This is a genomic window from Bradyrhizobium sp. CSS354, from assembly GCF_029051725.1.
GTDB lineage: Bacteria > Pseudomonadota > Alphaproteobacteria > Rhizobiales > Xanthobacteraceae > Bradyrhizobium.
Map to the genome: position 1 here is coordinate 736,243 of NZ_JAACFU010000001.1, position 53,713 is coordinate 789,955.

Below are 53,713 nucleotides of genomic sequence, written 5' to 3' on the forward strand. Positions count from 1 at the left end.
TCCGTACAACCCGCTGACCCGCCTTGCCGTCGCGCGTTGTGAGTTCGACCGGGACGCCGTGTTGCTCGGGGCCGGCACAACCCGAAAATTGATGGCTTCCGGCGGCCTGCGCGAGATCGGTGCGCGCCATTTCCTGCTGCTGCCCTGGGACACAAGGCCGGCGCGGCGCCTCGAACACACGCTGAGCGGCGTGCCGCTCGGCGGCCAATACGCCGCCTTCGGGACCGCTTGATCTATCTTTGCGGCATGTCCCGCCGCTTGTGCACGACCGCCACGTCGTCGCTGTAGACGCGCTGCCATCGGGGCAGCCGGTCCAGCATCGCTATCGCGGGCGTCCCCGGCGCGAGCAGCGTCGCGCCGATGTTGTATTCGTCGAGCAACTTGAGAAAGTCGCCGAGGTCGAGCAGCGCCAGGGCGCGATTGTAGCGGTTGATGAACGCCCCCCCGTACAGTTCACCGCGACCATCGATAAAGGTGGGAATGCCGGCAAAGATCAAATAGCCGCCGAAGGAATAATCGTTGAGCACGTGCCCCGCCGTGGCGAGTTTAGCTTCAGCGACGGCAGCCTGAGGGGTAATGGCTGGAGCCGGCCGTATATCACGGGCCAGTGTCGCCCCGCTCGCCACGATCAACACACCGAGCGCGACCAGGTTCAGGCCGCGCGACGAGCCGGCGGCATCTTCCCCAACCGGTCCACCGAACTTCCGCCCCAGCGGAGCCGCCAGATAGAGCGGCGCCAGCATGGCCAGCAGATCCGCATTGCGGATCTGGGCCAGCGCGAAATGCAGCAAGCCGATCACGACCAAGGTACGGACGACCGGCAGCGTCACGCCACGCGAGAGCGCGAAGATGGCGGCCAGCAGCAGCAACTCGAAGAAGCCTATGTGGCTGAAATCCTGCGGCCGCCATTCCGCAATCCAACCGAGCGCGGGGCCGAGGCCGAGTGTGGTCAGCGGCATCAGCAGCGGTTCCGGCCCGTAGGGTGTCAGGCAGGACGCTACGACCGCAAGCGCGGTGAATGGCAGCCACCGCAGGAATACGCGTGGCCATTCGCTGCGCTTCTCGCGCAGCAGCGCCTCGAGCCCCGCTGGCCCGATCAGTCCAAGCGCCAGCACCACACTGCCGTGCAGATTGGCCCACACGACCAGCAGCGGAAGAGCCCAATACGGCGGAGGTCCACCACGATCCATGCAGCGTACCAGGGCAGCCGCCCAGGTCACCATCAACGGCAGCACCAGCACGTGTGGCCGCGCCAGCATATGCGGCGCCAACAGGATGACGGCCGCGATCACCATGAGCAGCGTGTGGATTGGCGAAAGCTCGCGCAGCAGGAAGAACGTGAACAGGCCAAAGGCGAGCGCTATCGCCGCGGCGGCGACGACGAGGACGCCCTGCCAGCCGGCAAGCGCGTAGGCTCCGGCGTAGATGATCTCCGAGAGCCATTCGAAGGTGATCCAGGGGGCGCCGTGCCTCGAAAAAGAAAATGGGTCGCTCGCTGGCAGCGTGCCGTGCGCGATGATCCAGCGCCCGACCTCGATATGAGAATAGCTGTCGGGATCATTGAGCAGCCGCGGTCCAAGGATCAGCAGCAGGACATAGACGCCAAGGCTCACCAGCCAGGGAAGCGCCGCACGCGCCGAAAACGGTTGAACCTCGCTGTGGACGGCCTGGTCACTCATGGCGAGCGCAAGTTAGGGCCCAAGCGTTAAATTCCTCTTTGACTTGACCGCGCCTGGCTTGGTGCGCGGCGGGCTGGTCACGCTTTGTGAACCATCTTCCCGGCTGCGAAATCCGGGCTGCGGCGCTTTGACGACCATGTGAGTCCTGATACCCTTCACAATGTCAATCCACCGACCACAGCGGCTTGAAATATGCGGATGAAAAGCGTGTTGCTTCTGGCTTTGAGCCTCATCTTTGTCGGCGTCTGGTCGCAGGACAGCGCGCGAGGACAGACTTCGGCCGCGCCGCCGGTTTCGCTTTCTCCGCCCCATGCATCGCCGCCGCATGCGGGCGCTAAAAATTCCAGACCTCCGCCGGCAGCATCCATCAGAGAGGCTTCGCCGCCGGTCATCGGCGGGCTTCCATCGGCGCCGAACCCGGCGGTCGACTACGATGGCTTCAGCGTAGGCGCCGGCGACGGCAATGACACCTCGAGCCTGCTAGTCCCGCCGGTGAGGTCTCGCACGGCGAAGGGCTCCAGAGCCGATCCGGGTGCTAAAGGCGCCGCTGAGCAATTGATTGATCAAGAAGACGAGGCGTTGAAACGCAAGCTGATGATCTGCCAAAGCTGCAAGTAGCAGTCGTAGCGGATGGAGCGGAGCGAAATTCGTCATTGGTCTTTCCGGTGGAACGGCCCCGGATTGCGCTGCGCTCCATCCGGGCTACGGCAGCCTGCTGCATGGCTGACCTACCTCCGCGGGCATCGAGCTGTGCTTTACCCTACGCCAATTTCCTGATCCTCTCTCCCCTAATCAGCCGGACCAACCGGCCTGCCCAGGGAGAGAGACGCCATGAAGCTCGGCACCGCGATTGCGGAAATCATGAAGCGCGAGGGGATCGAGATCCTCTGCGGCTATCCGGTCAACCATCTGATCGAGCATGCGGCGAAGGCCGATATCCGGCCGGTGATGGTACGGCAGGAGCGCGTCGGCATCCACATGGCGGATGCGATCTCGCGGGTGACATCGGGACGCTCGATCGGCGCGTTCTGCATGCAGCATGGCCCCGGTGCGGAGAATGCGATGGGCGGCGTCGCGCAATGCTACGGCGAATCCGTTCCCGTGCTGGTGCTGCCGATGGGCTATCAGCGCAGGCTTGCGCATATCGAGCCGAACTTCAATTCCAGCGAGGCGATGAAGGCGTTTTCGAAATCGTCGGAACCGATCATCCTCGCCGCGGAAGTCGCCAACATTTTTCGCCGCGCCTTCACCAAGCTGAAAAACGGCCGCGGCGGGCCTGTCATCGTCGAGATCCCCGCCGACATGTGGAACGAAGATGTACCGGAGCCGCTGAACTACACGCCTGTGCTGCGCACCCGCTACGGCGCGGACCCCGTTCATGTGAAGGAGGCGGCCCACCTGCTCGTCAACGCCAAGCGCCCGGTGATCTATGCCGGCCAGGGCGTGCATTACGCGCAGGCCTGGCCGCAATTGAAACGGCTGGCCGAACGGCTCGCCATTCCCGTCACCACCAGCCTTGGGGGCAAATCGTCCTTCCCGGAAACGCATCCACTCTCGCTTGGCTCCGGCGGCCTTGCGGTGCCGCGCGCGGTGCCGAAGTTCCTGGCCGACGCCGACGTCATTTTCGGCATTGGCTGCTCCTTCACCGAGACCAATTTCGGCATCGCGATGCCGAAAGACAAAACCATCATCCACTCGACGCTCGATCCGAACCATCTCAACAAGGATGTGGAAGCCAGGATCGGCCTCGTCGGCGATGCCGGGCTCGTGCTCGACGCGCTGCTGGAGGAAATCGGCAAGACCGTCACCGCGGATCGCGACGCATCGGCGGTGGCAGCCGAGATCGCGGCCTCGCACAAGGAGTGGCTGGCGAAATGGATCCCGAAGCTCACCAGCAATGATGCGCCCTTGAGCCCCTATCGCGTACTGTGGGACTTGCAACACACCGTCGACGTGGGCAACACGATCATCACCCACGATGCCGGCAGTCCGCGCGACCAGCTCTCGCCGTTCTGGAAGTCGGTCGAGCCCCTCACCTATCTCGGCTGGGGCAAGACGACGCAACTCGGCTACGGTCTTGGGCTCGCAATGGGCGCGAAACTCGCAAAGCCCGACAAGCTCTGCATCAATGTCTGGGGCGACGCGGCGATCGGCTTCACCGGAATGGATTTCGAGACCGCGGTGCGCGAGCGCATCCCGATCATGTCGATCCTGCTGAACAATTTTTCGATGGCGATCGAATTGAAGGTGATGCCGGTCTCGACCGAGAAATATCGGTCGACCGACATTTCCGGCGACTACGCCGCGATGGCACGCGCCTTCGGCGGCTATGGCGAGCGGGTGACGAGACCCGAGGACATCATCCCCGCGATCAGGCGCGGCATCCAGGAGACGCAGGAAGGCGTTCCCGTGCTGCTGGAGTTCATCACCAGCAAGGAGACCGAGGTGTCGCGGCCGGGCACGTAAAACTGGCCGGATTCTGGCCACAAAACTCGCTGTCGCGGACGCTGGCTCCGGCCGCAGGAGATGTGATAATCCGCGTTGGTGCCGCGCATGTCGCGGCAGCAAGCCGGATTGCGAATGACCACCCCTTCCGACGACATCGAGGAATTCGAGCGCCTGTTGCAGTCGGCAGCAGCCGAAAACGCGCAGCTTCGAAGCGAGCTTGCGACTGCGCGCGATCGTCAGAGCGCCAGTGCCGGGATTCTGCGCACCATCGCGGCCTCTCCGTCCGATGCCCGGCCGGTCTTCGAGGCGATCGCGTCCAGCTCCAGGCGTTTGCTCGGCGGCTTCTCGGCCACCGTGCTTCAGTTCATCGAGGACGAGCTCCACCTCGTGGCGTTCACACCAACCAGCCCCGAGGCGGACGAAGGGCTCAAGGCGTCGTTCCCGCGCAAGATTGCCGACTTTCCGACCTTCGCGCTGGTGCGTGGCGGCGAGACGATCCAGTTTCCAGATAGCGAAGCCGCGGAGGTCCCGGAGCTGAACCGGAACCTTGCGCGGCTGCGCGGCTTCCGCAGCGTGCTGTTCATGCCGCTGATGAATCGGGGTACGCCCGTCGGCATGATCAGCGTCACGCGTGCGGAGCCCGGCGCGTTCGCAGCCGACCTCGTCCAGCTGCTCCAGACCTTTGCCGACCAGGCGGTGATCGCGATCGAGAATGCGCGGTTGTTCAACGAGACACGCGAGACGCTCGAGCGCCAGACCGCCACCGCCGACATCCTGAAAGTGATGGCCGCTTCACCGTCCGACGTACAGCCGGTGTTCGATGCCATTGCCGCCAATGCCAATCGGCTGATCGGCGGCTTCTCCACGGCGGTGCTGCGCTACATCGGCGGCGCCGCGCACCTTGCGGCGTTCACGCCGACCGATCCGGCCGGCGATCGCGTGCTGCAGGCCTCGTTCCCGGTGCCATTCGCGCAATTCCCGCCCTACCAGCTCGTCGCCGCTGGTGTAGCGGCGCAATTGCCCGACACCGAGGTCGAACCGGCGGCTCGCGACATCGCACGCGCCCGCGGCTACCGCAGCATGCTGTTCGCGCCCTTGATGAGCGACGGCGAGGCCATCGGAATCATCATCGCCACGCGGCGCGCGACCGGCGCGTTCGGCGAGCATCATGTGCGGCTGCTGCAGACCTTCGCCGACCAGGCGGTGATCGCGATCAAGAATGTCAGCCTGTTCAACACCACGAGGGAAGCGCTGGAACGGCAGACCGCGACCGCCGACATCCTCAAAGTGATCGCGGCCTCGCCCGCGGATGTGACGCCGGTGTTCCAGGCGATCTCCGACAGCGCCAAGTCCCTGGTCGGCGGACATTCCTCCACCGTCACGCGCGTCGTCGACGGTCTGCTGCACCTGGCCGCCTTCAGCACCGACAACGAAGCCGGCAACGAAGAGCTGCTCAGCTCGTTCCCGGCGCCGCTGTCGGCATCCGGCATTCACAGCCGGGTGGCGACGAGCGGAGAGTTCGCATTCCGCAGCGACATGCAGAACGAGCCCGACCTCACGGACGCCATGAGAGAGCTGGCGCGGACGCGAGGCTATCGCAGCATCCTCGTGATTCCGATGCTGCGCGACGGCGTCGCGATCGGCACCATCGGCGTGACGCGGCCGGAGGCCGGTCCTTTCCCGGACAAGGCGATCGCGCTGCTCAAGACCTTTGCCGACCAGGCCGTGATCGCCATCGAGAACACGCGCCTGTTCAACGAGGTGCAGGATCGCACCAGGGACCTCGCCAAATCGCTCGACGATTTGCGCGCTGCCCAGGACCGGCTGGTCCAGACCGAGAAGCTGGCGTCTCTCGGCCAGCTCACGGCCGGTATCGCGCACGAGATCAAGAACCCGCTCAACTTCGTCAACAATTTTGCATCGCTCTCCGCCGAGCTCACGGACGAGCTGAACCAGGCGCTCGCGCCTGTCCCTCTCGCGGACGACGTCCGCAGCGAAGTCGACGAGCTGACCGGGCTCCTGAAGGACAATCTCGCGAAAATCGTGCAGCACGGCAGGCGCGCCGACTCCATCGTCAAGAACATGCTGCTGCATTCCCGCGAGGGCGGCGGCGAGCATCGGCTGAGCGACATCAACGCGCTGGTCGAGGAGAGCCTCAACCTTGCCTATCACGGCGCCCGCGCCGAGAAGCCACAGTTCGACGTGACGCTGAAGCGCGAGCTCGATCCGGCGGCCGGGCAAGCGGAAGTGTTTCCGCAGGAGATCACCCGGGTGCTGCTGAACCTGATCTCGAACGGCTTCCACGCGGTGGCCAAGCGCAAATCGGATGACGGCGCCGCCGATTACGAGCCGGTGGTGATCGCCGCAACACGCGACCGGGGCGACAGCATCGAGATCCGCATCCGCGACAACGGCGCCGGCATTCCGCACGAAGTGAAAGAAAAGATGTTCGATCCGTTCTTCACCACCAAGCCGGCCGGCGAAGGCACCGGCCTCGGATTGTCGATGAGCCACGACATCGTGGTGAAGCAGCACGGCGGCACCATCGACGTCGCGACGGAGCCGGGCAAGTTCACGGAATTCACGATCCGGCTGCCCCGACAGAGCAGCTTTTCAGACAAGAACCAGAGATAGACTCGCCCGGAGGATGCCGTGACGAATCTGGCTTGGCTCGTTCGACGGCAATTGCTCTCGCTGTCCGGTGTCGGCCTCATGCTGGGCGCTCTGTTCTTTGCTGCCGCGCTGACGCCGACGCTGATTCCGCGGAGCTATCTCACGCAAGGCGCGCTTGCCGGCGGCTGTTTTGCGATCGGCTATTTCGCCGGCGTGCTGTGGCGCCGGCTATGGCACTATCTCGAATTGCCCGAACCTTCGCCGCGGGCGAGATCGATTGCGAATGCGCTGGTCACGGCCGGTTGCCTGCTGGTCGTCGTTATCTTCCTGCGGCGAACCGCCGAATGGCAGAATTCGATCCGCACAGTGATGAAGATGATGCCGGTCGAGACCGCGCATCCGCTCAAGGTCTGCGTCATCGCCCTGATCACGTTCGCCGTTCTGCTGGTGCTGGGCCGGCTGTTCGCGTTTGTCGCCCGCTTCCTCGCCGTACGCACAAAGCGCGTCATTCCGCGGAAGCTCGCCAATGTCCTCGGCGTGCTGATCGCAGGCCTGCTGTTCTGGTCGATCGCCAGCAACGTCCTGGTCCGGACCGCGTTCAACGCGCTCGACTCCTCCTTCCGCGAACTCGACGCCCTGCAAGAGCCCGAGCGGCCGCAACCGGCCGCCCCCGATCGAACCGGGAGTTCTGCGTCGCTGGTGAAGTGGCAGGAACTCGGGCGCATGGGGCGCCGGTTCATTGCCTCGGGCCCGAACGCGACAGAGATCAGCGCCGTTACGGGACAGCCCGCGCAGGATCCCGTGCGCGTCTATGTCGGTCTCGGCAGCCGCGACACGGCCCAGGCGCGCGCCAGGCTTGCGCTTGAGGAGCTCAAGCGCCAGCACGGTTTTCAACGCAAGGTCCTGATCGTCATTACGCCGACCGGCACCGGCTGGGTCGATCCCTCCGCGATGGATACGGTGGAATATCTCCACCATGGCGATGTCGCGAGCGTCGCGATGCAATATTCGTATCTCAACAGCCCGCTGTCGCTGCTGTTTCAGCCCGAATACGGAGCGGAGGCGTCGCGTGCGCTGTTCGCCGAAATCTACGGCTACTGGACGAGCTTGCCCAAGGACAGGCGGCCAAAGCTGTATCTGCACGGGCTCAGCCTCGGCGCCATGAACTCGGAAAAATCCGCAGAATTGTTCGAAACAATCGGCGATCCCATCGCCGGCGCACTATGGAGCGGAGCGCCATTCGAGAGCCGCATCTGGCGCTCGATTACCGATAACCGCAATCCAGGATCACCGGCGTGGCTGCCAAAATTCCGCGACGGCCGCTTCGTGCGCTTCATGAACCAGAACGGGCCGACGGTGCCGCCGGATACGCCCTGGGGCCCGATGCGCGTGGTCTATCTGCAATATGCCAGTGACGCGATCACATTCTTCGGCTACGGCGACGCCTATCGGGCGCCGGCCTGGATGGACGCGCCGCGCGGGCCTGACGTATCGTCGGAACTGCGATGGTACCCCATCGTCACGATGCTGCAGCTCGCTCTCGACATGGCGGTCGCAACCAACACGCCGATGGGTTTTGGCCATGTCTACGCGCCCGAACACTACGTCGATGGCTGGGTCGCGGTCACAGATGTCGGCGATTGGTCTGCCGAAGCGCTCGCACGGCTCAAGCAGCAGCTCGCGGCGAAAGCGCGGAAGACGGGCGCGGGCAATGGCGACGACGATCCCGACCGCGGTGGCTAACCCTTACTCCGCCATCTCCACCTGCTGCGTGACGGAGGGACCGGCCAGCGGGCGCTCCTCCATCATGATCAGGCAGAGCGCGGCGCCGGCCATCAGCGCCGTGGCGGCGCCGAACACGTAACGGAACGCATGCCGCATGTCGTCGGCGGGGATCGCATTGACGGCGCCGTGATGCTCGCCGGCGAGCGGAACGTCGGCACCGAGCGCGATGAGCAGGATGGCCGCGAACGCCGCGACCGTGAACGATGACATCAGCGAGCGGAAGAAGTTCAACGCGCCGGTGATGGTGCCGACCTGCGGACGGGCGACCGAATTCTGCACCGAGACCACGCAGACCGGAAAGGTGGTGCCGAGGCCAAGCGCAAACGCAGCCATCAGCGTCAGCAGCGCCCATAGCGGCAACGTCGTCAAGGTGAGGCCGAGGCCGCACAGCGCAGCCCAGGACGTTCCGACGATGGCGACCCGCTTGTAGTGCTTGGCGCGCGCCATGGTGCGACCGGCGACGGCTGCGCCGACGGTCGAGACCGCCGCGAGCGGGATCAGCGCAAGGCCGGCTTCGCTGGCGCTGAGATGATAGACCGCCTCGTAATAGAGCGGCAGCTGCACGGTGAGGCCCGTGATCGCACCGAGCGCGCAGCCGCCGGCCATAAGCCCGAACGGCACAACCGATCCTCCGAGCAGCGGCAGCGGCAGGAACGGCTCGTCCGCGCGGCGCGCGTGCCACACGAAGGTGACCGCGAGCGCGACGGCGCCGCCCACCATCGCAAGCACGGTCGGAGAGAGCCACGGGAAGCGCGTCCCGCCCCAGGTCAGCACCAGCATGAAGACGACGGCGGAGGCCATCAGCAGCACGCCGCCGAGCCAGTCGACCTTGCGCTTGCGGTGGAACACCGGGATCTTCTTCATCCTGGGCAATAGCAGCGCGATCGCCGCGGCCGCGAGCGGCACATTGATCCAGAAGATCATCGACCAGTGCAGATGCTCGGCGAACACGCCGCCGATGACCGGGCCGAGAATGCCCCCGACCATCCAGACGCTGGAGAAATAGGCTTGATACTGGCCGCGCTCGCGCGGCGACACGACGTCGGAGATCACGGTCTGCACGACAGGCATGATGCCGCCGCCACCCAGTCCCTGAAGCCCGCGTGCAAGAATCAGCATCGGCAGGTTCGGCGCGATCGCGCACAGCACCGAGCCCGCGACGAACAGGCTAAGCGAGATGATGATCATTACGCGGCGGCCATAGATGTCGCTGAGCGTGCCGAACACCGGCGCGACGGCGGTCGAGGCGAGCAGATAGGCGGTGATGACCCAGGAGAGATTGGAGACGTCGTGGAACTGGCGTCCGATGGTCGGCAGCGCGGTGGCGACGATGGTCTGGTCCAGAGCGGCCAGGAACATCGTCAGCATCAGGCTGATGACGATGGTGCGGACCTCGTCCTGCGACAGCGGCGCCGGCGGCGCGAGCGAGGGAGCGTCATCGACGCTCAAGACCTCGCTCGGAAGCCGCGACAATTCCTCGGCGATATCGTCGGGCAATGTCTGGGTGTCGGCAGAACTGTTCTGCCGCTCGAACTTGTTCATCTCGATCGGAGGCCATGAGGCGGCGCAACGCCGCGAAGGATTCGTTCTATGCAGCCAATGTAGACAGCAAAGTTCTTCTCAGGCAGGCACCGCGGCGCATGGGAGCATCCCACCCGACGGTCATCCCGAACAAGTGATCTAGCTGGTGCGGCGGATCAGTCCTTCGGACGTCGCTTCAGGCGGGCCCGTTTCGGCAGCTGCGCCGGCCATTGCACGATGTGGTTCTCGAGCTCCTCGTCCGGGATCTCCACCTCGCTGCCTTCGACCCGTCCGCGTACGGAGACGCCGGCCTCATGCACGGTGTCGGGATCGCCTGACACCAGCGGATGCCACCAATAGAGGTCGCGACCTTCCGCGACGAGCTTGTAGCCGCAGCTCGGCGGCAGCCAGTTCAGGGTGCGGACATTGGCCGGGGTCAGGCGGACGCAGTCCGGAACCTTGTCGGAACGATTCGCATAGTCCTTGCAGCCGCAGGTCACCCCATCGAGCAGCTTGCAGCCGACATGGGTGAAGTAGATGTCGCCGGTGCCCTCTTCCTCGAGCTTGTTCAGGCAGCAACGGCCGCAGCCGTCGCACAGGCTCTCCCATTCGGGCCCCGACATCTCTTCCAACGTCTTGGTTTTCCAGAAGAATCCTTCCTGGCCTGAAGGTCGTTTGGGAGCTGCGGTCATGCGCCTCAACAAAAGTTCGAAAGAGCTACGGCTGGTGCCATCTAGGGCGTGCCGCCCTGGGGCTGCAAGCAACGCCCGCGTGAGGCCCGTAATGAACCGGGGTCAATTAGGCCTGTTGTTCAAAATCGCAAGCGTGACCATTGGTTTATAGGCCCTGCTCGGCTAGAAGGAACAGCAAGTCCCCACCGTCGCTGGCCGGGCGCCTTGGGTTTGCCGCAACACTCCCGCAAGACGTCTCGATGCCGCCCCGGCCGGGTGCTTGAACGCTTTCGAACCAAGCCGCAAGGGTTCTAGGTGCGCCAGATCATACCACCGCATTGGAAAGCCCGGATCCGGAATTTCTTCCTGGATCTCGATGCGCGCATCGACTCCTCGCTGTTCTCCTCGGCCAAGGGCATCCGCGAGCTCTACGAGCGCTACTCGACCTTCATGGACCGCTTCTATGTCGGGCGGTGGAAGCGCTGGGTGTTCATCGAGCCGCTGTCGGAGGCCGCGACCCTCGGCCTCGGCGGCCTGGTCGTGATGCTAACCCTCGCCATCCCGGCCTTCCGCGAGACCGCGGACGAGGACTGGCTGAAGAAGTCCGACCTCGCGGTGACCTTCCTCGACCGCTACGGCAACCCGATCGGCAGCCGCGGCATCAAGCACAACGACTCGATCCCGCTGGAAGATTTTCCGGACGTGCTGATCAAGGCGACGCTCGCGACCGAGGACCGCCGCTTCTACGAGCATTTCGGCATCGACATCGCCGGCACCGCGCGCGCGCTCGTCACCAACGCCCAGGCCGGCGGCGTCCGCCAGGGCGGCTCCTCGATCACCCAGCAGCTCGCCAAGAACCTGTTCCTGAGCAACGAGCGCACCATCGAGCGCAAGGTCAACGAAGCCTTCCTCGCGGTCTGGCTGGAATGGCGCCTGACCAAGAACGAGATCCTCAAGCTGTATCTCGACCGCGCCTATATGGGCGGCGGCACCTTCGGCGTCGACGGCGCCGCGCATTTCTACTTCAACAAGTCGGCACGAGACGTGACGCTCGCCGAAGCCGCGATGCTCGCCGGCCTGTTCAAGGCACCGACCAAATACGCGCCCCACATCAACCTGCCCGCCGCCCGCGCCCGCGCCAACGTGGTGCTCGACAATCTCGTCGACGCCGGCTTCATGACCGAGGGCCAGGTGTTCGGCGCCCGCCGCAATCCCGCCTTCGCGGTCGACCGCCGCTACGAGGCGTCGCCGAATTATTATCTCGACTACGCCTTCGACGAGATGCGCAAGCTGGTCGACACCTTCCCGAAATCCTACACCGAGCGCGTCTTCGTGGTCCGGCTCGCGATCGACACCAATGTGCAGAAGGCGGCGGAAGACGCGGTCGAGAACCAGCTGCGCCAATTCGGCCGCGACTATCACGCGACCCAGGCCGCGACCGTCGTCTCCGATCTCGACGGCGGCATCCGCGCCATGGTCGGCGGCCGCGACTACGGCGCCAGCCAGTTCAACCGCGCCACCGACGCCTACCGCCAGCCGGGCTCGTCGTTCAAGCCTTACGTCTACACCACCGCGCTCCTCAACGGCTTCACGCCGAATTCGATCGTGGTGGACGGCCCGGTCTGCATCGGCAATTGGTGCCCGCAGAACTATGGCCATTCCTATTCCGGCTCGGTGACGCTGACGCAGGCGATCACGCGTTCGATCAACGTGGTGCCCGTCAAGCTGTCGATCGCGATCGGCCAGAAGAACGAGCCCAAAGCGCAGAACCCGGCCAAGGTCGGCCGCGCCAAGATCGTCGAGGTCGCGCGCCGCTTCGGCCTCAAGGCGCCGCTGCCCGACACGCCGTCGCTGCCGATCGGCTCGGACGAAGTCACCGTGCTCGAGCACGCGGTGGCCTATGCAACTTTCCCCAACCGCGGCAAGGCGGTGACGCCGCATTCCGTGCTGGAAGTGCGCACGGGCGCCGGCGATCCGGTCTGGCGCTGGGACCGCGACGGGCCGAAGCCGCGCCAGGCGATCCCCGCCTCCGTGGCCGCCGACATGGCCGGCATGATGAGCCACGTCGTCAGCGAAGGCACCGCGCGCCGCGCAGCCCTCGACGGCATTCCGACCGCCGGCAAGACCGGAACGACCAATGCCTATCGCGACGCCTGGTTCGTCGGCTACACCGGCAATTTCACCTGCGCGGTCTGGTACGGCAATGACGACTATTCGCCGACGAACCGCATGACCGGCGGCTCGCTGCCGGCGCAGACCTGGCACGACATCATGCTCGCGGCGCATCAGGGCGTCGAGGTGCGGGAAATCGCCGGCATCGGCATGGGCCAGAAGCTGCCGCCCGAGCGGATCGCCAACGCGCAGGCCAATGCGGCGCCGAAGGTGCTGGAGACCAAGCCCGGTCCGCCGCCGGTATTGACCAAGCGCGGCGCCGACGTTTTGGTCCGCGTCGAGAAGCTGCTGGATGACGCGGCCAGGACCGCGACCAAATCGGCGGCCACCGATCCCAAGCAAGCCAAGCCGGCATCGTCCACGAGCGCGCTCGCCTTCCCGCAGAACTATGCGGAAGAGAATGCGAACGCATCCGCCCCGCGCAAGAACTAGTCGAAACAAGAACTGATCGAAACAAGTGCGGCTGATCCTGATCACATTGACGGCCCTTCTGCTCGCAACCGTGGTGGGCGTCGGTGCGACCTGGATGACGACAACGCGCGGCACCGAGATCGGCGCGCTGACCATCGGCCCCTGGACCGCGCGTCCGCGCACCGGCACCGCCGACGTCGATCCCTATTCGCGCGCCACCATCGTGCGCAACGGCGAGCTGCCGATCGGCACCGGCGACGGCGTCGCCTTCACCGCAACCGCCGACGACAAGAAGAAGGTGCTCGACGGCCGCTGCGACGTCGTGGTCTCCGGCGTGACGCCGCCGGCGCGGTTCTGGACGCTGACGCTCTACGACCGCAAGGGTCATCTCGTTCCCAATTCGCTGCAGCGCTACGGCTTCACCAGCCAGGAGATCGTGCGGCAGTCCGACGGCTCGTTCGAGATCCGCATCGCCTCGCGCTCGCGCGCCGGCAACTGGCTGCCGACCGGCGGCATCGAGCGTTACGCGCTGATGCTGCGGCTCTACGATACCCCGGTCGGCGTTGCCACACGCACCCAGCGCGATGCGCCGATGCCCACGATCACGACGGCGGGCTGCTCATGATCCGGCTGTTGTTCACCATCGTTGCCGGCGTGGTGCTGGGCCTCGTGGTCCATCTCGTCAGCGTGCTGGCGCTGCCGCGGATCGCGACTCAGGACGCCTATTCGCGGCTGACGCCGATGACCAAGCTCAACGCGGTCACGCAGCTTCCTCTCACCGATCCGCAGACCTCGCCGATGCCGTTCATGGATCCGGCCTTTGCGCTGGCGATCTGCCGCTACGATCTGTCGAACGGCCCGATCAAGCTGACGGTCCCCGTCAGTCAGGCCTACACCTCGGTGTCGTTCTACACCCGCAACGAGATCGCCTATTACGCCATCAACGACCGCTCGGCCGGCAAGAAGGTGATCGAGCTCGACCTGATGACCGAGCCGCAGCACAACGAGCTGCCCGAGGACGAAGAGATCACCGCCGCCGACCGCCTGATCATCGATTCCCCCAGCACCACCGGCCTGATCGTGATGAAGGCGCTCGCCCCCGAGCCCGGCCTGATGCCGCAGGCGCAAGGCTCGCTCGCGGCCGCGAGCTGCGGTCCGCAGACCGACCCGCCGGCCAAGGCGGAAGCGCCGCGCGCACGGCGCTAAAGCGCGTCGCTTCGGCGACGCGAAAAACAAAAAGTCGAAAAACAACCCCATGCACAGTAGCGATGGTATTCAAATCATTGCCATTTTGGTTGCACCAAATAGGCGTTTGCCGGACCGATCCATCCCTGCCCATCGCGCTGTTCGGCTTTGACACGTCGGGCAAAACACTGGCACAATGGCAGCATCGAAAGTTCACCCGCGCGGAGCAATCCGCCGCGGGTTTTTTCTTGCTGGAGCCTCACCGAACATGGCCTGAATCCCTGCAGCTCAACTTCACCTTCAGGTCGGTGGCTGTAGTCCTGGCGAGTTGAGCCAATCATCTAACGACAAGCTTGTTTCAGCCCAGCGTGCGCGTCTGAGGGCGGCATCTCTCACTGGCCCTGGCGGGAGCAGTTCCGCGGCTGAGCGAAGACGAACGGCCATTTCTGCAAGCCCCTCTTCGTGCGATTCATTGAACTTGCGCCGCTGGCTCACTGCACGATCCGTTCCGGAGGAGGCGGGAGCGCAAGCAGCGTTCTCATCACCGATAACAGCCACTGATGGGGCGGTGACGTCGGAACGTAGATATTGGTGGAAGCTTCCGTCGGCGCACTAGTGCACACAGCCGGCAGGGAGCGGTTCACGTTGGCGGCACTTCCTCCGGCAGCGTGCATGATCAGGTTGGAGCCACCAAGCTTCACGCATCCCGATCGTGCGGGGAACAAGGTGAGGGCATGCAGGTTGACCTTGCGGCAGGGAAAGTTGTCATGAGCGAAGAAGAGCTTACCAGCAGAGCCGAGCGCGCCCTCGTTACCATTGCGCTCAGCTTGACGATGCTTGTTCTTTGCGTCGGAGCTCTGATCTGTCGCTAGCGCGTTGCTGTGCGCTGCTCGGTGTTTGCCAATCCTACCGCTCTTCGGTCGGATGCACCCATTTGTACGGGGTGATGCTTTGCGTCGCGGTCAGCTTGATCATGTGGACAGGCGGAGCGGAACGTCCTTCCTATGAAGACGGCCCGGCTCGCTTTGACAAATTGTCGATTGTTGGGGGCCGGAACGGCCGAACACCACTACCCCTCGCATTGTGGAAAACCGGACGGCGATGCGAATCCTCCGCGCAGCGCGCCTCCGCCTTTGACACGTCGGGCAAAACACTGGCAGAATGGCATCATCGAAAGTTCACCCGCGCGGAGCAATCCGCCGCGGGTTTTTTGTTGGCGGAGACGTTGCCGAGAACGACGACCTTCGCCGCCCACCTATTCGGCGGCCTGCGGAGCGCGCATGGTCCATTCATCGGCAAGAGCCGATCGTTCGCCTGGTGGAAGCCCCCGCCCCTTCACCAGGCCGAAAATCGCGGGGATCACGACGAGGGTCAGCACTGTCGATGACGTCATGCCGCCGATCATAGGCACCGCAATGCGCTGCATGATCTCCGACCCCGCCCCGGTGCTCCACATGATCGGCAGCAGACCGGCCATGATTGCGACCACTGTCATCATCTTGGGCCGCACGCGTTCGACCGCACCCACCATGATGGCATCGTGAAGGTCTCGTCGGGTAAAGACCCTGCCGTCAGCGCTACACCTGGCTTTTGTCTCGACCAGCGCGTGATCGAGATAGATCAGCATCACCACGCCCGTCTCGGCGGCAACGCCGGCGAGAGCGATGAAGCCGACCGCGACGGCAACGGACAGGTTGAAGCCGAGCCACCACATCATCCAGATGCCGCCGACCAGCGCGAACGGCAGTGACAGCATCACGATGAGGGTCTCGGTCATCGCCCGGAAGTTCAAGTACAGCAGCAGGAAGATGATCGTAAGCGTCACCGGAACGACGATCTTCAGGCGGGCGGCGACGCGCTGCAGATATTCGTATTGGCCGCTCCAGATCACGTAATAACCGGCCGGAAACCTGATGCTTTCGGTGACGGCGCGCTGCGCATCGGCGACGTAGCTTCCGATGTCGCGATCCCGGATGTCGACGTAGATGTAAGTCGCAAGCTGACCGTTCTCCGTCCGGATCGAGGTCGGCCCGCGTGCCGGCTCGACCTTGGCGACCTCGCCGAGCGGCACGGCACCGCCCGAAGGCATCGGCACCAGGATGTCGCTGGCGATGGCCTTGGGATTGTCGCGGAGGTCACGCGGATAGCGCATGTTCACCGTGAACCGTTGCCGGCCTTCTACAGTCGTCGTCACAGTCTGACCGCCGAGCGCGGCCGCGATGGTGTCCTGAACGTCCTGGATCAATATGCCGTAACGGGCGAGCACCTCGCGATCCGGAACGATCTCGAGATAATAGCCGCCGATGCCGCGTTCGGCGTAGGCCGACGACGTGCCGGGCACGGTTTTGATGACGCGTTCGATCTGCTTCGCGAGCCGGTCGATCTCGCCGAGGTCCGTTCCGATGACCTTGACGCCGACCGGCGTGCGGATGCCGGTGGAGAGCATATCGATGCGCGCCTTGATCGGCATGGTCCAGGCGTTGGAGACGCCCGGAAATTGCAACGCCTTGTCCATCTCGGCGACAAGACTGTCGACGGTAAGGCCGGAACGCCACTCCTCTTTCGGCTTCAGGTTGACGATTGTTTCAAACATCTCCGTCGGTGCGGGATCGGTCGCAGTGGCGGCTCGTCCCGCCTTGCCGTAGACCGAAGCGACCTCCGGGAACGATTTGATGATGCGGTCCTGCATCTGCATCAGCTCGGCTGCCTTGGTGACCGAAATGCCGGGCAGCGTCGTCGGCATGTAGAGCAGCGTTCCCTCGTTCAGCGCCGGCATGAACTCCGTGCCGAGCTGGCGCGCCGGCCAGATTGTCACCGCAAGCACGACGAGCGAGGCCAGGATGACCAGAGTCTTGGCGCGCAGAACTCCCTTGATCACGGGACGATAGACCCAGATCAGGAAGCGATTGATGACGTTCCTGCTCTCCGGGACAATCCTGCCGCGGACGAAGATCACCATCAGCGCCGGCACCAGGGTGACGGACAGCAAGGCCGCGGCGGCCATGGAGAAGGTCTTCGTGAACGCCAGCGGGCTGAATAATCGCCCCTCCTGCGATTCCAGGGTGAAGATCGGCATGAACGACACGGTGATGATCAGCAGGCTGAAGAACAGCGCGGGCCCGACCTCGGATGCTGCGTCGATCAGAATCTGCACGCGAGACTGATGAGGCCTCGCCCGTTCGAGGTGCTTATGTGCGTTCTCGATCATGACAATGGCGGCGTCCACCATGGCGCCGATCGCGATCGCGATACCGCCGAGGCTCATGATGTTCGATCCCAGCCCGAGCAGCTTCATGGCACCGAACGCCATCAGCACACCGACCGGCAACATCAGGATCGCGACGAGCGCACTGCGGACATGCAGAAGGAACACGATGCAGACGAGCCCAACGACGATGCTCTCCTCGAACAGGGTGTGCTTGAGGGTATCGATGGCCGCGTAGATCAGGTTCGACCGGTCGTAGACCGGCACGATCTCGACCGATTTCGGCAGGCTGCTCGCGATCTCCCCGAAGCGCTTCTTGACGTTTTCGATGACGTCGAGTGCGTTGACGCCGAACCGCTGCAGCACGATGCCGCTTGCAACCTCGCCCTCGCCGTTCAATTCGGCGATGCCTCGCCGCTCGTCCGGTCCGAGCTCGACGTTGGCGACGTCCCGCAGCAACACCGGCGTGCCGTTGCTCGTCTTCAGGACGATGTTGCCGAGATCGTTGATGCTCTTGATGTAGCCCCTGCCGCGGATGACGTATTCGAACTCGGAAAGCTCGACGGTGCGTCCGCCGACATCGGCGTTGCTGGCGCGGATCGCCTCGCGTATTTTTTGCATGCTGATGCCGCGGTCGCGCATCCGCTGCGGGTCGAGGACCACATTGTACTGCTTGACGAAACCGCCGATGCTGGCGACCTCGGCGACGCCATCGGCCTTGGCCAGCGCGAACTTCAGATTCCAATCCTGGATCGTGCGCGTGTCCGCCAGGTTCAATTCCTTCGATATCACGGCGTATTGGTAGACCCAGCCGACGCCGGTCGCGTCGGGCCCGATGGTCGGGGTGACACCGGCAGGAAGCCTGGACGACGCACCGTTCAGGAATTCCATCACGCGCGAGCGGGCCCAGTAGATGTCGGTGCCGTCCTCGAAGATCACGTAGACGAAAGAGACGCCGAAGAACGAGAAGCCGCGCACGACTTTCGATTTCGGCACGGTGAGCATCGCCGTCGTCAGCGGATAAGTGACCTGATCCTCAATCACCTGCGGCGCCTGCCCGGCATACTCGGTGTAAACGATGACCTGCGTGTCCGAGAGGTCCGGGATCGCATCCAGCGGGAGGTGAACCAGGGCATAGAGGCCGGCGGCGGCGGCGAAGCCGGTACCGAACAGCACGAGCAGCAGATTGCGCGCCGACCAGGCGATGACACGGGCAATCATTTGCGATCTCCCGTTGCGTTACCAGGGCCGACGTCGGTGACGCGGGACGCCGCCTCACCAAAACCCTTCAGCGCCGCTTTGAGGTTGCTTTCCGCATCGATCAGAAAATTGGCGGAGGTAACCACCGCCTCGCCGACCGAAAGACCCTCCCGCACCTCGACATAACCGCCGCCGCGACGGCCCAGCCTAACCTCCCGCGGCTCGAAACGCCCTTCCCCTGTGTCGACGAGGACGCTCTGCCGGCTGCCGGTGTCGAGCACCGCGCTGTCCTGTATCGCCAGGACGGGCGCGGCGTCGGCCGTGTCGATGTCGGCATCGACGTACATGTCCGGCAGCAGCACCGCGTCCGGGTTGGCAAGCTCGATCCGGACACGAACGGTTCGCGTGTCGCGGTTCACCTGCGGATAGACAACGGCGATCTTCCCGGTGAAGGTTCGGCCGGGGAAACTGCGTGCGCGTACCGCGACCGACTGCCCCACCGCGATGTCGCCGAGATCGCGCTCGGCCACGTCGACCAGCGCCCAGACGACCGAGGTGTCCGCGATCCGGAACAGCACGTCGCCGGGATTGGCCCGCATACCTTCGATCGCGCCGCGCTCGAGCACGATCCCATCGCGCGGCGCAGACCAGCGTATGGTGACGGGCGAGGTGTGCGTCCTGTCCATCTCCGCGATAACCGCGTCGGGAACATCGAGATTGATCAGCCGCTGTCGCGAGCCGCGGCCATACGTCTCAACGCCGCCGACCGTCTTGGAGGTGATCGTCGCGAGATATTCCGCCGCGGCGGAAGCGACCGCCGAACTGTAGATTTCCATCAACGGCTGGCCCGCCTTCACGCGCGTCCCGGTGGTCACGTCGGCGACCTTCTGCACGAAGCTTTCGGCGCGCATCGCGATCACCGACACGCGGCGCTCATCGAGTTGGATCGTACCGGGCGCCTTCACCGAGACCCGGATCGAGCGACGCTCGACCGGCTCGGACTTCACGCCCGTGCGCTGGATCTTGCCGGGCGACAGCTTCACGGTGCCGTCGTCGGTGTCGTCGCCTTCGTAAACGGGGACATAATTCATCCCCATCGAATCCTTCTTCGGCACCGGCGAGGTGTCGGGCAGCCCCATGGGATTGCGGTAGTAGAGGATTTTCCGCGAGGACGCCTGCTGCGGCTTCGGTACGGCCCGGACCGCCTGATCGTCGTCATAGACCGGCAGGTAGTCCCGGCCGCGCTCGTCCTTCTTCGGACCAGCAGACCAAAGCGGCGCGCCGCCCGGATGGCGGTAATAGAGCGGAGTTGGCTCGGCGGCAGCGGCAGCGGATATGATGTCGGCATCGAGGAGCCCGCGCGCACGGCTCAAATGCCAGTAGCCGGCCAGGGCCAGGCCGCCGCCCAGCGCAAGAGCAGTCAGGAGACGCAGCGTTTTCATGTGGTGTATCCGCGCGCCCGGGAGCGCGCTTCCATGTGAATGAAAAAAGGGAATGTCGGGCGCCGCCGGGCAGCGCCCGAACGCTCACTTGGTCGCGGTGACGATCACCTTGCCGATGACGGTCTCGGGTTCGCCCTGCACCTTCGCCGATAGCGTGATCTGGTAGCGGCCGGCCATCGGCAGGTCTGTCTTGAAGGCGTACACACCGGGTTCCTTGGAGGGCAGCGGTGCGACCGGCGACTCCATCTCGGCCATCCCGTCCGGGGCCATGTCGACGCGGGTCTTGAAGACGACCGCGTCCGGCACGGGCTTGCCGGTCTGCTTGTTCGTCAAGCGAACGGCGAGCGTGACGTCTTCACCCTTCTTCATCTGCGGATTGACGGGGTCGAAGGCGTAGTCGCCGGCGCCGGCAAGCGCGGCGGAAGCGGCAAGCGAAAGGGTGGCCGCGAGAGCCGCGGTGCTGAATCTGGAAAGCATTGTCCTGTCCTCATGAATTGATCTATCGCCGTGGCGCGGGAAGCGCGCACGTCAGTCATCGTCGCGAGCCGGCATGCCGCTCGCGTCTCGGGCTTTGCGAGATCAGATTCGAGGTGGTCGGAAAGGAGGACTGGCGCCGCGGAAGCAGACAACCTGATCGGCTGGAATGGTCAACTTGCTGGCCGTCACAGCGAGATATGCAAAAGCGACGGGCCTGACATCACCGAGCGCGATGATCCCGCCAACGCAGCAGAAGCCCATTCCGCACTTGTCGCCACCAGTGTGGGAGCCCGTTCCCTTCATGTCGGGACAACAATCGTCCATCGACATATCCGCGTCGCCGCTCATGTGCATGGTCGTCGCCATGTCGTCCGACGAGATTGCGAGGTTCGCCGCGGACGCGCCAACCGGCAACATCGCCAAGGATATGGCGATGGCGAATGCCTGGATGGTACGGACGAACTGCATCAAATATTAAATCTCACTTTCGGGCCGGAACACCGCCTCAGTAACATATTCGAGCATCGAAAACAGTCATTGATCTTGGTCAAGGGTTCGTGACCGAGGCCGGAACGGCGGCCGGGACCGTCCCCCAGCGGACGACCGACGGTCCGACCAGCGTCAGCGGCACCGGCTCGTCTAAATTCGGCGGACAAATCCCGGGCGCAAGCGGAGCGTTCCGAGGCGCAAGCACCCGGAGGCAGCTCACGATCAAGACACGATCAGGGTCGCTTGTGCGGCAAAGACCAGCATGATAGCAACGGCCATCGGGTCAAACACAACCGCCCGACCAGCTTTCGAGCCAAGCGTTGTTTCGCTCCATTACGGAGGTGAAACATGTCTTGCGACAGCACCACTGGCTCAATCAGCACATCCAGCGCAGCCTTCGCCCCCTCTCCAAACCCTCGATGGTTCTGGAAGTTAACGCTCGCGCTGCTGGACGGCATCACACGGCGCCGCCAATACGACGAGCTTCTCGAACTGGACGACCGGCTTCTCGCGGACATCGGCTTATCGAGAACAATCGTTGGGGAAGCTCGACAGTGTTACTTCTCAGGTTGGCGTGACGATCGGTGATCGTCATATCCGCTCGATGAGCGGTCACACCTGAGCATGCGAAGGCGGCGCGTCTGCTCATCCCTGTGGATCAGACGGCCGCGCCAGGCTCGCGAAAAGGCTCTCAGAAGTCCAGCTTGTCGCGTATGGCATCAATTCCGGCTTTCGCGCACGCTTCGTCCGCGTCACCGCCCGGAGCGCCGGACACGCCGACCGCTCCGACCAGGGAGCCGCCCGCTTCAACGATCAGTCCTCCGGCGATGACGACTGCTCCGGGAAGGTTGCGAATGCCCGCCTGCATCATGCATAGCTGATCGCATTCAGCTCGGTCGTGCTGGTCTTGAACGAGGCAGCAGTCCACGCCTTGCCGGCTGCCGTCGAGGGCGTGTGAGGACCTGCAAAGCGGTCGCGCAACATCACTTGCGTGACGCCGAACCGGTCGACGACAGCGACTGCAATTTGGTATCCACGGGTGCGGCAGTTCGCCAGCGCAGCGCGCGCAAGATCGAGCGCCAGTTCCGGACCGAGCGATTTGTAGGCGACCAGACTTTCCTCAGCCCGTACCGGGCAGATGGACGCAATCAGCAGGGCCGTCGCGACCGACAGGCATCGAACGTTCATGGCAATCTCCGGCACAGGTGACCAAACGCCTATTTGGTCTCACCATATGTCAGATCATCGAACAGGGTCACGCTATCTGCCTTGGTCCACAGGCCGATCATGCCGGCGTCCGGAATGGTGGCGTCTTCCACCTCGAACAATTTCTTTCCGTCATAGCTCACCTTGAACCGACTTCCAGCGAAGTCGCAGCGCAGCAGGTGCCATTGCCCGGACGACACCGGCGCGCTGACGCCATAGCCGCCTTTGCGACCCACGATATCAAGTGAGATTCGAACGCCCTTGATCGTCTTGTACAGCACGACATTGTCCTCCAGTGCGTTGGCCCGCACCACGTAGTAATTATCGGCATCCTTCGCACGCCAAATAACTCCCGCCGCGCGATCCTCGGAGCCGGCGACGGCCTTGAATTTCACCTCGACGAAGCCGTCGCGGATGGCGGTATCGCGCTTGATGGCGAGGGGAAACGTCGCCCGTCCGGATTGCTTAAGAACGTTCGGCTTGCTGGGCGCCGTGGCCTCGGCCTCGACGGTCCATTTCGGCTGTCCCTTGCCGGTCATCGTCAAAGTCCACCCGCCGGGCGAACTTCCGGCAGCAGCGTTGTCGAAATTCAGGGTCTCGGCCACGGCGTTCCCTCCCACTAACAAGGCCAGCATGGAAGCCAACGCAAGCTTGTCCATGAGCTTGTCCATGAGTTTGTCCATGCATCAGCCCTTCGTGCTCGCCGTCTTGTCGATCGCCGCACGGAGGCCCTCTGCAAGCTTGACGGCGTCGTCGTTCGCCCAGAAATGCATGAAGAAGAGCCGCGGCTGTTCGTCCAGCATGTGGCTGTGCAGCGCCGTCACCTCGATGCCGTGGGTCCGAAGCGCCAGGATGACGGGGTTCACCTCGTCGCTGGTCAGCACGAAGTCGCCGGTGATGGCGGCCTTCCCCGCGCCCGTCGGTTGGAAATTGATGGCGATCGCAACGCCCATCGCGGCGACGGGGGTCAGCAACATGCCGTCTTCCGTGATAGGGTCGCGACGCTTCACGTTGAACTGGTAGACGCCGCCATTCGCTTTCCCGTTCACTCCAATGATCTGGTCGAGTTTCGCCGTTTCAAGGTCGATGGCGGGTGGCGGGCTCGCCGGTGCGGTGACCGTCAACGGGGTCTTGCTTTCGGCCAGCGCATCATGGATTGCCGAGGCCAGTTTGACGGGGTCGCCGTGTCCGGCGACGTGCATGTAGAACGTTGCCGGGCTCGCACGCAGCAAATGATTGTGCACGGCTGTGATCTCGAGCCCGCTCGCGATCATCTTCGCCATCACGGGATTGATCTCGGTCTCGAGCAGCACAAGGTCGCCCATGATGATTGCGCCGCCATGCGCCGGCTTGAACGCGATCCAGCCACCCAACGCCAGCGCCGGCTTGATCGAAACCCCGTCCAACGTCACGGAGAGATCGCTGCGGGGAAAGCCGTAACGGCGGACGTCGTCCGAGACGGCGGGCTTGCGGCCCAGGGTCTCGTCCACCTTCTGCCATTCGGCATCCTGGGCATATGCCGGGATGAAGAGGCCGAAGCGAAATGCAAGCAGACAAACACCAATGCCGACCACGGCCCAGATGATTCTTTTCATTGTGCTACTCCTCAGGCTTTGGTTTCGCTGTTTGACCCGGTCGCCGCTGTCGACGACGGACCCGCCCCAAGTGAAGTCCGGTTCGCGATCTTTCCCCTACATCACGCCCACGAGGCGCGACAAAGCGCGGGCATCAACGCGCGCAGCGGTGCTGCGATCGGCACGGGAGCCGAGCCGAAAAATCGAGCCTATCTGCCGGATGAAGTAGGGAATGTATGATGATGACATGCTGCGCCCTTGGTGATCAGGACGCGATGCTTGGGCATGTCGCCTCACGGGGAGATCGCACATCCCCGAGCCCCAAATAAAAACCCGAAGGTGGGAGCTGTCAACGGGCGCGTGCATCGGGCTGCCCACCGGAGCCGCGGGCGACCGTCACAAAGAGTTCACCGCTCCGCGGAACCGCGCCAGCCACGTCTTGAAACTCGCGAACGGGCTCGCTAGTGTCCTTTGCGTGGGGACAAAGCAGACTCCCCGTGAGGCCTCGGTCCAAGCTCTGCGCAGCACGCCATTCGTGGAGCTTGCGCATGGACACCGAACGACACCCTTCTCACCAACACACCGTCGCTATCCTCTCACGCGGCGACGCTGCCGCGCGCCGGGATGCGACGGCGCAAAACAGCCGCTTCGTCCGCGTCTTCGAAGCACTCGCCGCCGTCGGCATCGAGGCATGCCCGGCGATCTACGACGAAAGCTTCGCCGATGCGGTCCGCGAGCAGTTGCTTGCGGCCAGCGGTGTGCTCGTCTGGGTCGATCCGATCCACCAGGGCAAGACGCGTGTCGAGCTTGATCCCCTGCTGCGCGACGTCGCCGCACGGGGCGTGTGGGTCAGCGCTCATCCGGGCGTCATTCTCAAGATGGGCACCAAGGAGGTACTCTATCGTACCCGCTCGATGGGGTGGGGATGCGACACGGCTTTGTATCAAACCGCCGAGGCCATGCGCGCCGAGTTACCGACACGGCTCGCCATCGGTCCGCGCGTGATCAAGCGCAACCGCGGCAACGGCGGCCAAGGCGTGTGGAAGGTCGAGAGGCTGCTGAATTCCCCGATGATAAAGGTGCTGGATGCGACCAAAGATGGCTCCGAGGAACTGACGCTGGATAGTTTTCTCGGTCGCTGCGCCGAATATTTCGAAAATGGCAGCGTGGTCGATCAGCCATTCCAGCCACGCTTGAGCGAAGGCGTGGTGCGCTGCTATATGTCGGGCAATCGCTGTGCCGGCTTCGGCTATCACAAAGTCAAAGCCCTGGTCGACTCGCCGGCCGCCCGTTCCGAGGCGGGACCGCGCCTCTACACCTCGAACGCAGACCCGCGCTTCCAGCGGCTGCGTCGATTGATGGAAGATGAGTGGACCCCGGGAATGATGAAGACACTGGAGATCGACGAAGGCTCGCTCCCGGTCATCTGGGACGCGGACTTCCTGTATGGTCCGAAAGACACGACTGGGGCCGACACCTACGTCCTGTGCGAGATCAACGCGAGTTCATGCTTCGCGATCCCGGAGGAAGCCCCCGCGGCGATCGCGCGAACGGTGAGGCAGCGGCTTACGCAGACGCAAAGAGCGAGTTCGGCCAAATGAACCGCCGGCGGGCGCATAGCGTCATCCCGCGCTGCGGCTCGGAGACGGTTGCGCCCGCGCCCACAGCAGCGCCAGCGGTCCCAGCGCGATCCCGGCGGCAAGGACGCTGAACGCCAACAGCCAGCCGGTCGCGCTCTGCGGGCCGCCGGCTGCGTCGAGCGCGGCGCCGGTGCCCCAGGCACCGACAGCCGACAGGCCAAAGCCGACCGTCGAATGCAGGGCCAGGGTCGCGCCGCGATGTTCGGACACAGCCGCGGCCGACATGCCGGCGGTCAACGCGCCCGAATCCGCCGGCACTGTCAGGCCATAGGCAAGCAGCAGCAGTGCGAGCACCCATGCCGGCGCCGTCGCGTTGAGGCCGATGACCAGCGCGACGCAGGCCGACGCGATCATCACGACCGTGATCGCGCGATAGCGCCCGAATTTCAGAGCGGCCTCGTTGCCGAGGATGCTGGCGGGCATCGAGATCACCGCAAAGCAGAAGCTCAGCACGACGGGGCTCAACCACGACGGCGCGCCTTGATGGGCGACGACGAAGGTCCAGAAGCCGACCAGCCAGGTGCGGATGCCGTAGAGCTCGAAGCAATGGGCGCCGTAGCCGAAGATGTATCCAAGCGCCTCGCGATTGGCGAAGACGGGCGCGAAGTTCAAGAGACGTCCGGCCTTCGGCGCGGGCCGTTGCGCCTGCATCAGAAGGCACGCGACGACCATTGCGACAGGTCCAAAGCCGGTGACAAGGAAAGCCGTTCGCCATCCCCAGCGGTCGGCGATCACTTGCGCGATCAGGAACGACAGGCCGACGCCGACCGAGAAGCTCGACGTGTACAGCGTGACGGCGCGCGAGGTGTCGCCGGCCGGAAGCCGGTCGGTGAGCGCCTTCAGGCCCGGCATGTAGGCGCCGGCAAATCCAAGCCCCGCCAGGGACCAGATCGCGGTCGCGGACCAAAACCCTTGCGCGAAGAGTCCGAACGCCATGGTCGCCAGCCCGCTGACGATCGAGCCCCAGAGCAAAACGAGCCGTGCGTCGATCCGGTCGGTCAACGTCGTCAGCAACGGCACGGCGAGCATGTAGCCGAACGCGTAACCGCTCGCCATCAAGCCGCCTTCGGCCGCCGACAGTCCCCACGCCGGCATCAGATGCTGCGCCAAATTCGCGGACAGCGTCACATGCGGCAGCAGATTGCCGACCTGGCCGATGCACATCACCGCGATCAGAGACCGGCCGCTCAAGTCACGAATGCTGTCCTCCCGCCCCCGGGCCGAAACGGCGCACCAACCACAATGGGCAACTCTCCGGCTTCACCTGCAAGAACCAAATTCATGAACAACCGCAGCCCGAAGCGCCGGCCTTCTTGGCCGCTTCGTCGGCGGCGCAACACGCCGTCGGTTCCTGCTTCACCGGCCCGCCGCAACATCCTGATCCGGCTCCAGTGGATTCGACGCCACCGCGCGTGCAAACGCCGGTCTCCGGCAGCACGAGCTCCACCCTTGCGGCGGCTTTCTTGTCGCCGGCGAGATCGGCCGCAATCGAGCGCACCTGCTCATATCCCGTCATCATGAGAAAGGTCGGCGCGCGGCCATACGACTTCATGCCCGCCATGTAGAAGCCCGGCTCATCGTGCGACAGCTCGCGCGCGCCGTGCGGGCGCACCGTGCCGCAGCTGTGCTCGTTGGGATCGATCAGCGGCGCCAGCGCGACCGGCGCCTCGATGGCGGGATCGAGCCGCAGGCGCAATTCGGACAGGAACGAAAAGTCGGGACGAAAGCCCGTCGAGACGATCAGCTTGTCCACGATCACGCTTCGTCCGCCGCAACCCGAGCCGGCCGCGATCTCGAGGCGGCCTTCGGAGTCCGAGAGACGCGTGACTCCGAATTCGGTCTCCACCTTGATCTTCCCGGAGGCGACGAGCGCAGCGAACGCGCTGCCGAGCTCTCCGCGTGCGGCGAGCTTGTCATTCCGGCCGCCGCCAAAAGCCTTGGCGGGATCGGCGCCGCGCAACAGCCAGATCGCTTGCGTCCCCGGCGCCTCATCCGCGAGATGCACGAGATCGATCAGCGTGCCCACCGCGGAGTGGCCAGCGCCGAGCACCGCAACGGTCTTCCCGGCATATCTGGCGCGCCCGGCACCACGGACATCGGGCATGCCAGAGGCGATGTGGCCGGCGCATTCACGCTCGCCGATCGCGGCCAGACCATTACCCCCGGCGGGATTGGGCGAGAACCATGTGCCTGACGTATCGATCACGGCATCGGCGCGCAGCACTTCAGGACCTTTGCCGTTCTGGTAGCGGATTTCGAATGGCGCCTGCTGACGCCCCTTCGTCTTCGCCTTGTCGAAGCCGACGCGGCTGATCGCCGTGACACGGCTGGATGTCCGGATCACCTCGCGCAGTGCCGTTCGCGTCGCAAGCGGCATCAGATATCGATCGAGCAGTTCGCCACCTGTCGGATATGAGCTCGGGTCCGGCGAATTCCATCCCGTCGGCGCGAGCAGGCGCGCGGCGGCCTTGTCAACGTTGTATTCCCACGGCGAGAAGAGCTGGACCTGCTGCCACTGGCGCACCGCGTGCCCCGCTTCGGAACCTGCCTCCAGAACGATGGGTGACATGCCACGCTCCAGGACGTGCGCAGCTGCTGCGAGGCCGACAGGGCCCGCCCCGATGATGGCTACCGTCTTTGCGTCGCTCATGCCGTTACTCCCATCATTCTGGTAGCATCGAATAACTTGACCCAAAAAAATGATCAGGCCGCCGTTTGCGTGTCCTTGCATCCGACCTCGTCGGCACAGCACTCCGCCGCCAGGAAATCGACCAGGCCCCGCATCGCGTCGAAGTTCGCGTGGCAGATCAGCGTCGTCGATTCCCGGACCTGACTGACGAGCCCGACCGAGACGAGGGTCTTGATGTGATGCGATAACGTCGACGCCGGAATCTTCAGCTTGTCCTGCAGGCGGCCGACGGCCATGCCCTTGTGCCCTGCCCGCACCAGGGCACGATAGATCTGGAGTCGCGTCCGGTTGCCCAGGGCTTCAAGGCGTGATGCTGCGTCATCGATTTTCATGGCGGACATGCTGCGCCAGCTGACGCCTAAGTGTCAAACCATATTTCCAGAATCTACGAAATATGCTCGCCCATTGTTGAAAATTCCGGATTGACGGCGTTTCCATAATTCCATAAGTCTGGATATATGGAAACAGAAGAAGCAGTTCTGGCACTCGCCGCCTTGGCCCAGTCGACCCGTCTGGAGGCCTTCCGGACGCTGGTCCGGCACGAGCCCGACGGGCTTGCGGCCGGCGATCTCGCACGGCTGTTGGAGGTCCCCCAGAACACGCTCTCGGCGCATTTGTCGATCCTGACGCGCGCGCGGTTGGTGACCTCCGAGCGGCGCAGCCGCTCGATCGTCTATCGCGCCAGCCTCGGCGAATTTCGCGACGTCGCCGTTTTCCTGCTGCGCGATTGCTGCGGCGGAAGCCCCGAAGTCTGCGAACCCGTTGTCGAAATCCTGCAATCCTGCTGCAAGCCGAGACGAAAGGAGCGGAGCAGTGCCTGATCAGTTCGATCTTCCGCGCCGCCTCGCGGCCGAAGCGCTCGGCACGGGCATTCTCGTTGCCACAGTGGTCGGCTCCGGCATCATGGCGGAATCCTTGACCAAGGACGTCGCCCTGGCGCTTCTGTGCAACACGTTGCCCACCGGCGCCATTCTGGTTGTCCTGATCACGGTGCTCGGTCCGATCTCCGGCGCACATTTCAATCCGGCGGTTACCCTCGTCTTCACCGGCAAGCGCGAGCTGCCGGTGAATGACGCCGCACTTTACGTCGTCGCGCAGATCGCCGGCGGCATCGCGGGAACGATGGCGGCGCATCTGATGTTCGGACTGCCGCTGATCGATCTCTCGACGAAGATGCGAACCGGAGGACCGCAATGGTTCGCCGAAGCCGTCGCCGCCTTCGGTCTGGTCGCGACGATCCTGGCCGGCATCCGGTTTCAGCGGACGGCCGTCCCCTGGCTGGTAGGCCTGTATATCACCGCGGCCTACTGGTTCACGGCCTCGACCTCATTCGCCAATCCGGCGGTGGCCATCGCAAGGTCGCTGACGAATACGTTCGCGGGCATTCGGCCCAACGACCTGCCCGGCTTCATCCTCGCTGAACTCTGCGGAGCCTTTGCCGGCATGCTGTTGATGAACTGGTTGCTCGGACCGCCTCAGGCGCGAGGCCCCATCCCAATCGCGGAGACGACCCGATGACCGTCACGATCTATCACAACCCCGCCTGCGGCACCTCGCGCAACACGCTGGCGATGATCCGGCAGAGCGGCACCGAGCCCGCCGTCGTCGAATATCTGAAGACGCCGCCGTCCCGCGAAAGACTGGTCGAACTCGTCAAGGGCCTTGGCATCTCCGTTCGCGCGCTGCTGCGCGAGAAAGGCACGCCCTACAAGGAGCTCGGCCTTGATGACCCCAAATGGTCCGACGACGAGCTGATCGACCAGATGCTCGCGCACCCCATCCTGATCAACCGCCCGATCGTGGTGACGCCCAAGGGCACACGCCTGTGCCGGCCCTCGGAAGCCGTCATCGATCTCCTGGACAATCCCATCGGCCGGTTCGTGAAGGAGGATGGCGAGGTGGTCGAGGCGCGATAGGCTTACGGGGCGCCTGTGTTGCCTCGGATCAGATCTTCGGGATCTTTGCCCGCTCGACCACGCCGGTCCATTTGCTGATCTCGGTCTCGATCAGCTTCTTCATCTCCTCCGGCGAACTGCCGCGAACCTCGCCGCCGACGGCGGTCTCCAGGCGCTGCTTGAGGTCGGGATCCCTAAGAGCGTCCACCGTCGCCGCATTGAGTGCGGCATGATGGCGGGCGGCGTTCCCTTCGGGGCCAGCAGGCCGGCCCAGGTGCGCACGTCATATCCCTTGATCCCGGCTTCCTGAACCGTCGGCACGTCAGGCAACAATGCGGTGCGCGTCGGCGAGGTCACCGCCAGGCCGCGGATCGCACCGCCTTGAATTTGCGCGGCGAGCAGGACCGGCGTGCCGACGATCACCGGAACCTCTCCGCCGAGCAGCGCGGTGACCGATTGAGAATCGCCGCGATAGGGCACGTGCACGATCTCGACGCCGGCGGCTGCGTTCAACAGCTCTCCTGCAAGATGGTGCGTACTGCCGAAACCGACCGATCCGAAGCTGAGCGCACCGGGCTTCTGCTTTGCCATGGCGACGAGCTCGCCCAGCGATTTTGCCGGGTAGTCGCTCCGCACGGCGATGACGAGCGCGTAATAGACCAGCGTCGAGATCATCTCGAAACTCTCGGCCGGCTGGTAGGCGAGGCTCTTGTAGGTCGCCGCGGAAATGGCGTGAGCGCCGGTGACGAGCCCGATCGTGTAGCCGTCGGGCGCCGCTTTCGCGATGGCATCGGCGGCGATGTTGCCGCCGGCGCCAGGCTTGGCCTCGACGATGATCGGCTGCCCGAGTTTTTTCGAGAGCCCGTCGGCGATGATGCGCGACAGCGTGTCGGCCGCGCCGCCGGCGGCAAATCCATGCAGCAGCCGGATCGGGCGCGACGGATAATTGTCGGCCGACGCCTGGGTGGTTGCGAGACAACCGCCAAACAGAAAAATCGCCGCAGCAAGCCGCTTCATCCTTCGCATGGATGCGTCCTCCCTTTGATTGTTATGTCTTGGCCGCGACGAGGCGGCGTTGTTCAAGTCGAGTTTGAATCCGCTAGCGGGCGAACTCCGTGCATTCAGGCGATGGCGGCATGCCCCAGACGTCGCGCGGCAGGCCGACCCAGATTTTTGGCCGCTGCGGTCGATCGCGATGCCAGGGACGAGGCTCGAAATAGCCGAGCTCCTCGTCGGTCATGCGGTCGAGGTCGTGGAACAACTCGACCAGATGTCCGTCGGGATTGCGGTGGTAGATCGCCGTGTTGTGGCCGGGGCCGTGACGTACCGGTCCCCAGAGCACGGGGAGCTTGTGCCGGGCGAGATGGTCGCACCCCTGCTGCATGTGGGTCGGCCCCCGCAGCTCGAACGCGACATGATGCAGGCCGCGGCCGGGCGCGCGCGCGAAGTTCAGCGTGTGATGCTCATAGCCGCTGCGCATGAAGACGAAGCGGTCCTCGATCCAGTCGGAGACTCGCAGGCCCATGGCGTTGGCGAAGAACTCCGAGGCCGCGCGCGGATCGGGCGTGCGAAGGGCGACATGGCCGAGCTTGGTGACGGCAAGCGCACCGATCCGTTCTTGCGCGGGCGTCGGCGTCCAGCCCTGGATCAACTCGAAGCGCGTGCCTTCGGGATCGCGGAACGACAGCAGCCTGGAAACGCCAGGCAGCGGATCGCTCTGAAGTTCGGGCCGCAGATCGGCCTGCTTCAGCGCGGCGCCGAGCGCCTCGATCTGGACATCAGGCGATATCTCGAAGGCGATGCTCGTCAGCGCCGCGTCGCCGGATTCGATCACCAGCGAAAGCTGCTCGGCATCGTTGGCGAGAAAGATGCGGTTGCCGTCGCGGCCGACGAGGCCAAGACCGATCACGGCGCGGTAATAGTCGAGCAACCGCTCGGGATCGGGCGAGGCAAAGCTCGCGTGCCGGAGTCGGGTGAAGCGTGCAATGGGTGCTTGTGTCGTCATCGTGCGATCCACCCCCTCATGGCGTCATGATGATCTTGCCGAGCGCGGAGCCCTGCTCGAGCAGCGTGTGGGCCTGCCTGACCTCGTCGAGCTTCAGGACCGCCGAGATCGCCGGCTTGATCGCGTTGCGGCTGAGCGCCTCGATCACGTTGCGCATGAGCGCGCGACGCCCGTCGCGATCGTGGTCGTAGATATGGAAGGAGAAGCAGCGTATCGCCGGGCAGATGTCGAGATGGTCGCGCATCGCCGCCATCAGGTTTTCTTCCGGCAATCCAGCGAAAGCGTTGTACGACAGCAGCGTCCCCCATTTGCCGAGCGCGCCGAGATAGCCGGTGAACTCGGGCCCACAGACGTGATCGAGCACGAGTCCGACGCCCTCGCCATTGGTCAGCTCGCGGGTCCGCGCCACCACGTCTTCGCGGCGGTAGTAGATGACATGATCGGCGCCGTTGCCCCGCGCGAATGCGGCCTTCTCTTCGGTGGAGACCGTGCCGATGACATTCATCTGTGCGAGCTTGGCGAGCTGCACCAGCGCGGTGCCGACGCCACCGGCAGCCCCGATCACCAGCACGCTCGCGGGTGCGCGCGGATGGCGGCACTCGTGCAGCAGCGCGTAGGCGACCTGATAGTTCGACAGGCACACGGCCGCTTGCAGATCGACATTGTCGGGCAGCAGATGAATGGCGTCCGCGGGAGCGACCACATAGTCGGCGTAGCAGCCGCCGCGCTGCGACAGGTCGCGTGCGCTCAGCAGCACCTTCTGGCCGATCGCAAGGCCCTCGATGCCGGGCCCGAGCGCGGCAATGCGGCCGGCGACGTCGTTGCCGGGATTGGCCGGCAGCGGCGGCATCCATTTGTAGACGCCACGCCGGATCAGCACATCGGGTTGCCCCACCCCGAACGCTTCGGCCCGGATTTGCACCTGGCCGGGTCCGGGCACAGGCACCGGAAGCTCGACCAGTTCGAGTGCATCCGGACCACCCGGCTGACGCACCAGCACCGCTCTCATGATGTCACACGCCTCCCAAGCCGTATTTTCGAAAATCATATCCTTTACGAAAATTATTGCAAGATGGTCTTTGGCGCGGCATGTTGAGCTATCGATTCAATGACAGAAACCATGTCCGACAGCGCCATTCGCCCCCGCAAGGAATTCGGCAAGACCATCGCCGCCGACGTCACCCATCGGCTGCGCGAGGAGATCATTGCCTGCGGCCTGGCGCCGGGCGAGCCGCTGCGATTCGACGTCCTGCGCGAACGATTCGGCGTAAGTTTCACCACGCTGCGCGAGGCACTGACGGCGCTTACCGCCGAGGGCCTAGTCGACGCGCAGGAGCAGCGCGGATTTCGCGTGGCCCCCGTCAGCCGCCAGGATCTGGTGGAGGTCACCGATGCGCGGGTCCTGATCGAGGTGGAATTGATCCGCCGTGCCATCGAGCGGGGCAACGACGATTGGGAAATCGCCGTCATCTCGACACTGCACAGATTGAAGCGAATCGAGCAGCGCGATCCCGAACATCCGCTGCGTGATCCCGAATGGAACATCGCCCACCGCCAATTCCACCAGGCATTGGTGTCAGCCTGCGGCTCCGCGACACTCCTCGCCATTCGCGCCGAGCTGTTCGACCGCGCCGAGCGTTATCGGCATCTGTCGGCCAATTTCCGGCCGCGTCCGCGCGACAAGGCCGGCGAGCACCAGGCGATCATGCAGGCCGCGATCTCGCGCAATCCTGACCTCGCGGTGCAGCTGATCGAGACGCACATCCGCTCGACTGCCGACAACGTGGCAACATACGCCGCGCACCTGCTCGATACCGAATAGGCTGCACCGTCTTTTTATTGGGGTGGGCTTGCGCCTGGGCTGATTTTCGAAAATAATAGGAAGGATCGAAAATGCCAACCTTTGGGGCGAAACCATGAAGCTGCTGTCATTCTTGGACGAAAATCGGGAAAGCTGGGGCGCCGTTGTCGAAAATGGCGTCGTGGATCTCGGCCGCGCCCTGCCCCAATACCCTGTTCTCGCGGACTTCCTCGGCAGCGACGACTATGCGCGGCGCGACGCCATCGTTGCCAGGCACAAGCCCACGATGGCGCTGAGCGACGTCAAATATCTGCCGGTGATCCCGCGTCCGGAGAAGATCGTCTGCGCCGTGCGGAATTATCTCGACCACCACAACGAAGCCGTGGCGTTCGGGATGAAGCGCGAGATCACGGAATTTCCGCCGATCTTCCTCCGGGTCTGGCGCTCCCAGGTCGCGCACAACGCGCCGGTGATCCGGCCGAAGGTCTCGGACAATTTCGACTGGGAGGGCGAGCTTGCCGTCGTCATCGGCAAGGGTGGCCGTCACATCAACCAGGCCGACGCCTGGAATCACGTGGCGGGCTACTCGATCTACAACGACGTCAGCGTGCGCGACTGGCAGCGTCACGCCCAGCAGATCGCCTCCGGCAAGAACTTCGTCGGCACCGGCCCGTTCGGTCCTTGGCTAGTGACGCCGGACGAGATCGGCGATCCCACCAAGCTGAAGCTCGAGACGCGCGTCAACGGCGCGGTGGTGCAGTCGTCCGACACCTCGATGCTGATCTTCTCGATCCCGCGGCTGATCGAGTACAGCTCGACCATCTTCGACCTCGTCCCCGGCGACGTCATCGCCACCGGCACGCCGGCCGGCGTCGGCTTCACCCGCAAGCCGCCGGTCTTCCTCAAGCCCGGCGACGTGGTCGAGGTCGAGATCGAGAACATCGGCGTGCTGCGCAATCCCGTCGTCGACGAAGCATAGAGCCAGCGCATGTCGTCCCAAGACGCGACCCATGATATCCGCAAGAGCGCGCTCAGCGTCGAGACCATCTGGCACGAGCGCGGCCCCCGCCTGGAGAAGCCGCTGCTGGTCGGAACGGCCGTCGCGGTGATCCGCAATCCGTTCGCCGGCCGCTTCGAACCCGACCTGATGCCGTTTCAGGCGTCCTTGCGCGAGCTCGGGCGCGAGCTCGCGACACGGCTGATCGCGCAGCTCGGCGGTGCCGCGCAGATCGAGGCCTATGGCAAGGGCATCATCGTCGGCGGGGACGGCGAGCTCGAGCACGGCGCGGTCTGGCACGAGGCCGGCGGCCAGGGCATGCGCGAGGTGCTCGGTCAGCCCAAGGCGATCGTTCCGGCGGCGAAGACCATCGGCGGTCCGGGCACGCGGCTCATGGTTCCGCTCGGGCACATTCACGCCGCCTATGTCCGCAGCCATTTCGGCACCGCGGAGATGACGCTGTGGGATTCACCGCGGCGCGACGAGATCGCCTTCGGGCTCGTGATGGCGACCGGCGGCCGACCTCACGCGCGCATCGGGGGCCTCGCGGCGTCTGCAATCTCCGTGCACGATGGGCAGCGTTGATGAGCGCCCGATGCGCTGAGGGATTTTGCCGGAACGCTGCAGAGGCAGCGCGCCAAACCCGACGCAATCGAGCGCCGGCGCGCAGCCGTAAAATGATCAACTCTTGAAGCGATCAGCCTTTGGAGACGACCGCGCGACCGTAGGGCGGCTGGGCCGCGACCGGCGGGTTAGCGGTCTGGGCGGCGAGTTCGCCGATCAGGCGGTCGGCATCGGCAGCCATGCCGTCGGGCGCCTGGATCACCAGCCGCTCCAGACCCCAGCGATAGGACGAGACGCGCTGCTCGAGGCACTGCTGCACCCACTGGATGATCAGCGAATTCTCCTGCATGCGCTCGACCGCGTCCTCCTTCTCCTTCGGCGAGAGGGAGGAGACACGCGCCATGCTGGCGTTGCGCTTCCTGTCGAGGTCGATGACGCGGATCGCGGAGGCGAAGAACGGCTCGAAGCGGGTGATGTCGTTGCGCACGTCCTCGATCAGCTGCGCATAGCGCGAGGAGTGCGAACGGTGCGGCTCGTCGATCAGCGTGCGTCCGTACATGGTGCGGTCGAACACGATCTTTTGCCGCCAGGGCGAGGGCAGCGCCTTGTAGTCGCCGAACACGCTCTTCCAGGCAGGCCGCGACAGCGGCGGCTCGATCAGCGGATAAGCGAGGTCGCGAAGCTGGCGCTCCTCGTCGGTGAGCTGGAATTGGGATGGCTTCAAGCCGATGCTGGAGGTGACTTCCGCGCCCAGCCAGCGATGCATGTCGTCGCTGCGCATGTCGGCGCGGGTCCGGCCGAAATCGCCGCCGCTACAGGCGGCAAGCGTCGCGCCCAGCACTGCGAGCATGATGGCCGTTACGACGGGCCGGATCTGGCGGAGGTTCTCCGGCATTGCAAAGGCCGAAGGCTAGCGGCGACGACGACGGCGCCCCGGCGCTGTGCCCTGCTCCGGCCCGTGATCGCCGCTGGGCTCGTCGCTCTCGCGCTCGATGCGGATCACGGGAAGGATCAAAATCGTGCCCATGTCCGCGCGCGGAGCCACGTCCCCCGACGCGCTCACCCGGCGACCGGCCGGAAATTCGATGATGGTCCCCATATCAGCTCTCTTCAATTGCCGCGCGACCCGGCGCGCCTCTGCAACATGGGATCATTAAGATCAGTTCATGGTTAACGGGGTGTAAACGTGCCGGCGGAACCGTAACCGCACGGGTAGGACCCGCCGTCCCGTTGCGGCACGAGAACGCTTCAAAGCAAGCGTTCGGCTTCACGCCTCGTTTTCCTTAACGAGCCTTTAAAGGAGCCCGCGATAGGGTGGCGGCGAGTATCTCTTCCAGGTCGCGTATCTCTCCATGACCAAGTCGTTGTTTCCAGGATTCGACGGGCTGATGACCCTCTCCCGTCGCGAAGGCGTCGATGTCCGTCCGACGCTGCTGCGCGTGCTGACCGACCTCTATGTCCAGTCGAGCACCCACAGCGACGACGAGCAGCGCCAGTTCGTCGAGCTCGCCACACGACTGATCGACCAGGTCGACGACGCGACGCGCGCGGCCGTCAAGGCGCGGCTTGCGATCTATCCGTCGACGCCCGTCCCGATCATGCAGAAGCTCGGTCTGTCGGCCGCGCAGGAGGGCCGCAGGGTTCCGCTCGCGCGCGAAATCCCGGCGCCCGTCACTGCCCCCGCCCTTGCTCCCCCTCCTGCCCCCTTGCCGGTTCGCACGCCAACCGACGCCGAGCTGCGCATGGCCTCGAACATGGCGATGCAGCCAAAGGACGCGGCCGATATCCACGACATGTTCTTCCGCGCCGGCGCCTCCGAGCGCGCGCTGATCCTGCACAATCTGGCGCAGACGCCGCTGAAGGCCGCGCCGCGGATTCCGACCGTGCGCGCCAAGCGCGCGATCCAGATCCTCGAGATGGCGGCGATCGCGGGCGATTTCGAGAATTTCACCTTCGAGCTCGGCGACAGCCTGATCCTGCCCTCGCGCGTCGCAGCCCAGATCGTCGACGATGCAAGCGGCGAAGCGCTCGCGGTCGCCGCGCGCGCGCTCGACATGCCGAGCCCGGTATTCCAGCGCATCCTGCTGTTCTTCAAGCCGGAGATCGGCAACTCCGTGACCGACGTGTACCGGCTGTCGCGGCTTTACGATCGGCTCAGCGACCGCTCGGCGCTGGTGATGCTGGCCGCCTGGCGCGGCTCGACGCTCGCCGTCAACCGCGCAAAGTACCAGCCGTCGCTGCACGACAGCGAGCGCCAGCGCGCGCGTGCGGGCGCAAGCCAGACGCGCCCGGGCGTGCAGCCCGGCTCCGCGCCCGCGGTGCGGATCGGCACCAGCGGATCATCGGATCGCTAGAGGCGAGTGCGACCTGATACCGTCGCTTGCTCCACAAGCTCGTCATGCCCGGGCTTGTCCCAGGCATCTACGTTCATCGGTGGCGCAACCAAGATCGTGGATGGCCGGGACAAGCCCGGCCATGACGACGCAACAGCGTCCTGATCAGGTCTTCGCTAATTCGAGAAAATGCCGCCCGGCGCGGTCTTCGGTCTCGACGATCCAGATGTCGGAGTCGAAGCGGATCTCCTTGGTCAGGCGCTCCTCCACCGCGGGCTCCGGCATCGGCTGCGGCGCAAACGGCACGAAGAAGCGATCGACCGGCCGGCCGTCGTCATAAGAGGTCTGCGGCGCGGGCACGTAGAGCATCGCATTGCCGTCGAGCAGCGAAACCTTCACGAACACCGCACCCGCCTCCTCCGCGCCGCGACGGCGCACCGCGCCGAACACGCCCTCGGTCTGGCACCGGCGCAGATAGGCTGAGACCCAGATGTTTGATTTCAAACGCATGGACTACCCTGCGCCGGACGTACGCTTGCGCTTCACCACCTTGAGCAGCGCTTCATCGATCCGGCTCTGCCAACCCGGCCCTTCCGCCTTGAAATGGTCGACCACGACAGGGCTCAGGCGCAAGGTCACCTGTCGTTTTGTGGGGGCCTTGTTGGGGCCGCGGCCCTTCCGCATGCCCGGGAAGATCTCATCGAAAGTCTTGGCCTTGGCAAAGTCATCCTTGGTCCATTCCGGATTATCGCTCACTGCGCGCATGTCCCGGGCGGTGTAGCCCTTCTTAGCGGCTGCTCTTTTCATAGAGCCCCCTTTCCTTCTTGCTGGCAGGGCGCATGCTGACAATGCTGATGCCCTCCGCTCCACGGGTCGCAAAGATGACCGAGATGACGCCGCGAATGTTGACGCCTATCGCGCGCCAGCGGTTGCCGTAGGTGGCCAAAACCAAAGCATTATCGAAGAAGGCCTCGTTGAGATCAGCGAAATCCATCCCGTGCTTGTCGAGATTGGCTCGGCGCTTTGGCTCGTCCCAAACGATCTTCACGAGGTTATTTTGTAACTACAAAATAACCGGGAGTCAATTGTGACAGACCTCCGCCGCCCGAGGCGGCAGAGGATTGGGAATGCGAGCGTAACGACTATTCGACGGGGTGCCCGATCGCGGCGCCGAGCTCGCGGAGCAGGCGGTCGGACACCTGCCCGGTGACCTGCATCTTGTGCTCGCGCTCGAATTTCTGGATCGCGGACTGGGTCTCGCTTCCCATCGCGCCCGTGATCTTCAAATTGCCGTAGCCATATTCGGACAGCGCGCGCTGCACGCCGGCGATGCGCCGCGCGGCCGGGCTCTGCTGCACGGGGATCGGCGCCGGCGGACGCGCGACGGAGGGCGGCGCCGAAATCGTTTGCTTGACCAGATTGGTCATGGGGTCGCCCGAGCGCGGCGTCGATGCGGTCGCATCGACGGGCCTCTCCGGCGGCTTGTCCGCAGCTCGGGGCTCGGCACGAAACTCCGTCGCTCTCGGCTCGAGCGGCGAGGTATCGGCGCCGACGGGACGCGGACGGGGCAAGGGATTTGACAGCGCCAGGGAGGACGGTGCGGGAAGATTGATCACGGTGCCGAACATCGGCGCCGGATGCCGGCCGGTCTGGAGGAACAGCGCATTGGCAACGATCGCGCCGATGGCGGCAACGGCGACGAGACCGGCCAGCGTATCCTTGGGGCTATGCAGCAGCACGCGCAGCACGAGATTGCGCTCGGTCTCGACATCGATGACCGCAGCCTTGGCGCCACGGCGGCGCGGAGCGGCTTCGTCCTTGGCAGACTTCTTAGGCACTTTTCTTCACCAGAGCGGGTTGGTCCTGAACTTGGTCGTGAGCATGGTCCTGAAGTTCTTTGTGCTGAAGTTCCTGGCGCAGCACCGGCGTCAAGGTCGCGATCTTGTTCTCGCTCGCCTTGCTGTCGGACATCTTGGCCTCAGAACTTTTGGCCTGCGGCGTGTACACGAGCGGCAGCTTGACGGTGACGGCAGTGCCCTCGCCGAGCCTGCTTTGTACTGTCAATTCGCCGAGATGCAACGCCACGAGGCTCTTCACGATCGAAAGTCCGAGGCCGGTGCCTTCGTGGCGGCGCTGATAGGTTTTGCCGGCCTGGAAGAACGGCGCGCCGATGCGCTTGAGATCGTCAGGCGCGATGCCGATTCCGGTGTCGCTGACGCGCAACGCAAGCTGGGAGCCCGAGACCGCCGCCGTGACGGTGACCTGACCGCCGCGCTCGGTGAACTTGACGGCGTTGGCGACGAGGTTGAGCACGATCTGCTTGAAGGCGCGCGGATCGCCGGTCATGACTGGCAGGTCCTGCGGCGCATCGGTGACGAGATCGACGCCGTTCTCCCGCGCCTTCAGCGCCAGCAGATTGCAGCAATGCATCAATGATGCACGCGGCGCGAACGGCTCGGACGCGATCTCGAAATTACCCGATTCCATCTTGGACATGTCCAGGATGCCGTTGACGACCGAGAGCAGATGCTGGCCGGAATCGTTGATGAGCTGGGCGTATTCCCTCCGCTGGGCCGCGCCCAGCATCAAGGTCTGCTCCTGCGTGATCATCTCGGAGAAGCCGATGATGGCGTTGAGCGGCGTGCGCAGCTCATGGCTCATGGTGGCGAGGAAGCGCGTCTTGGCGGCGTCGGCCGCCTCTGCAGCGCTGCGTGCCTCGTCGAACGCCTGTTCCCCGAGCTTGCGGTCGGTGACATCGCGCATCACGGCGACGACATCGGCCTCGCGCGTTACATCGCGGCCCATATCCTGATCGAGCGGGCGGCAGCGCATCTCGACCCAGATGAAATCAACCTGGCCGCGCTCCGAGCCGGCACGCTCCCGGCGCAACCGGAACTCGACGCTGCGCACGTCGCCGCGCGCGGCATCGGACAGCGCCGTCAGATACGCCGGGCGATCGGCGACATGGACGCGATCGAACAGGCCGTGGCCGAGCAGTTGCGGGACGGGCACGCCGAGCATGGCTTCCACTGCCGGTGAAATGAACTGCACCGCGCCGTTGCGCTGATGCCGCGAGATGACGTCGCTCATATTCCGCGCCAGGAGGCGGTAACGCTCTTCCTCGCGCGACAGCAGCGCAACGCTGGTGCGCGCGAGCGATTCCGCGCCGAAGGCAAGGCCCGCGGCATAGAGCGTCGCCGAGGCGACGCCGAACGCCATCAGCATGCCGCGTTCCGCGGCGCTGGTGTCGCCAATCGGCAGCCAGCCGAGCTGGCTGACGAGGATCAGGATGCCGGCGCAGGACAGCGCCAGCAGCGATGCAAAGGCCGCGACGCGGCGCGAGGCCGACAGCGCAGCTTCGAGAGGAACCACGACCAGCCAGATCGCGGCAAAAGATTCGATGCCGCCGGTCGTCACCGCAACCGCCATGATCAGGCTTGAGAGCGCCAGCGACGACAGCACGTGCGCGCCTTCGTAACGGCCGGTGCGCGACAGGAACCAGGACAGCAGGATCGGCGCAATCAGCCAGGCGAACGCCGCGACCTCGATCGCGCTCGGCGCGCCGCGCATGGCGAGATAGACCGGGAATGCGGCAAAGGCGGCCAGGCTGCCGAGCAGCCGCGGAGCCATGAAGGCACGATGGCGCGCTCGCGTCAGCGCGTCGTAACGCGCGGAGGGATGCAGCAGCGCATCGAGACAATCGCAGATGATACTCAAAACTGTCACGGGTCTCGCGCTTCGGCTCATTCGTCGGGAAGACGCGCCGGAACGCCTCCTTATCGTTGAGCCACCGTGTCAGAGCGACCTTAAACGAACACTAAGGCAAAGCGGCGCGCCGCCGGACACCGCGTCATCGCACGGCTTTTTAGGCGATTTGACGACGTCATCGGCAGGGATGGTGAACACAGGGTTTCACCGTGATCCGCATGGTTTCGAAATGGTGGACGGGTGGCCGGCAGAGTTCGCGGCACGGACGTCAATCGAAAATTTACGACACCGTCGATTGCAAAGATTCTTGAGTCAATTTTCCGCGAATTAAGCGGAAGGCAATCACTTGCGATTTATCGAGAGTTGCTAGGTCCGACATCCGCGGAGATCGCCGCGGCGGGCTCTAACATACAGGTCGCAAGATGCGCTTTCTGCTTCGCATCACATTCTGGCTCGGGCTGGTGCTGGTGCTCCTGCCGCGGGACAAGACGCCGGAATCGGACAAGCTGCCGCAGATCGGCGCTGCCGACGCGGTGCAGGCTGCGACCGCAGCCGTCTCCGACATGACCCAGTTCTGCAAGCGCCAGCCGGCGGCCTGCGAGGTCGGCGGACAGGCCGCGACCATCATCGGCCAGCGTGCGCAGGACGGCGCGAAGAAGATCTACCAGATCATCAACGACAAGAAAGAGCAGCTCGAGAAAACCGACAAGAAGGCGCCCGACCACACCGGCTCGATCGCGCTGGCCGGCGAAGGCGATCTTGCTGCGAGCGAGGCGCCGCGTGACACCCTGTCCCAGGACGACCTCGCGCTGGAATGGCGCGGCCCGGCGCCCGCGACAGCGAATTAGCGCCCAAACCCTATCGATTTCGGCGCTTTGCGTCCCTATATTGGCCTGAACGGGAACTTTGGGCCAGCATGACGACGATCGACGAAATCAGGGATAATTTCGAGCTTCTGGATGAGTGGGACGACCGCTATCGGTACGTCATCGAGCTCGGCCGCACCCTGGAACCGATGTCCGAGGCCGAGCATTCGGCCGAGAACAAGGTGAATGGCTGTGTCAGCCAGGTCTGGCTTCAGAAGCTGATCGATCGTCGCGATGGCGGCGCGCCGATCCTGACATATCGCGGCGACAGCGACGCCCACATCGTGCGCGGGCTGGTCGCGATCGTGCTGTCGCTTTACTCCGGCCGCACGCCGCAGGAGATTCTTGCGACCGACGCCATTGCCGTCTTCGACGAGTTCGGCTTTCGCGATCATTTGACGCCGCAGCGCTCCAACGGCCTGCGCTCGATGGTCGAGCGCATCAAGACCGACGCGAAAGAGGCGCTCGCGGCAGCGTCGTAGAAATTCTACTTCCGCTTCCGCTGCTGCTGCCCCAGTCCCATCTGCTTCGCAAGCTGCGAGCGGGCCACCGCATAGTTCGGCGCGACCATGGGATAGTCGGCCGGCAGGCCCCATTTCTCGCGATATTGCTCCGGCGTCATGTTGTACTGGGTGCGCAGATGGCGCTTCAGCGACTTGAAGCGCTTGCCGTCTTCCAGACAGACCAGATAATCGGGCGCGATCGACTTCTTCAGCGAGACCGCCGGCTTCGCCGGCTCAAGCGGCGCCGTCTCGGTGCGGCCTGACGAAACGCGCACCAGCGCGCCATGCACCTGGCTGATCAGGTTCGGAATCTCGGCCGCAGCCGTCGGATTGTTGCTGAGATAGGCCGACACGATGCTCGCCGTCAGCTCAATGAAATTCTTAGCCCCGGCATCCGACATCGGCCCGACCTTTCTCCACTTTGCGTCGCATGGGATTGACGACGTCAGAGTATTCCGTGTCAACAATACGTTCGGTTGAAATGGGATGACTGAGGAGTATGGGCTGATTACTGACGAAGTGACAAGTACGCCAGCGCTTTACTTGGCTGCGCCAGATCTCCCTGCGCCTGCTCTCAAGCGCCCCGCTGGTCGAGGTGGGAGCGCAACTCGTCGATCGAGGCAAAGCGCATCATCCCCTCCGGCATCTGCGCTTCGATCGAACCGTCGGAATAGAGCGAATAGGCCATGCCGTCGACGATGCCGGATTTGAGCACCGTCACGGGCGCCTGCTCGGCGGCTGCCGCCTGCTCCGGTGCGGGCGGCGGAGCAGCCTCCGCGAAGGTCGATGGTGAGCGCGGTGGCGGGCGCCGCGCGGCGGGCGGCGGCTCCGGAGACCTCACACGGTCCGGCTTCGGCCAGGCGTCGTCGAAGCTGGCAGGGGGCGTCTCCGGGGCGGCAGGCTCCGCTGAGGGCTCAGCGTGCGGCAGCGGCGGCAAGCCCTCGCCGGTCTTCGCCTCCGCGCGCTCGCGCTCCTTGCGGGAGGTCGAGGCGAACAGCAGGTTGCGCCGGCGCGGCGGTTCCGGAACCTCGGGCGGGCTCGGAGCTTCGGGCGCTGGCGGAGGCTCGGCGCGCGGACGCTCGCGCGCGGCGGCTTCGTTCTGCCAAGGCGGCGGTCCTGCGGTCGGCAATGCCGGCGCCGGCTCGATCTTCTCTGCGTCCGGCTCAGGCGCGAGGCCGGGCGTTCCAGGGATCCCGAGACCCGGCAGCACGGGCCTGACCCGAACGTCCGATGGTGCGATTGATCCTGCCAGCCGGCGGGCAATGCCCTTCAGTTCCGCGACCACGACGTAGAGGCCGGCCAGTAACATTCCGGAGCAGACGCCGATGGTGCCGGAGATTATGAGGGTACTACCGAGACTGAATTCCCTGACGGTGAAGCCGAACAGGATCGCAAGGAGGCCCGCCAAAACGGCGAAAATCCCAGCGATCAACAAAGCCACGGTCATCGAACTCACCCCCGGCCGCGCATCCACACGCGACACTCGTCACGCCACGATACCGTCATCCGGTGTTCCACGCCAACGTCGAATTATAGCCTGCGTTCCTAAAGGAAAGGAAATCAGGGACTTATTCACATTCCCTTCAGCTACGGCTCGCTACTTTTAAGCTGCTCTGGAGTTGGTCGGATTTGCTGCGTTGCATCAGGAATTAGCCATAATGCCCAATTACTTGCTAATGGAACTGCGCTATAGGGATTCCGGGGAAGTGGCCCGCGCGCACCGGCAGGGCCAAGAGGGGATTCCGGGTCACCAATAGCCATGACATCCATCACGACTTCGGCGATCGACACGCCTCTGCGGCGCTCGGTTGAACGGACTTGCGACGATCTCGCCATGCTGGTGCTGGCTGCGGTCGCCGTCATTGCTGGCTTGACCTTCCGCGACTACGGGCTCGGCTGGGACGACTACACCCACGCCGAATATGCCGACCTGCTGCTGCGCATGTTCGGTTCCGGCTTCAAGGACACCGCGGCACTCTCGTTCGCCAATCTCTACATGTATGGCGGCGGCTTCGACATGGTCGCGGCCCTCCTGCACAAGGTGATTCCGCTCGAGCTGTTCGAGACGCGCCGTCTGGTCGGCGCCGTCGTCGGCGTGATCGGACTTGCGGTGACGTGGCGGCTCGGCCGCCGTATCGGGGGCCCCCTTGCGGGACTTGCCTCGCTCTTGCTGCTCGCGCTGTGCCCGATCTTCTACGGCCACATGTTCATGAACCCGAAGGATGCGCCCTTCGCGGTAGCCATGATCATCCTGATGCTGGGCCTCGTCCGGCTCGCCGAGGAATATCCGCAGCCTTCGCCGCGCACGATCCTGATCGTCGGCCTTGGTGCCGGCCTCTCTCTTGGCACCCGCATCCTCGGCGGCCTTGCGCTGGTCTATGCCGTGATCGGCTTCATGCCGCTGTTCCTGGAGGAACTGCGCAGCGAGGGCCTGCGCGAGTCGATCCGACGCTTCGCCTATGTCGTCTACGTGCTCCTGCCTGGCCTCGTGCTCGGCTACCTCGTGATGGGGCTGATCTGGCCGTGGTCGATCATGGAGCCCGGCAATCCCTTCGAGGCGCTGACCTACTTCTCGCACTTCTTCGAGAAACCCTGGAAGGAGATGTTCGACGGCGCGATCGTATCCGTGCCCGACATGCCCTGGTCCTACCTGCCGACGCTGTTCGCACTTCAGTTGCCCGAGGTGATGCTGGTGCTGATGTTCGGCGCCGTCATCGGCACCTTCGCACTGCTGCCGCGTCGCGAGGTTCCCGCCCGCCGCAAAACCATCCTGCTGATGCTCACGCTCGCAGCGACGCTGCCGCTGGTGATCGCGATGGTGAAGCGGCCGGCGCTGTACAACGGCATCCGCCATTTCGTCTTCGTGATCCCGCCGATGGCGGTGCTCGGCGGAGTCGCCTTTGGCTGGGCCATGGAGCGCCTGCGCGCCAATCACCGTACGTGGCAGCCGGTCGTGCTCGCCACCTTCTGTTTTGGCCTTGCGCTCTCGCTCGCCGAGATGATCCGGCTGCATCCTTATCAATACACCCACTTCAACCACATCGCCGGCACCGTGCGCGGCGCCGACGACCGCTTCATGCTGGATTATTGGGGTCTCGCGCTGAAGCAGGCCTCGGACGAATTGCGCGAGCAGCTGGTCGAACGCCAGGAAGTGCCGCCGCGTAACCGCAAGTGGAAAGTCGCCGTGTGCGGTCCGCAGCGTCCCGCCCAGGTCGCGCTCGGCCCCGACTTCACCATCGGTTGGGATTCCAATGCCGCCGATTTCGCCATGACGCTCGGTGAATTCTACTGCAAGGGCCTCACCGCGCCCGTGCTGGTCGAGATCAAGCGCGACGACGTGGTGTTCGCCCGCGTCTACGACATCCGCGGCAGCAGCATTTCCAGCCTGCTCTCGATCCCTGCGCCGTAAGATTCTTCTCTCCCGAGCCGGAGTGCCGTAGCCCGGATGGAGCGAAGCGAAATCCAGGGACCGGTCCCGCATTCCGCTTCGCTCCATGCGGGCTACGCTGGACTGCCGCGCTTTCAGCGCCTTGCCGCCAGCTACCACCGAGACTACCCTCCCTCCCCGCAACAACGATGTTCGGAGAGATCAGCCATGTCGCCAGCGGAAGCGCGCCTGAAGGAAGTGCCGTCGAACATGACGGAGGCCGAGTGGCAGCAACGGGTCAATCTCGCCGCCTGCTATCGCCTCGTTTCACTCTACGGCTGGGACGATTTGGTCGACACCCACATCTCCGCGCGCGTGCCCGGCCCCGACCATCATTTCCTCATCAACCCCTACGGGCTGATGTTCGACGAGATCACGGCGTCGAGCCTCGTCAAGGTCGATCTACACGGCAACCAGCTCTCCGAGAGCGAGTACAGCATCAACCCCGCCGGCTTCACCATCCACTCGGCGATCCACGAGGTGCGCGAGGACGCGATGTGCGTGCTTCATCTCCACACCCTCGACGGCACCGCGGTTTCGAGCAGCGCCGAAGGCCTGCTGCCGCTGAACCAGACCGCCCAGCTCGTCACCCACGACCTCGCCTATCACGACTATGAAGGCATCGCGCTCGACCACGACGAGCGGCCGCGGCTGCAGAAGGACCTCGGCGACCACAACCACATGCTGCTGCGCAACCACGGCACGATGACGGTCGGCCGCTCGGTCGCCTCGGCCTTCGAGCGCATGTACCACCTCGAGCGCGCCTGCTCGATGCAGGTGCGTACACGCGCGCTGGGCACGCCGGTGTATCCGGTCGACGATGTCGCGATCGACAAGAACACCGAGCTGCTCGCCAACCGCGACCGTGCCGAATTACGCGCGACCAACCTCGTGTGGCCGCCGCTGTTGCGCAAGCTCGACCGCGAGCTTCCGGGATACCGGTCTTGAGATTTTCCGGATTTGGTGTAGGGTAGCGGTCAACGAACCTCTACGCCTTTTGGAATGAAACGCCGCCCAATTCCGGGCGGCGTTTTTATTTGGTGCGCTTCGTAGGGTGGGTTAGCGAAGCGTAACCCACCATGCTTCCGTGATCGCGGGAAGAAGTTGGTGGGTTACGCCCAGCGACTGCGCTTCGCGCAGCCGCGGGGCTAACCCACCCTACGCAGTCACTTCACCTCGGCCAGCGCCGCGAGGATGCGCGCCCAGGAACGGATGCCTTTCTGGAAGCTGCGGAGGTCGTACTTCTCGTTCGGCGAGTGGATGTTGTCGTCGTCGAGGCCGAAACCGACGAGCAGCGAGTCGAGCCCCAGCGTACGCTTGAAGTCCGCAACGATCGGGATCGAGGCGCCCGATCCCATCAGCACGGTCTCCTTGCTCCATTCCTCGGTCAGCGCGGTCTTGGCCGCGGCGAGCGGCTTCATGTTCCAGTCGAGCGCAATCGCAGGCCCGGCAGAGTGGTCGCCGAACTCGACCTTGCAGTCTCCCGGAATGCGCGCCGTCACGTACGCACGGAACGCCTTGCGGATCTTTTGCGGATCCTGCCCTTCGACCAATCGGAATGACACCTTGGCCGATGCGTGCGACGGGATCACCGTCTTCGAGCCCTCACCGATATAACCGCCCCAGATGCCGTTGACATCACAGGTCGGACGCGTGGAAGCCTGCTCGACGAGGAGCCTGCCCTTCTCGCCGGCCGGTATCGATAGCCCAACAGGCTTGAGGAACGTGTCCGGCGTGAAGTCGAGCTTCTTCCACTGCGCGAGAATGTCCGGCGGCGTATCCTTCACCCCGTCATAGAAGCCGGGGATGGTGATACGGTTGTCATCGTCGAACAGCCCGCCGAGAATCTTGGTCAGCACCCGGATCGGGTTCATCGCGCTGCCGCCGAACACGCCGGAATGCAGGTCGCGATTGGCCGCGGTGATCTTGAGCTCCTCGTAGAGCAGGCCGCGCAGCGAGGTCGTGATCGCCGGCGTGTCGCGGTCCCACATGCCGGTGTCGCAGACCAGGACATAGTCAGCCTTAAACTCGTCCTTGTTGGCTTCGATGAAGGGCACGAAGTTCTTCGAGCCGACTTCTTCCTCGCCTTCGATCAGGAACGTGACGTCGATCGGCAGCGATCCCGTCACCTTCTTCCAGGCGCGGCAGGCCTCGACGAAGGTCATGACCTGGCCCTTGTCGTCCTCGGCGCCGCGCGCCACGATGATCTTACGGCCGTCGGCATGGTCGGTCACAACGGGCTCGAACGGCGGACGGTGCCAGAGCTCGAGCGGATCGACCGGCTGCACATCATAGTGGCCGTAGAACAGCACATGCGGCCGGCCGCCCGCGACGCTCTTGCCGACGACCGCGGGATGGCCGGCGGTCGACCTCACTTCAGTCGCAACGCCGAGGCTCGCGATGTCCCTGGCAAGATGCTCGGCCGCTGCCTTGCAATCGGCCGCGAAGGCCGGATCAGCGGAGATCGACTTGATCTGCAACAGCGAGAACAGGCGCTCCAGGCTGTTGTCGAACTCCTTGTCGATGTGGTCGAGCACGGATTGAAGCTGCGCATTTGCCATTGGTCGTATTCCCTGCGTTCGAATCCCAAGACGTCGGGGCTCAAGATGTCTTCTCAAGAACTATCGGCTTTTAGCGCTGCCGCGGCGTCGGGGCCAGCCGCAACCGGCGGATGCCGGATGTGCCATGCGAGACTAGCTGCGAGGATCGCCGTGGCGACGAGGTTATTGCCCCAGGCCTGAAAGACGTTGGGAAACCACGGCAGCGCCAGCAGCATGAGGATGCCGGCGGCGCCAAGGGCGAGCCAGGTTCCCAAGCGCACGTTGGCCCGCTCGTCGAAGGCGGCACGATGCATCAGCACCGTCATCGGGAAGAACAGCCACATGAAGTAGTATTGCCGCGCCAGGGGCGACGCCACCGTCATCAGGCAGAACAGGATGCCGAGCTCCTCGGCGTCCGAGCGCGCCGTACGCCGCGCTTGCCGTGGCATGACCGCGACGAAGCCTAGGCCGAGCAACGCCGACAGCGCCAGCACGATCCAGTTCGCCGTCCTGTAATCGACGTCGATGACATTCATTGTGCGCGGCGGCTTGCTGGGGTCCTCCTGATTGTAGTTGATTGGCCGGACCAGCCGATGCGTGACAGCAATGAGTGACTGGTTCACCCACGACCAGTTCTGCTCGTCGCGCTGGCCAAATCCTTTTTCCGAACTCGACCCGACCATGCCCTGATACCAGGTCTTGACCTCGGCGGCATTGCGCTCGAAGCCGCGAATGGGGCCCGGCACGACATAGAGAAGTATGCCGGTGAAGGCGACTGTCGCGACGGCGGCTCCCCAGTTTCGCCGCCATACCAGATAGGGCAGCACCGCAATGGGAAACACCTTGATGGCGGTGGCGAGCGCGAACATGAAGCCTGCGAGCCAGGAGCGCTGATGCTGCAAGCTCCAGAAGCCGTAGAGCATCATCGCCAGCAGGACGAGGTTCGGCTGGCCAAGATCGAACATGTCGAACACGAAAGTCACGGTGACGAGAGCGGGCAGCGCCTCCAGCCAGGGGCCGGGCCTGCGGCCCGAACCGGTCATGGCATTGGAGAGCATCCCGGTGTACCACCACGCCGCAATATTCAGGATCGACAGCACGCTGTAGAGCGCGATCTTGCCGAACCAGCTCGGGATCGCCAGCAGGATCGCCGGCAGCGGTGGGTAGATGAACTCGAAGTACTCACGGATGTCGCCGGGATAGAGCGGCCCACCCTTCAAGACTTGCTGCCCGGCCCAGTACCACAGGCCGTAGTCCTTGGTCTTGCCGTGACCGAAGATCTCGGGACCAAGGACGTCGGCAGCCAGGATGAAGCAGCAGAGCAGGAAGAGCAGGTCGAGCGGCGCACGTAGCGACAGGCTTCGGAATGCGCCGGGTCGGACTAAAGATTCAGGTGAGGTCACGGTGTGGTCCAGTCAGGGGCCATAGCACCTAGCAGACCGACGGACGCTTGGAGAGTCCTGATCACCTGAATTTGTGGTGTTCAGCTTCGCCCGGCGTGTGGGCAATCGCATCTCAACGCCCGCGGAATCTCGTCATGCCCGGGCTTGTCCCCGGGCATCCACTTTCTTCGAACTGCAAGTGAGGCGTGGATGGCCGGGCCTTCGCCGCGCCGAAGCGGCTTCGGCCGCGCAGGCGGGACAAGCCCGGCCACGATGCCGTGGAGGCTTTAGTGCCTCAAATCTAGCTTGACTGCCTACCTGCGCAGCAAGCCACCGAGCGCGCCGCGGACCAGCGTGCGGCCGATCGAGCCGCCAAGCTGGCCGGCGACCGACTTGCCGATGTTGGCGGCCATCCCCCCGATCACCTGATTGGTGACCGATCGGGTCATGTCACGCGCGATGACCTGGCCCGTGGAGAGGCGGCCGCGCTTGACGTTGGTGCCGAAGATGGTGCCGACCATAGAGCCGATCTGGCCGAGGATGCCGCCGCCTCCACCGCCCGCCGAAGCATCCGCAGTGGCAACCGTGCCGGCAATGCGCTTCTGGATCATCTCGTAGGCGGACTCTGCATCAACGGCGGTGTCGTATTTGCCCTTCACCGGGCTTGCATCCATGATCGCCTTGCGCTCCTCCGGCGTGATCGGTCCGATCCGGGCCGACGGCGGCCGGATCATCACCCGCTCGACCATCGCCGGCGTGCCGTTGCCTTCGAGAAAGGACACCAGCGCCTCGCCCTTGCCGAGCTCCATGATCACCTTGGCAGTGTCGAGCTTCGGGTTGGGCCGGAAGGTCTGGGCCGCGGCGGCGACCGCCTTCTGGTCGCGCGGGGTGAAGGCGCGCAACGCGTGCTGCACCCGGTTGCCCAATTGTCCGAGCACACGATCGGGTACGTCGACCGGGTTTTGCGTCACGAAATAAACGCCGACACCTTTCGAGCGGATCAGGCGCACCACCTGCTCGATCTTGTCCATCAGCGCCTTGGGCGCGTCGTTGAACAACAGATGCGCCTCGTCGAAAAAGAAGACCAGCTTCGGCTTGGGCAGATCACCGGCCTCGGGCAGCTCCTCGAACAGCTCCGACAGCATCCACAGCAGGAATGTCGCGTAAAGCCGTGGGCTCTGCAGCAGCTTGTCGGCGACGAGGATGTTGACCATGCCGCGGCCGTCACGGTCAGTCTTCATGAAGTCTTTCAGCGTCAGCGCCGGCTCGCCGAAGAATTTGGTGGCGCCCTGGTTCTCCAGCACCAGGAGCTGGCGCTGGATGGTGCCGACCGTGGCCTTGGTGACGTTGCCAAAACCCTGCGCCGCCTTCTTGATCTCGGCAAGCGGACTCTCCTCGGCATCCGCCCCCTTCTTGCCGGCATCGGGCACGATGGCATCGAGCAGCGCGCGCAGATCCTTCATGTCGATCAGCGTCAGCCCATTGTCGTCGGCGACGCGGAAGGCGACGTTGAGCACGCCTTCCTGCACGTCGTTCAGGTCGAGCATACGTGCGAGCAGCAGCGGGCCCATTTCCGTGACGGTCGCCCGCACCGGGTGGCCCTGCTCGCCGAAGACGTCCCAGAACACCGTCGAGAACTGGTCGGGCTGGAACGTCAGCCCCATCTCGGTGGCGCGCTTGACGATGAAGTCCGCGGGCACGCCAACCTCGGAGATGCCGGAGAGGTCGCCCTTGATGTCGGCCGCGAACACCGGAACACCGGCGCGCGCAAATCCTTCCGCCATGACTTGCAGCGAGACCGTCTTGCCGGTTCCGGTTGCACCCGTGACGAGGCCGTGGCGATTGGCGAACGCCAGCGTCAGCCATGCCTGCTCGTTTCCTTTACCGACGAAGATCTTGTCGTCGGTATCGCCGAGCTTGCTGTCCTGTGCGGTCATTATTCCCTGATCTCTCTGCCGTGTTTCGCATATCGAAACTCGAATGCACCAGTTCCGTAGTTTAACGCATGTCGTGCGCTGATTGAAACCATTCAACGCGGTCCGGGCATCGACATCGCCGGAAATATGCGGGTGACATCCGCCGAAAGTAGGAACGACGCGTTCGCATCGCGGCATTTCTTTGCCGATTTCATCTCCGCTCTTGCATCGCTGCAACACTTCTCGCGCGTTCGAGAATGAATCGGAACGTTGATGGCGTTCATCGCTTGTATTTCACATCGCACCGGCTCAAGATCATTTTCGAAAGCAATACTCCGGCATGTGAACCGGCTGAGGGGCGGCCATATGGACGAGCTAATCGGGCGGCTGGCGACAAACGCCAGCATAGATAGTGCTGTCGCTGAAAAGACCGTCGGCATTATCCTGGGCTTCCTCCGCAACGAGGGTCCTTCCGACAGCGTCCAGGTACTGATCGACCAGATCCCAGGTGCAGAAGCGGCAATCGAGGCGTCCCGCAGCGGCGGAGGACTGTCGCGGCTGATGGGCGGCGGCCTGATGGCGGTGGGCACGCGCCTGATGGGCCTCGGACTTGGCATGTCCGAGATTCAGAACATCGCCCGTGAACTTTTTCGCTTCGGCCGAGACAAAATCGGAGCGGATCAGATGGGCAAGATCATCGCGGGGACCCCGGGCCTCAGCCAGTTCGCCTGACGCCTGCGCATTTCACATCGAGTATCATGACATATCCGATCTCCGAGATTGAGGGCCTGTCGGCCTTTGCCGCCAACAAGTTGAAGGCGCAGGGTATCCGCACCACCGACGCGCTGCTCGAGGCGGCCTCGACCGTGAAGGGCCGCAAGGCGCTCTCCGCCAAGACCGGCATCAGCGAGCAGTTGCTGCTGGAATGGGCCAACGTCTCCGATTACATGCGCATCCCCGGCATGGGCCGGGCCAAGGTCGGCCTGGTCCGCGCCGCCGGCGTCACCACCGTGCGCGAGCTCGCCTACCGAAATCCGGCAAGGCTCGCCCAGAGCATGCGGGACGCCAACGAAAAGAAAAAGCTGCTCCGCATCCTGCCCTCGGAGAAGTCGGTCGGCGACATCATCGCAAAAGCGAAAAAGCTGCCGCCGAAGATTTCGTATTGATCTAGGGACAAGGCTGGGCAGATAGAGCACCGCTCCTTCCCGGTCATTGCGAGCGCAGCGAAGCAATCCAGAGTCTCTCCGCAGCGGCAGCCTGGATTCCTTCGCTGCGCTCGCAATGACGGAGTGTGGGCAAGAGCATCGCGCCCTCACGGGACCCGGAGCACATTGGGCAACTGGATCGCCCCCAATCCCGCCTTGAATCC

50 protein-coding genes and 1 pseudogene (1 of these 51 cut by a window edge) are annotated in these 53,713 nt (G+C 64.4%); 23 read left to right on the plus strand and 28 right to left on the minus strand.

The features are described from left to right. Window positions 1-232, plus strand: partial view of a class I SAM-dependent methyltransferase gene (locus GWG67_RS03495; protein ID WP_275167747.1) — the final stretch only. 452 nt of this gene lie to the left of the window's left edge; the window shows 232 of its 684 coding nt (coding positions 453-684); the start codon falls outside the window, past its left edge; its stop codon occupies window positions 230-232. A 1-nt stretch (window position 233) separates the two neighbouring features. Here the strand turns inward: GWG67_RS03495 and GWG67_RS03500 are convergent, their stop codons facing one another. Beyond that, window positions 234-1,679: a hypothetical protein gene (locus tag GWG67_RS03500; RefSeq protein WP_275167748.1), complete on the minus strand. Its 1,446-nt coding sequence runs from the start codon at window positions 1,677-1,679 to the stop codon at window positions 234-236. Between the two features lie 198 nt (window positions 1,680-1,877). Here GWG67_RS03500 and GWG67_RS03505 point away from each other — a divergent pair, with 198 nt between their 5' ends. The 4 genes from GWG67_RS03505 to GWG67_RS03520 all read left to right on the plus strand — a co-directional run bounded on the left by GWG67_RS03505 (window position 1,878) and on the right by GWG67_RS03520 (window position 8,483). Further along, on the plus strand, window positions 1,878-2,297 hold the full coding sequence (locus tag GWG67_RS03505; protein ID WP_275167749.1) for a hypothetical protein: 420 nt from the start codon (window positions 1,878-1,880) through the stop codon (window positions 2,295-2,297). A 192-nt stretch (window positions 2,298-2,489) separates the two neighbouring features. After that, a complete protein-coding gene (locus tag GWG67_RS03510) occupies window positions 2,490-4,145 on the plus strand; it encodes a thiamine pyrophosphate-requiring protein (protein WP_275167817.1) in 1,656 nt (551 codons plus the stop codon). A 114-nt stretch (window positions 4,146-4,259) separates the two neighbouring features. Further along, window positions 4,260-6,761: a GAF domain-containing protein gene (locus GWG67_RS03515; protein ID WP_275167750.1), complete on the plus strand. Its 2,502-nt coding sequence runs from the start codon at window positions 4,260-4,262 to the stop codon at window positions 6,759-6,761. A gap of 78 nt (window positions 6,762-6,839) precedes the next feature. Further along, the gene (locus tag GWG67_RS03520) at window positions 6,840-8,483 is read left to right on the plus strand and encodes an alpha/beta-hydrolase family protein (protein ID WP_275167818.1); all 1,644 of its coding nucleotides are present in this window, start codon (window positions 6,840-6,842) and stop codon (window positions 8,481-8,483) included. 3 nt (window positions 8,484-8,486) lie between these two features. Here GWG67_RS03520 and GWG67_RS03525 read toward each other — a convergent pair whose 3' ends face one another. Together GWG67_RS03525 and GWG67_RS03530 are read right to left on the minus strand one after the other, a co-directional pair. Continuing rightward, window positions 8,487-10,067: an MDR family MFS transporter gene (locus GWG67_RS03525; protein ID WP_275167751.1), complete on the minus strand. Its 1,581-nt coding sequence runs from the start codon at window positions 10,065-10,067 to the stop codon at window positions 8,487-8,489. Window positions 10,068-10,222: 155 nt separating this feature from the next. Then, complete coding sequence (locus GWG67_RS03530) at window positions 10,223-10,738, minus strand: YcgN family cysteine cluster protein (protein ID WP_275167752.1); 516 nt, start codon at window positions 10,736-10,738, stop codon at window positions 10,223-10,225. A gap of 294 nt (window positions 10,739-11,032) precedes the next feature. Between GWG67_RS03530 and GWG67_RS03535 the strand changes: the two genes are divergently transcribed. From GWG67_RS03535 to GWG67_RS03545, 3 genes are read left to right on the plus strand one after another with little or no spacing between them, the layout of a single operon-like run. Then, window positions 11,033-13,321: a transglycosylase domain-containing protein gene (locus GWG67_RS03535; protein ID WP_275167753.1), complete on the plus strand. Its 2,289-nt coding sequence runs from the start codon at window positions 11,033-11,035 to the stop codon at window positions 13,319-13,321. Window positions 13,322-13,346: 25 nt separating this feature from the next. Beyond that, window positions 13,347-13,925 carry a DUF1214 domain-containing protein gene (locus GWG67_RS03540; RefSeq protein WP_007593444.1) on the plus strand — a complete coding sequence of 193 codons (579 nt, stop codon included), beginning with the start codon at window positions 13,347-13,349 and terminating at the stop codon, window positions 13,923-13,925. After that, window positions 13,922-14,506: a DUF1254 domain-containing protein gene (locus tag GWG67_RS03545; RefSeq protein WP_275167754.1), complete on the plus strand. Its 585-nt coding sequence runs from the start codon at window positions 13,922-13,924 to the stop codon at window positions 14,504-14,506. The genes GWG67_RS03540 and GWG67_RS03545 overlap by 4 nt, the downstream gene beginning before the upstream one ends. Window positions 14,507-15,740: 1,234 nt before the next feature. Here the strand turns inward: GWG67_RS03545 and GWG67_RS03550 are convergent. The 4 genes from GWG67_RS03550 to GWG67_RS03565 all read right to left on the minus strand — a co-directional run bounded on the left by GWG67_RS03550 (window position 15,741) and on the right by GWG67_RS03565 (window position 21,277). Then, entirely contained in the window at window positions 15,741-18,911 is a 3,171-nt protein-coding gene (locus GWG67_RS03550) for an efflux RND transporter permease subunit (protein WP_275167755.1), read from the minus strand. Then, complete coding sequence (locus tag GWG67_RS03555) at window positions 18,908-20,332, minus strand: efflux RND transporter periplasmic adaptor subunit (protein ID WP_275167756.1); 1,425 nt, start codon at window positions 20,330-20,332, stop codon at window positions 18,908-18,910. The genes GWG67_RS03550 and GWG67_RS03555 overlap by 4 nt, the downstream gene beginning before the upstream one ends. 84 nt (window positions 20,333-20,416) lie before the next feature. Further along, window positions 20,417-20,809, minus strand: a complete 393-nt coding sequence (locus tag GWG67_RS03560) for a FixH family protein (protein WP_275167757.1) — start codon at window positions 20,807-20,809, stop codon at window positions 20,417-20,419. A gap of 102 nt (window positions 20,810-20,911) precedes the next feature. Next, a complete protein-coding gene (locus GWG67_RS03565; RefSeq protein ID WP_275167819.1) occupies window positions 20,912-21,277 on the minus strand; it encodes a hypothetical protein in 366 nt (121 codons plus the stop codon). Between the two features lie 369 nt (window positions 21,278-21,646). Between GWG67_RS03565 and GWG67_RS03570 the strand changes: the two genes are divergently transcribed. Beyond that, window positions 21,647-21,886 carry a DUF1127 domain-containing protein gene (locus GWG67_RS03570; protein WP_275167758.1) on the plus strand — a complete coding sequence of 80 codons (240 nt, stop codon included), beginning with the start codon at window positions 21,647-21,649 and terminating at the stop codon, window positions 21,884-21,886. 103 nt (window positions 21,887-21,989) lie between these two features. On the opposite strand, the pseudogene GWG67_RS03575 reads toward GWG67_RS03570, so the two are convergent. From GWG67_RS03575 to GWG67_RS03585, 3 genes and pseudogenes are all read right to left on the minus strand, one after another. Then, window positions 21,990-22,486 (minus strand): annotated as a pseudogene (locus tag GWG67_RS03575) (heme-binding protein). A gap of 29 nt (window positions 22,487-22,515) precedes the next feature. Continuing rightward, window positions 22,516-23,175, minus strand: a complete 660-nt coding sequence (locus GWG67_RS03580; protein ID WP_275167759.1) for a hypothetical protein — start codon at window positions 23,173-23,175, stop codon at window positions 22,516-22,518. Window positions 23,176-23,190: 15 nt separating this feature from the next. Continuing rightward, complete coding sequence (locus tag GWG67_RS03585) at window positions 23,191-24,099, minus strand: DUF1259 domain-containing protein (protein WP_275167760.1); 909 nt, start codon at window positions 24,097-24,099, stop codon at window positions 23,191-23,193. A 527-nt stretch (window positions 24,100-24,626) separates the two neighbouring features. Between GWG67_RS03585 and GWG67_RS03590 the strand changes: the two genes are divergently transcribed. Continuing rightward, a complete protein-coding gene (locus tag GWG67_RS03590; RefSeq protein WP_275167761.1) occupies window positions 24,627-25,679 on the plus strand; it encodes a Cj0069 family protein in 1,053 nt (350 codons plus the stop codon). A 21-nt stretch (window positions 25,680-25,700) separates the two neighbouring features. Here GWG67_RS03590 and GWG67_RS03595 read toward each other — a convergent pair whose 3' ends face one another. The 3 genes from GWG67_RS03595 to GWG67_RS03605 form a co-directional block, all read right to left on the minus strand. Then, a complete protein-coding gene (locus GWG67_RS03595) occupies window positions 25,701-26,882 on the minus strand; it encodes an MFS transporter (protein WP_275167820.1) in 1,182 nt (393 codons plus the stop codon). A gap of 115 nt (window positions 26,883-26,997) precedes the next feature. Then, on the minus strand, window positions 26,998-28,368 hold the full coding sequence (locus tag GWG67_RS03600; RefSeq protein ID WP_275167762.1) for an NAD(P)-binding domain-containing protein: 1,371 nt from the start codon (window positions 28,366-28,368) through the stop codon (window positions 26,998-27,000). A gap of 53 nt (window positions 28,369-28,421) precedes the next feature. After that, window positions 28,422-28,739, minus strand: coding sequence for a helix-turn-helix transcriptional regulator (locus GWG67_RS03605; RefSeq protein ID WP_275167763.1), 318 nt, complete (start codon window positions 28,737-28,739; stop codon window positions 28,422-28,424). Window positions 28,740-28,865: 126 nt separating this feature from the next. Between GWG67_RS03605 and GWG67_RS03610 the strand changes: the two genes are divergently transcribed. The 3 genes from GWG67_RS03610 to arsC are packed head-to-tail and all read left to right on the plus strand — an operon-like array spanning window position 28,866 to window position 30,323. Continuing rightward, window positions 28,866-29,228: a helix-turn-helix transcriptional regulator gene (locus GWG67_RS03610; protein WP_275167764.1), complete on the plus strand. Its 363-nt coding sequence runs from the start codon at window positions 28,866-28,868 to the stop codon at window positions 29,226-29,228. Then, on the plus strand, window positions 29,221-29,925 hold the full coding sequence (locus GWG67_RS03615) for an MIP/aquaporin family protein (protein WP_275167765.1): 705 nt from the start codon (window positions 29,221-29,223) through the stop codon (window positions 29,923-29,925). Before GWG67_RS03610 ends, GWG67_RS03615 begins: the two co-directional genes overlap by 8 nt. After that, complete coding sequence (gene arsC, locus GWG67_RS03620) at window positions 29,922-30,323, plus strand: arsenate reductase (glutaredoxin) (protein ID WP_275167766.1); 402 nt, start codon at window positions 29,922-29,924, stop codon at window positions 30,321-30,323. The genes GWG67_RS03615 and arsC overlap by 4 nt, the downstream gene beginning before the upstream one ends. 99 nt (window positions 30,324-30,422) lie before the next feature. On the opposite strand, the gene GWG67_RS03625 is transcribed toward arsC, so the two are convergent. From GWG67_RS03625 to GWG67_RS03635, 3 genes are all read right to left on the minus strand, one after another. Next, on the minus strand, window positions 30,423-31,328 hold the full coding sequence (locus GWG67_RS03625; protein ID WP_275167767.1) for a tripartite tricarboxylate transporter substrate-binding protein: 906 nt from the start codon (window positions 31,326-31,328) through the stop codon (window positions 30,423-30,425). A 73-nt stretch (window positions 31,329-31,401) separates the two neighbouring features. Continuing rightward, on the minus strand, window positions 31,402-32,307 hold the full coding sequence (locus tag GWG67_RS03630; protein ID WP_275167768.1) for a VOC family protein: 906 nt from the start codon (window positions 32,305-32,307) through the stop codon (window positions 31,402-31,404). Window positions 32,308-32,323: 16 nt separating this feature from the next. After that, on the minus strand, window positions 32,324-33,316 hold the full coding sequence (locus tag GWG67_RS03635) for a zinc-dependent alcohol dehydrogenase family protein (RefSeq protein WP_275167769.1): 993 nt from the start codon (window positions 33,314-33,316) through the stop codon (window positions 32,324-32,326). A 111-nt stretch (window positions 33,317-33,427) separates the two neighbouring features. Here GWG67_RS03635 and GWG67_RS03640 point away from each other — a divergent pair, with 111 nt between their 5' ends. The 3 genes from GWG67_RS03640 to GWG67_RS03650 all read left to right on the plus strand — a co-directional run bounded on the left by GWG67_RS03640 (window position 33,428) and on the right by GWG67_RS03650 (window position 35,690). Further along, window positions 33,428-34,129 carry a GntR family transcriptional regulator gene (locus tag GWG67_RS03640; protein WP_275167770.1) on the plus strand — a complete coding sequence of 234 codons (702 nt, stop codon included), beginning with the start codon at window positions 33,428-33,430 and terminating at the stop codon, window positions 34,127-34,129. Window positions 34,130-34,223: 94 nt separating this feature from the next. Continuing rightward, window positions 34,224-35,087: a fumarylacetoacetate hydrolase family protein gene (locus tag GWG67_RS03645; RefSeq protein ID WP_275167771.1), complete on the plus strand. Its 864-nt coding sequence runs from the start codon at window positions 34,224-34,226 to the stop codon at window positions 35,085-35,087. A gap of 9 nt (window positions 35,088-35,096) precedes the next feature. Beyond that, window positions 35,097-35,690 carry an amino acid synthesis family protein gene (locus GWG67_RS03650; protein ID WP_275167772.1) on the plus strand — a complete coding sequence of 198 codons (594 nt, stop codon included), beginning with the start codon at window positions 35,097-35,099 and terminating at the stop codon, window positions 35,688-35,690. 112 nt (window positions 35,691-35,802) lie between these two features. Here the strand turns inward: GWG67_RS03650 and GWG67_RS03655 are convergent, their stop codons facing one another. Both GWG67_RS03655 and GWG67_RS03660 read right to left on the minus strand, forming a co-directional pair. Next, on the minus strand, window positions 35,803-36,564 hold the full coding sequence (locus tag GWG67_RS03655) for a hypothetical protein (RefSeq protein ID WP_275167773.1): 762 nt from the start codon (window positions 36,562-36,564) through the stop codon (window positions 35,803-35,805). Between the two features lie 15 nt (window positions 36,565-36,579). Next, window positions 36,580-36,768 (minus strand): hypothetical protein, encoded by a 189-nt coding sequence (locus tag GWG67_RS03660; protein ID WP_007593508.1) that lies wholly within the window; start codon window positions 36,766-36,768, stop codon window positions 36,580-36,582. Window positions 36,769-37,021: 253 nt separating this feature from the next. On the opposite strand from GWG67_RS03660, the gene GWG67_RS03665 reads away from it, so the two are divergent. After that, window positions 37,022-38,023 (plus strand): DUF2336 domain-containing protein, encoded by a 1,002-nt coding sequence (locus tag GWG67_RS03665; protein WP_275167774.1) that lies wholly within the window; start codon window positions 37,022-37,024, stop codon window positions 38,021-38,023. Window positions 38,024-38,167: 144 nt separating this feature from the next. Here GWG67_RS03665 and GWG67_RS03670 read toward each other — a convergent pair whose 3' ends face one another. The 5 genes from GWG67_RS03670 to GWG67_RS03690 all read right to left on the minus strand — a co-directional run bounded on the left by GWG67_RS03670 (window position 38,168) and on the right by GWG67_RS03690 (window position 41,749). Next, a complete protein-coding gene (locus GWG67_RS03670) occupies window positions 38,168-38,512 on the minus strand; it encodes a DUF1491 family protein (RefSeq protein WP_275167775.1) in 345 nt (114 codons plus the stop codon). Window positions 38,513-38,515: 3 nt separating this feature from the next. Next, window positions 38,516-38,809 carry a BrnA antitoxin family protein gene (locus GWG67_RS03675; RefSeq protein ID WP_275167776.1) on the minus strand — a complete coding sequence of 98 codons (294 nt, stop codon included), beginning with the start codon at window positions 38,807-38,809 and terminating at the stop codon, window positions 38,516-38,518. Further along, on the minus strand, window positions 38,790-39,050 hold the full coding sequence (locus GWG67_RS03680) for a BrnT family toxin (RefSeq protein ID WP_275167777.1): 261 nt from the start codon (window positions 39,048-39,050) through the stop codon (window positions 38,790-38,792). The genes GWG67_RS03675 and GWG67_RS03680 overlap by 20 nt, the downstream gene beginning before the upstream one ends. Before the next feature lie 94 nt (window positions 39,051-39,144). Further along, complete coding sequence (locus GWG67_RS03685; RefSeq protein ID WP_275167778.1) at window positions 39,145-39,840, minus strand: peptidoglycan-binding domain-containing protein; 696 nt, start codon at window positions 39,838-39,840, stop codon at window positions 39,145-39,147. Then, the gene (locus GWG67_RS03690) at window positions 39,833-41,749 is read right to left on the minus strand and encodes a PAS domain-containing sensor histidine kinase (RefSeq protein ID WP_275167779.1); all 1,917 of its coding nucleotides are present in this window, start codon (window positions 41,747-41,749) and stop codon (window positions 39,833-39,835) included. The genes GWG67_RS03685 and GWG67_RS03690 overlap by 8 nt, the downstream gene beginning before the upstream one ends. Window positions 41,750-42,132: 383 nt before the next feature. Here GWG67_RS03690 and GWG67_RS03695 point away from each other — a divergent pair, with 383 nt between their 5' ends. Continuing rightward, window positions 42,133-42,558: a DUF5330 domain-containing protein gene (locus GWG67_RS03695; protein ID WP_275167780.1), complete on the plus strand. Its 426-nt coding sequence runs from the start codon at window positions 42,133-42,135 to the stop codon at window positions 42,556-42,558. A 68-nt stretch (window positions 42,559-42,626) separates the two neighbouring features. Continuing rightward, window positions 42,627-43,058: a SufE family protein gene (locus GWG67_RS03700; RefSeq protein ID WP_275167781.1), complete on the plus strand. Its 432-nt coding sequence runs from the start codon at window positions 42,627-42,629 to the stop codon at window positions 43,056-43,058. Between the two features lie 5 nt (window positions 43,059-43,063). Here the strand turns inward: GWG67_RS03700 and GWG67_RS03705 are convergent, their stop codons facing one another. Beyond that, entirely contained in the window at window positions 43,064-43,480 is a 417-nt protein-coding gene (locus tag GWG67_RS03705) for a MucR family transcriptional regulator (RefSeq protein ID WP_275167782.1), read from the minus strand. Between the two features lie 173 nt (window positions 43,481-43,653). Continuing rightward, window positions 43,654-44,526 carry a DUF308 domain-containing protein gene (locus GWG67_RS03710; protein ID WP_275167783.1) on the minus strand — a complete coding sequence of 291 codons (873 nt, stop codon included), beginning with the start codon at window positions 44,524-44,526 and terminating at the stop codon, window positions 43,654-43,656. A 312-nt stretch (window positions 44,527-44,838) separates the two neighbouring features. Between GWG67_RS03710 and GWG67_RS03715 the strand changes: the two genes are divergently transcribed. Then, entirely contained in the window at window positions 44,839-46,488 is a 1,650-nt protein-coding gene (locus GWG67_RS03715) for a glycosyltransferase family 39 protein (protein ID WP_275167784.1), read from the plus strand. 186 nt (window positions 46,489-46,674) lie between these two features. Next, window positions 46,675-47,454, plus strand: coding sequence for a class II aldolase/adducin family protein (locus tag GWG67_RS03720; protein ID WP_275167785.1), 780 nt, complete (start codon window positions 46,675-46,677; stop codon window positions 47,452-47,454). Between the two features lie 218 nt (window positions 47,455-47,672). Here GWG67_RS03720 and GWG67_RS03725 read toward each other — a convergent pair whose 3' ends face one another. The 3 genes from GWG67_RS03725 to GWG67_RS03735 form a co-directional block, all read right to left on the minus strand. After that, window positions 47,673-49,067 (minus strand): M20/M25/M40 family metallo-hydrolase, encoded by a 1,395-nt coding sequence (locus GWG67_RS03725; RefSeq protein ID WP_275167786.1) that lies wholly within the window; start codon window positions 49,065-49,067, stop codon window positions 47,673-47,675. 53 nt (window positions 49,068-49,120) lie between these two features. Continuing rightward, complete coding sequence (locus GWG67_RS03730) at window positions 49,121-50,449, minus strand: glycosyltransferase family 87 protein (RefSeq protein WP_275167787.1); 1,329 nt, start codon at window positions 50,447-50,449, stop codon at window positions 49,121-49,123. A 293-nt stretch (window positions 50,450-50,742) separates the two neighbouring features. Continuing rightward, complete coding sequence (locus GWG67_RS03735) at window positions 50,743-52,365, minus strand: helicase HerA-like domain-containing protein (protein WP_275167788.1); 1,623 nt, start codon at window positions 52,363-52,365, stop codon at window positions 50,743-50,745. 345 nt (window positions 52,366-52,710) lie between these two features. Between GWG67_RS03735 and GWG67_RS03740 the strand changes: the two genes are divergently transcribed. Beyond that, entirely contained in the window at window positions 52,711-53,076 is a 366-nt protein-coding gene (locus GWG67_RS03740; protein ID WP_247399217.1) for a DUF2267 domain-containing protein, read from the plus strand. Between the two features lie 26 nt (window positions 53,077-53,102). Further along, window positions 53,103-53,510 carry a DUF4332 domain-containing protein gene (locus tag GWG67_RS03745; protein WP_007608193.1) on the plus strand — a complete coding sequence of 136 codons (408 nt, stop codon included), beginning with the start codon at window positions 53,103-53,105 and terminating at the stop codon, window positions 53,508-53,510. Window positions 53,511-53,713: the final 203 nt, after the last annotated feature.

Excerpts from the sequence above, each read along its gene's own strand:
- GWG67_RS03500 (WP_275167748.1), bottom strand. The coding sequence starts at position 1,679 with ATGAGTGACCAGGCCGTCCACAGCGAGGTTCAACCGTTTTCGGCGCGT.
- GWG67_RS03505 (WP_275167749.1), top strand. The coding sequence starts at position 1,878 with ATGAAAAGCGTGTTGCTTCTGGCTTTGAGCCTCATCTTTGTCGGCGTC.
- GWG67_RS03515 (WP_275167750.1), top strand. The coding sequence starts at position 4,260 with ATGACCACCCCTTCCGACGACATCGAGGAATTCGAGCGCCTGTTGCAG.
- GWG67_RS03520 (WP_275167818.1), top strand. The coding sequence starts at position 6,840 with ATGCTGGGCGCTCTGTTCTTTGCTGCCGCGCTGACGCCGACGCTGATT.
- GWG67_RS03525 (WP_275167751.1), bottom strand. The coding sequence starts at position 10,067 with ATGAACAAGTTCGAGCGGCAGAACAGTTCTGCCGACACCCAGACATTG.
- GWG67_RS03530 (WP_275167752.1), bottom strand. The coding sequence starts at position 10,738 with ATGACCGCAGCTCCCAAACGACCTTCAGGCCAGGAAGGATTCTTCTGG.
- GWG67_RS03545 (WP_275167754.1), top strand. The coding sequence starts at position 13,922 with ATGATCCGGCTGTTGTTCACCATCGTTGCCGGCGTGGTGCTGGGCCTC.
- GWG67_RS03550 (WP_275167755.1), bottom strand. The coding sequence starts at position 18,911 with ATGATTGCCCGTGTCATCGCCTGGTCGGCGCGCAATCTGCTGCTCGTG.
- GWG67_RS03555 (WP_275167756.1), bottom strand. The coding sequence starts at position 20,332 with ATGAAAACGCTGCGTCTCCTGACTGCTCTTGCGCTGGGCGGCGGCCTG.
- GWG67_RS03560 (WP_275167757.1), bottom strand. The coding sequence starts at position 20,809 with ATGCTTTCCAGATTCAGCACCGCGGCTCTCGCGGCCACCCTTTCGCTT.
- GWG67_RS03565 (WP_275167819.1), bottom strand. The coding sequence starts at position 21,277 with ATGCAGTTCGTCCGTACCATCCAGGCATTCGCCATCGCCATATCCTTG.
- GWG67_RS03570 (WP_275167758.1), top strand. The coding sequence starts at position 21,647 with ATGTCTTGCGACAGCACCACTGGCTCAATCAGCACATCCAGCGCAGCC.
- GWG67_RS03580 (WP_275167759.1), bottom strand. The coding sequence starts at position 23,175 with ATGGACAAGCTCATGGACAAGCTTGCGTTGGCTTCCATGCTGGCCTTG.
- GWG67_RS03585 (WP_275167760.1), bottom strand. The coding sequence starts at position 24,099 with ATGAAAAGAATCATCTGGGCCGTGGTCGGCATTGGTGTTTGTCTGCTT.
- GWG67_RS03590 (WP_275167761.1), top strand. The coding sequence starts at position 24,627 with ATGGACACCGAACGACACCCTTCTCACCAACACACCGTCGCTATCCTC.
- GWG67_RS03595 (WP_275167820.1), bottom strand. The coding sequence starts at position 26,882 with ATGTGCATCGGCCAGGTCGGCAATCTGCTGCCGCATGTGACGCTGTCC.
- GWG67_RS03600 (WP_275167762.1), bottom strand. The coding sequence starts at position 28,368 with ATGAGCGACGCAAAGACGGTAGCCATCATCGGGGCGGGCCCTGTCGGC.
- GWG67_RS03605 (WP_275167763.1), bottom strand. The coding sequence starts at position 28,739 with ATGAAAATCGATGACGCAGCATCACGCCTTGAAGCCCTGGGCAACCGG.
- GWG67_RS03610 (WP_275167764.1), top strand. The coding sequence starts at position 28,866 with ATGGAAACAGAAGAAGCAGTTCTGGCACTCGCCGCCTTGGCCCAGTCG.
- arsC (WP_275167766.1), top strand. The coding sequence starts at position 29,922 with ATGACCGTCACGATCTATCACAACCCCGCCTGCGGCACCTCGCGCAAC.
- GWG67_RS03625 (WP_275167767.1), bottom strand. The coding sequence starts at position 31,328 with ATGCGAAGGATGAAGCGGCTTGCTGCGGCGATTTTTCTGTTTGGCGGT.
- GWG67_RS03630 (WP_275167768.1), bottom strand. The coding sequence starts at position 32,307 with ATGACGACACAAGCACCCATTGCACGCTTCACCCGACTCCGGCACGCG.
- GWG67_RS03635 (WP_275167769.1), bottom strand. The coding sequence starts at position 33,316 with ATGAGAGCGGTGCTGGTGCGTCAGCCGGGTGGTCCGGATGCACTCGAA.
- GWG67_RS03640 (WP_275167770.1), top strand. The coding sequence starts at position 33,428 with ATGTCCGACAGCGCCATTCGCCCCCGCAAGGAATTCGGCAAGACCATC.
- GWG67_RS03645 (WP_275167771.1), top strand. The coding sequence starts at position 34,224 with ATGAAGCTGCTGTCATTCTTGGACGAAAATCGGGAAAGCTGGGGCGCC.
- GWG67_RS03650 (WP_275167772.1), top strand. The coding sequence starts at position 35,097 with ATGTCGTCCCAAGACGCGACCCATGATATCCGCAAGAGCGCGCTCAGC.
- GWG67_RS03655 (WP_275167773.1), bottom strand. The coding sequence starts at position 36,564 with ATGCCGGAGAACCTCCGCCAGATCCGGCCCGTCGTAACGGCCATCATG.
- GWG67_RS03660 (WP_007593508.1), bottom strand. The coding sequence starts at position 36,768 with ATGGGGACCATCATCGAATTTCCGGCCGGTCGCCGGGTGAGCGCGTCG.
- GWG67_RS03665 (WP_275167774.1), top strand. The coding sequence starts at position 37,022 with ATGACCAAGTCGTTGTTTCCAGGATTCGACGGGCTGATGACCCTCTCC.
- GWG67_RS03670 (WP_275167775.1), bottom strand. The coding sequence starts at position 38,512 with ATGCGTTTGAAATCAAACATCTGGGTCTCAGCCTATCTGCGCCGGTGC.
- GWG67_RS03675 (WP_275167776.1), bottom strand. The coding sequence starts at position 38,809 with ATGAAAAGAGCAGCCGCTAAGAAGGGCTACACCGCCCGGGACATGCGC.
- GWG67_RS03690 (WP_275167779.1), bottom strand. The coding sequence starts at position 41,749 with ATGAGCCGAAGCGCGAGACCCGTGACAGTTTTGAGTATCATCTGCGAT.
- GWG67_RS03695 (WP_275167780.1), top strand. The coding sequence starts at position 42,133 with ATGCGCTTTCTGCTTCGCATCACATTCTGGCTCGGGCTGGTGCTGGTG.
- GWG67_RS03700 (WP_275167781.1), top strand. The coding sequence starts at position 42,627 with ATGACGACGATCGACGAAATCAGGGATAATTTCGAGCTTCTGGATGAG.
- GWG67_RS03705 (WP_275167782.1), bottom strand. The coding sequence starts at position 43,480 with ATGTCGGATGCCGGGGCTAAGAATTTCATTGAGCTGACGGCGAGCATC.
- GWG67_RS03710 (WP_275167783.1), bottom strand. The coding sequence starts at position 44,526 with ATGACCGTGGCTTTGTTGATCGCTGGGATTTTCGCCGTTTTGGCGGGC.
- GWG67_RS03715 (WP_275167784.1), top strand. The coding sequence starts at position 44,839 with ATGACATCCATCACGACTTCGGCGATCGACACGCCTCTGCGGCGCTCG.
- GWG67_RS03720 (WP_275167785.1), top strand. The coding sequence starts at position 46,675 with ATGTCGCCAGCGGAAGCGCGCCTGAAGGAAGTGCCGTCGAACATGACG.
- GWG67_RS03725 (WP_275167786.1), bottom strand. The coding sequence starts at position 49,067 with ATGGCAAATGCGCAGCTTCAATCCGTGCTCGACCACATCGACAAGGAG.
- GWG67_RS03735 (WP_275167788.1), bottom strand. The coding sequence starts at position 52,365 with ATGACCGCACAGGACAGCAAGCTCGGCGATACCGACGACAAGATCTTC.
- GWG67_RS03740 (WP_247399217.1), top strand. The coding sequence starts at position 52,711 with ATGGACGAGCTAATCGGGCGGCTGGCGACAAACGCCAGCATAGATAGT.
- GWG67_RS03745 (WP_007608193.1), top strand. The coding sequence starts at position 53,103 with ATGACATATCCGATCTCCGAGATTGAGGGCCTGTCGGCCTTTGCCGCC.